General features: G+C 57.6%; 49 protein-coding genes, 1 tRNA gene and 2 pseudogenes. 17 read left to right on the top strand and 35 right to left on the bottom strand.

All coding sequences use genetic code 11. The annotated features are described in order from the left end of the window. From C2134_RS21745 to C2134_RS15880, 7 genes are all read right to left on the bottom strand, one after another. The coding region (locus tag C2134_RS21745) for a DUF535 family protein (protein ID WP_199179960.1) at positions 1 to 448 on the bottom strand (448 nt) is incomplete at its 3' end. A gap of 124 nt (positions 449 to 572) precedes the next feature. Further along, positions 573 to 2,216: an ArnT family glycosyltransferase gene (locus C2134_RS15905; protein WP_103321117.1), complete on the bottom strand. Its 1,644-nt coding sequence runs from the start codon at positions 2,214 to 2,216 to the stop codon at positions 573 to 575. After that, entirely contained in the window at positions 2,213 to 2,470 is a 258-nt protein-coding gene (locus C2134_RS15900) for a PhaM family polyhydroxyalkanoate granule multifunctional regulatory protein (RefSeq protein WP_043627808.1), read from the bottom strand. Before C2134_RS15900 ends, C2134_RS15905 begins: the two co-directional genes overlap by 4 nt. Before the next feature lie 79 nt (positions 2,471 to 2,549). Next, on the bottom strand, positions 2,550 to 4,835 hold the full coding sequence (locus C2134_RS15895) for an NADP-dependent malic enzyme (RefSeq protein ID WP_103321116.1): 2,286 nt from the start codon (positions 4,833 to 4,835) through the stop codon (positions 2,550 to 2,552). 151 nt (positions 4,836 to 4,986) lie between these two features. Beyond that, on the bottom strand, positions 4,987 to 6,315 hold the full coding sequence (locus tag C2134_RS15890) for a TRAP transporter large permease (RefSeq protein ID WP_103321115.1): 1,329 nt from the start codon (positions 6,313 to 6,315) through the stop codon (positions 4,987 to 4,989). After that, positions 6,312 to 6,902, bottom strand: a complete 591-nt coding sequence (locus C2134_RS15885) for a TRAP transporter small permease (protein ID WP_103321114.1) — start codon at positions 6,900 to 6,902, stop codon at positions 6,312 to 6,314. Before C2134_RS15885 ends, C2134_RS15890 begins: the two co-directional genes overlap by 4 nt. A gap of 57 nt (positions 6,903 to 6,959) precedes the next feature. Next, entirely contained in the window at positions 6,960 to 7,964 is a 1,005-nt protein-coding gene (locus C2134_RS15880; protein ID WP_103321113.1) for a TRAP transporter substrate-binding protein, read from the bottom strand. 186 nt (positions 7,965 to 8,150) lie between these two features. On the opposite strand from C2134_RS15880, the gene C2134_RS15875 reads away from it, so the two are divergent. Then, a complete protein-coding gene (locus tag C2134_RS15875) occupies positions 8,151 to 10,481 on the top strand; it encodes a PAS domain-containing sensor histidine kinase (RefSeq protein WP_103321112.1) in 2,331 nt (776 codons plus the stop codon). Between the two features lie 25 nt (positions 10,482 to 10,506). Continuing rightward, positions 10,507 to 10,582, top strand: a tRNA-Ala gene (locus C2134_RS15870). A gap of 1,572 nt (positions 10,583 to 12,154) precedes the next feature. Here the strand turns inward: C2134_RS15870 and C2134_RS15860 are convergent. The 9 genes and pseudogenes from C2134_RS15860 to C2134_RS15835 form a co-directional block, all read right to left on the bottom strand. Further along, entirely contained in the window at positions 12,155 to 12,691 is a 537-nt protein-coding gene (locus tag C2134_RS15860; protein ID WP_103321110.1) for an ISAs1 family transposase, read from the bottom strand. A 1-nt stretch (position 12,692) separates the two neighbouring features. Beyond that, positions 12,693 to 12,890 (bottom strand): hypothetical protein, encoded by a 198-nt coding sequence (locus C2134_RS15855; RefSeq protein ID WP_103321109.1) that lies wholly within the window; start codon positions 12,888 to 12,890, stop codon positions 12,693 to 12,695. A gap of 121 nt (positions 12,891 to 13,011) precedes the next feature. After that, a pseudogene (locus C2134_RS22175) lies at positions 13,012 to 13,269 on the bottom strand (transposase family protein); the annotation flags it as partial. Between the two features lie 265 nt (positions 13,270 to 13,534). Continuing rightward, entirely contained in the window at positions 13,535 to 14,452 is a 918-nt protein-coding gene (locus C2134_RS21310; protein WP_146042184.1) for a hypothetical protein, read from the bottom strand. 1 nt (position 14,453) lies between these two features. Continuing rightward, positions 14,454 to 15,158: a hypothetical protein gene (locus C2134_RS21305; protein ID WP_146042183.1), complete on the bottom strand. Its 705-nt coding sequence runs from the start codon at positions 15,156 to 15,158 to the stop codon at positions 14,454 to 14,456. A gap of 16 nt (positions 15,159 to 15,174) precedes the next feature. Then, positions 15,175 to 15,432: a hypothetical protein gene (locus tag C2134_RS21300; RefSeq protein WP_146042182.1), complete on the bottom strand. Its 258-nt coding sequence runs from the start codon at positions 15,430 to 15,432 to the stop codon at positions 15,175 to 15,177. Between the two features lie 484 nt (positions 15,433 to 15,916). Continuing rightward, positions 15,917 to 17,251, bottom strand: a complete 1,335-nt coding sequence (locus tag C2134_RS15845) for a TniQ family protein (RefSeq protein WP_103321108.1) — start codon at positions 17,249 to 17,251, stop codon at positions 15,917 to 15,919. Positions 17,252 to 17,253: 2 nt separating this feature from the next. Next, a complete protein-coding gene (locus C2134_RS15840) occupies positions 17,254 to 18,405 on the bottom strand; it encodes a TniB family NTP-binding protein (RefSeq protein ID WP_103321107.1) in 1,152 nt (383 codons plus the stop codon). Position 18,406: 1 nt separating this feature from the next. After that, a complete protein-coding gene (locus C2134_RS15835) occupies positions 18,407 to 20,995 on the bottom strand; it encodes a TnsB C-terminal domain-containing protein (protein WP_158248787.1) in 2,589 nt (862 codons plus the stop codon). Between the two features lie 572 nt (positions 20,996 to 21,567). Between C2134_RS15835 and C2134_RS15830 the strand changes: the two genes are divergently transcribed. After that, a complete protein-coding gene (locus C2134_RS15830; RefSeq protein WP_146042181.1) occupies positions 21,568 to 22,179 on the top strand; it encodes a hypothetical protein in 612 nt (203 codons plus the stop codon). 321 nt (positions 22,180 to 22,500) lie between these two features. After that, entirely contained in the window at positions 22,501 to 22,680 is a 180-nt protein-coding gene (locus C2134_RS15825; RefSeq protein WP_103321104.1) for an antitoxin PaaA2 family protein, read from the top strand. A gap of 83 nt (positions 22,681 to 22,763) precedes the next feature. Here C2134_RS15825 and C2134_RS21740 read toward each other — a convergent pair whose 3' ends face one another. Beyond that, entirely contained in the window at positions 22,764 to 23,102 is a 339-nt protein-coding gene (locus C2134_RS21740) for a hypothetical protein (RefSeq protein WP_199179959.1), read from the bottom strand. A gap of 294 nt (positions 23,103 to 23,396) precedes the next feature. On the opposite strand from C2134_RS21740, the gene C2134_RS15815 reads away from it, so the two are divergent. Genes C2134_RS15815 through C2134_RS15800 form a run of 4 tightly spaced genes read left to right on the top strand, consistent with a single transcriptional unit; the run spans position 23,397 to position 29,493 of the window. Next, positions 23,397 to 26,033, top strand: coding sequence for a type VI secretion system Vgr family protein (locus C2134_RS15815; RefSeq protein ID WP_103321103.1), 2,637 nt, complete (start codon positions 23,397 to 23,399; stop codon positions 26,031 to 26,033). After that, complete coding sequence (locus C2134_RS15810; RefSeq protein ID WP_103321102.1) at positions 26,034 to 26,846, top strand: DUF4123 domain-containing protein; 813 nt, start codon at positions 26,034 to 26,036, stop codon at positions 26,844 to 26,846. A 46-nt stretch (positions 26,847 to 26,892) separates the two neighbouring features. Continuing rightward, on the top strand, positions 26,893 to 27,504 hold the full coding sequence (locus C2134_RS21295; RefSeq protein WP_146042180.1) for a DUF3304 domain-containing protein: 612 nt from the start codon (positions 26,893 to 26,895) through the stop codon (positions 27,502 to 27,504). Between the two features lie 45 nt (positions 27,505 to 27,549). Next, a complete protein-coding gene (locus tag C2134_RS15800) occupies positions 27,550 to 29,493 on the top strand; it encodes a T6SS phospholipase effector Tle1-like catalytic domain-containing protein (RefSeq protein WP_158248786.1) in 1,944 nt (647 codons plus the stop codon). Between the two features lie 280 nt (positions 29,494 to 29,773). Here C2134_RS15800 and C2134_RS15795 read toward each other — a convergent pair whose 3' ends face one another. The 3 genes from C2134_RS15795 to C2134_RS15785 form a co-directional block, all read right to left on the bottom strand. Beyond that, a complete protein-coding gene (locus tag C2134_RS15795; protein WP_103321099.1) occupies positions 29,774 to 30,277 on the bottom strand; it encodes a DUF1269 domain-containing family protein in 504 nt (167 codons plus the stop codon). Between the two features lie 49 nt (positions 30,278 to 30,326). Continuing rightward, positions 30,327 to 30,980, bottom strand: coding sequence for a BON domain-containing protein (locus C2134_RS15790; RefSeq protein ID WP_103321098.1), 654 nt, complete (start codon positions 30,978 to 30,980; stop codon positions 30,327 to 30,329). Positions 30,981 to 31,303: 323 nt separating this feature from the next. Continuing rightward, complete coding sequence (locus C2134_RS15785) at positions 31,304 to 32,200, bottom strand: slipin family protein (RefSeq protein WP_103321097.1); 897 nt, start codon at positions 32,198 to 32,200, stop codon at positions 31,304 to 31,306. 235 nt (positions 32,201 to 32,435) lie between these two features. On the opposite strand from C2134_RS15785, the gene C2134_RS15780 reads away from it, so the two are divergent. Then, positions 32,436 to 33,149: a Crp/Fnr family transcriptional regulator gene (locus C2134_RS15780; protein WP_076098042.1), complete on the top strand. Its 714-nt coding sequence runs from the start codon at positions 32,436 to 32,438 to the stop codon at positions 33,147 to 33,149. 8 nt (positions 33,150 to 33,157) lie between these two features. Here the strand turns inward: C2134_RS15780 and C2134_RS15775 are convergent, their stop codons facing one another. The 4 genes from C2134_RS15775 to C2134_RS15760 all read right to left on the bottom strand — a co-directional run bounded on the left by C2134_RS15775 (position 33,158) and on the right by C2134_RS15760 (position 35,312). Further along, positions 33,158 to 33,556 (bottom strand): TraR/DksA family transcriptional regulator, encoded by a 399-nt coding sequence (locus tag C2134_RS15775; RefSeq protein ID WP_053006844.1) that lies wholly within the window; start codon positions 33,554 to 33,556, stop codon positions 33,158 to 33,160. Between the two features lie 13 nt (positions 33,557 to 33,569). Next, positions 33,570 to 33,785, bottom strand: coding sequence for a hypothetical protein (locus tag C2134_RS15770; RefSeq protein ID WP_103321096.1), 216 nt, complete (start codon positions 33,783 to 33,785; stop codon positions 33,570 to 33,572). Positions 33,786 to 34,017: 232 nt separating this feature from the next. Further along, positions 34,018 to 34,581 carry a lipid-binding SYLF domain-containing protein gene (locus C2134_RS15765; RefSeq protein WP_103321095.1) on the bottom strand — a complete coding sequence of 188 codons (564 nt, stop codon included), beginning with the start codon at positions 34,579 to 34,581 and terminating at the stop codon, positions 34,018 to 34,020. Between the two features lie 224 nt (positions 34,582 to 34,805). Next, the gene (locus tag C2134_RS15760; protein WP_103321094.1) at positions 34,806 to 35,312 is read right to left on the bottom strand and encodes a BON domain-containing protein; all 507 of its coding nucleotides are present in this window, start codon (positions 35,310 to 35,312) and stop codon (positions 34,806 to 34,808) included. Between the two features lie 801 nt (positions 35,313 to 36,113). On the opposite strand from C2134_RS15760, the gene C2134_RS15750 reads away from it, so the two are divergent. From C2134_RS15750 to C2134_RS15730, 5 genes are all read left to right on the top strand, one after another. Continuing rightward, entirely contained in the window at positions 36,114 to 36,521 is a 408-nt protein-coding gene (locus C2134_RS15750) for a PRC-barrel domain-containing protein (RefSeq protein ID WP_158248785.1), read from the top strand. A 218-nt stretch (positions 36,522 to 36,739) separates the two neighbouring features. Continuing rightward, positions 36,740 to 36,964 (top strand): hypothetical protein, encoded by a 225-nt coding sequence (locus C2134_RS15745; protein ID WP_146042178.1) that lies wholly within the window; start codon positions 36,740 to 36,742, stop codon positions 36,962 to 36,964. 87 nt (positions 36,965 to 37,051) lie between these two features. Continuing rightward, the gene (locus C2134_RS21945; RefSeq protein ID WP_233164248.1) at positions 37,052 to 37,306 is read left to right on the top strand and encodes a lmo0937 family membrane protein; all 255 of its coding nucleotides are present in this window, start codon (positions 37,052 to 37,054) and stop codon (positions 37,304 to 37,306) included. A gap of 92 nt (positions 37,307 to 37,398) precedes the next feature. Next, on the top strand, positions 37,399 to 38,337 hold the full coding sequence (locus C2134_RS15735; protein ID WP_103321090.1) for a DnaJ C-terminal domain-containing protein: 939 nt from the start codon (positions 37,399 to 37,401) through the stop codon (positions 38,335 to 38,337). 5 nt (positions 38,338 to 38,342) lie between these two features. Beyond that, positions 38,343 to 38,660 carry a chaperone modulator CbpM gene (locus C2134_RS15730; protein ID WP_103321089.1) on the top strand — a complete coding sequence of 106 codons (318 nt, stop codon included), beginning with the start codon at positions 38,343 to 38,345 and terminating at the stop codon, positions 38,658 to 38,660. Here the strand turns inward: C2134_RS15730 and C2134_RS15725 are convergent. From C2134_RS15725 to C2134_RS15700, 6 genes are all read right to left on the bottom strand, one after another. Beyond that, the gene (locus tag C2134_RS15725) at positions 38,657 to 39,946 is read right to left on the bottom strand and encodes an NRAMP family divalent metal transporter (protein ID WP_103321088.1); all 1,290 of its coding nucleotides are present in this window, start codon (positions 39,944 to 39,946) and stop codon (positions 38,657 to 38,659) included. The genes C2134_RS15730 and C2134_RS15725 overlap by 4 nt on opposite strands. A 148-nt stretch (positions 39,947 to 40,094) precedes the next feature. Next, positions 40,095 to 40,265, bottom strand: coding sequence for a CsbD family protein (locus tag C2134_RS15720; protein WP_103321087.1), 171 nt, complete (start codon positions 40,263 to 40,265; stop codon positions 40,095 to 40,097). 374 nt (positions 40,266 to 40,639) lie between these two features. Further along, entirely contained in the window at positions 40,640 to 41,710 is a 1,071-nt protein-coding gene (arsB, locus tag C2134_RS15715) for an ACR3 family arsenite efflux transporter (protein WP_103321086.1), read from the bottom strand. A gap of 47 nt (positions 41,711 to 41,757) precedes the next feature. Then, positions 41,758 to 42,252, bottom strand: coding sequence for an arsenate reductase ArsC (locus C2134_RS15710; RefSeq protein ID WP_103321085.1), 495 nt, complete (start codon positions 42,250 to 42,252; stop codon positions 41,758 to 41,760). A gap of 19 nt (positions 42,253 to 42,271) precedes the next feature. After that, positions 42,272 to 42,754 (bottom strand): ArsI/CadI family heavy metal resistance metalloenzyme, encoded by a 483-nt coding sequence (locus tag C2134_RS15705; protein ID WP_103321084.1) that lies wholly within the window; start codon positions 42,752 to 42,754, stop codon positions 42,272 to 42,274. A gap of 22 nt (positions 42,755 to 42,776) precedes the next feature. Beyond that, positions 42,777 to 43,112 carry an ArsR/SmtB family transcription factor gene (locus C2134_RS15700; RefSeq protein WP_047258549.1) on the bottom strand — a complete coding sequence of 112 codons (336 nt, stop codon included), beginning with the start codon at positions 43,110 to 43,112 and terminating at the stop codon, positions 42,777 to 42,779. A 656-nt stretch (positions 43,113 to 43,768) separates the two neighbouring features. Here C2134_RS15700 and C2134_RS15690 point away from each other — a divergent pair. Then, complete coding sequence (locus tag C2134_RS15690) at positions 43,769 to 45,196, top strand: sensor histidine kinase (RefSeq protein WP_158248784.1); 1,428 nt, start codon at positions 43,769 to 43,771, stop codon at positions 45,194 to 45,196. Further along, entirely contained in the window at positions 45,193 to 47,643 is a 2,451-nt protein-coding gene (locus C2134_RS15685) for a two-component system response regulator (RefSeq protein ID WP_103321081.1), read from the top strand. Before C2134_RS15690 ends, C2134_RS15685 begins: the two co-directional genes overlap by 4 nt. A 212-nt stretch (positions 47,644 to 47,855) precedes the next feature. Here C2134_RS15685 and C2134_RS15680 read toward each other — a convergent pair whose 3' ends face one another. Next, complete coding sequence (locus C2134_RS15680) at positions 47,856 to 48,515, bottom strand: hypothetical protein (RefSeq protein ID WP_103321080.1); 660 nt, start codon at positions 48,513 to 48,515, stop codon at positions 47,856 to 47,858. 166 nt (positions 48,516 to 48,681) lie between these two features. Between C2134_RS15680 and C2134_RS15675 the strand changes: the two are divergent. Then, a pseudogene (locus C2134_RS15675) lies at positions 48,682 to 48,966 on the top strand (transposase); the annotation flags it as partial. Positions 48,967 to 49,155: 189 nt separating this feature from the next. On the opposite strand, the gene C2134_RS15670 reads toward C2134_RS15675, so the two are convergent. The 4 genes from C2134_RS15670 to C2134_RS15655 all read right to left on the bottom strand — a co-directional run. Further along, positions 49,156 to 49,707, bottom strand: coding sequence for an ankyrin repeat domain-containing protein (locus C2134_RS15670; RefSeq protein ID WP_103321078.1), 552 nt, complete (start codon positions 49,705 to 49,707; stop codon positions 49,156 to 49,158). Further along, positions 49,708 to 51,462, bottom strand: coding sequence for a LasA N-terminal domain-containing protein (locus C2134_RS15665; RefSeq protein ID WP_103321077.1), 1,755 nt, complete (start codon positions 51,460 to 51,462; stop codon positions 49,708 to 49,710). Beyond that, positions 51,447 to 52,697, bottom strand: coding sequence for a hypothetical protein (locus C2134_RS15660; protein ID WP_103321076.1), 1,251 nt, complete (start codon positions 52,695 to 52,697; stop codon positions 51,447 to 51,449). The genes C2134_RS15665 and C2134_RS15660 overlap by 16 nt, the downstream gene beginning before the upstream one ends. Further along, positions 52,697 to 53,797: DUF2345 domain-containing protein (locus C2134_RS15655; RefSeq protein WP_146042177.1), on the bottom strand; the 1,101-nt coding region annotated here is incomplete at its 5' end. The genes C2134_RS15660 and C2134_RS15655, both read right to left, overlap by 1 nt.

Here is a 53,797-nt window from a genome sequence, read left to right as displayed (position 1 = left end):
CCTCGTTGCATACCTGCAGCGACATTTCCCCTTCTTTGTCGAAGCTATGCTGCTGGGTCAACACCACCAGCAGCTTGCCGTCGTTCTTGCCGGCCAGCTCCGCCAGTTGCAGATGCTGGCTGGACAATAGCTGGCGGCGGGCCGCGCCGGAAAAGCGCTTTTCCAGCAACTGGTAGTGGGCCTGCAGCGCGCGCAGCTTGCCGGCCGGTCCGAGCGATCGGTAAAGGTAGGGGCGATGCAGCTTGCTGGCCAGCCGCGGATTGTGCCGCAGGTAGGGCAGCAGCGTCTGCGAGCGGAAAGTATTCAGCCAGCGCAGCGTCCACGGCAGGGTCAACACGCCGCGGAATGCGAATTTGAAACGGTTCTTGCCCTCGTCGAAGCCGTCGCGGCGCGAAAACGAGCCGCTGGCCAGCGACCAGAACAGATCCACGGAATTGATTACAGTCATGCCTTCCCCCACCGATTAGCTTGTTAGGATAAGGTAAGTTCGGACATGAAGTTGTTAAAAGATATGTAGAACAGTGTGACTGTGTGTGACGCGAAATCGTTTCAGCATGCCGCTGTTTGCCGCTTTATGGCAGTAAATAGAGGCGGAAGCGTTCTTTGTGATCGCCAGGGCGCTGGAAAACGGATATTGGATGCAATTTGGCGAGCGCAGACGGCGCTTGGTCGTGCAGCGTCTGCAGCAGCAGCCAGCGGCACTGATGCGCCGCCGGCTGGGTTTCCAGGCGCAGCGTGCGATAGCCGGCGTAGTACTCTAGCAAGGCGCGCTGCGGTTCGCCCAGATTCAGGCTGGCGACGCAGCCGCCGTCGCGCTGTATCGCTTCCAGAGTGGGCTTCAGCGCGTGGAAGGTTTCGCGGTAGCGCATGCCGTGATCCAGCGCCGGCAGCCAGAGCGTGGCCACGCCGCACCATAGCAGCGTCATGGCGATGCTCCAGCGCCAGGCCAGCCCGGCCATGGCGGTCAAGGGTTGGCGCCAGCACCATAGCAAGCAGGCCAGCGCCAGGCCGAAGGCCAGCCAATGGCCGGGATAGAAGGCCGGCGTCCAGCCGCTGAACTGGCGCTCCAGCAGCGGCCGGCTCCAGGCGATGTCGGCTGGCGCGCTGAGCACCCGCGCCACCAATAGCAGATAGCCCAGCAGCAAGCCAAACAGCGCGGCCAGTGCGATGCTCGCCCAGCGCGGCGGACGCCAGGCAAACGGCAATCCGCTCAGCGCCAGCAGCGTCAAGGGCGGCAGCAGCGGCAAGGCGTACAGCTCCCTCGCTTCCGCCGCGGCCAGCAGCACCGCCAGCGAACCGCCAAACAGGGCCAGCGGCGGCAAGATGATCAGCGGCGAGACCTGGCGTCGCAACACCCGCCATCCATTCCACAGGGCCAGCGGCCACAGCGGCAGCGCATACCAGGGCAGGGTGCGGCCGTAGAACCATGGACGCTGGCGCGGGCCGAGATGGGCGCTGCCATTGAAGCGTCCGAAATTATTGGCATCCAGCCACAGATGGAACAGTTCCGGGCTGCGCCGGTACAGCGCGGCCATCCACCATAGCGGCAGGGGCAGGGCGGTCAGCAGCGCGACCGCCAGCGTCAGCAGATAGCGGCGTTGGCGGTAAGCCGGATGCAGCGGGAGGGCCAGCGCGGCGAGCCCCAGACAGCCGGGGCCGAGCAGCCCCTTGCTGAGGAAGGCGATGGCGGTGCCGCCGCCCAGCATCAGGCCGGCGAGGACGGGGCGCGCCAGGGCGTGGCACAAGCCGGCCAGCCCCCAGCAGAAGCCGGCCATCAGCGCGGTATCGGTGATCAATTGATGGGCGCGTATCGGCAAGCCGACGGCGCCCATCAGCAGCAGCGGCGCCCAGCGGCCGAAGCCCGGGCCGAGCAGGCCGCGCGCCGCGACGCCTAGCCCCAGCCAGCCGATGGCGTTCCACAGCCCTGCCGCCAGACGGGCAGCGTCCGGCGCGCCCAGCCAGCCCTGCAGCGCTTGCAGGGTCCAGCTGGCGCTGATGAAGAACAGCGGCGGTTTTTCCAGGAATGGCTCGCCGGCCAGCATCGGCACTACCCAATCGCCGCTGGCGGCGATATGGCGCACCAGTCCGAAGGTGTAGGCTTCGTCCGGCTTCCACGGCTCATGGCCGACCAGGCCGGGAATCAGCCACAGCAGCAGCACGGCGGCCAGCGCCGGCCACGGCAGGGCGGGGGGAGGGCTGGGCCGGACCGGGGTCACGGCTTGGCCGGGGGCGGGTCCTTCGGACGCATCGAGTGCAGGGCGGCTCTCTGCATTTCCAGCGTTTTGATCTGCATGGACAGCACGCCCAGATTCATCGTCAGCCAGCCTTCCACCACGCGCAGTTCGGCCAGTTTGCGGTCGATTTCCTCTTCCGACATCGGCGGCAGGAAGGCCTGCATGCCGGGCGGCGTGGCTTGCTGCCAGAACTGGCGGAACAGGGCGAAGGGGTCGTTGGAATGGTCTTGGCTCATCGGCGTCATCCTGCATTGGGCATGAAAAAACGGGCAAGCGATGCTTGCCCGTTCAGTATATGCCCTAAGCGCGAGCGGATCAGCCCTGTTGGCCTGGCGCCTGCGCGTCGACGGAGGCCAGCGCCACCATGTTGACGATGCGGCGCACCGAGGAGATCGGCGTCAGGATGTGCACCGGCTTGGCCATGCCCATCAGGATCGGGCCGATGGTCACGCCGTCGGCTGCCGACACGCGCAGCAGGTTGTAGCTGATGTTGGCGGCTTCCACGTTCGGCATGATCAGCAGATTGGCCGAGCCCTTCAGCGTGGAGTCCGGCATCGCCTGGGTGCGGATGGCTTCCACCAGCGCCGCGTCGCCCTGCATTTCGCCGTCGATTTCCAGTTCCGGCTGGGCTTCGCGGATCAGATCGAACGCCGCGCGCATCTTCTGCGCGGACGGGGTGTTCAAGGCGCCGAAGCTGGAGTTGGACAGCAGCGCGGCCTTGGGCTGGATGCCGAAGCGCTTGATCGACTCGGACGCCATCTTGGTGATGGAGGCCAGTTGTTCTGCGCTCGGCTCGGCGTTGACGTAGGTGTCGGTGATGAAGATGTTGCCGGTCGGCAGGATCAGCGCGTTCATCGCGCCGGCCACCTTGTCCTCGTTAGCGTAGCCCAGCACGTTCTCCAGAATGTCGAAGTGCTGGCGGTACGGTCCGTAAGTGCCGCAGATCAGCGCGTCGGCGTCGCCGCGGCGCACCATCATCGCGCCGATCAGCGTGGTGTTGCCGATCACGCGGCGGCGAGCCTGCTCCTGCGACACGCCCTTGCGCTTCATCAGCTGGTAGTAGTCCTGCCAGTAGTCGTTGAAGCGCGGGTCGGACTCGTTATTGACCAGTTCGAAGTCCACGCCCGGGCGCAGCTTCAGGCCCAGTTTCTCGATGCGCTTCTCGATCACGCTGGGACGGCCCACCAGGATAGGCTTGGCCAGGCCCTGGGTGACGATTTCCTGGGTGGCGTGCAGCACGCGCTCGTCTTCGCCTTCGGTCAGGACCACCCGTTTCGGGTCTTTCTTGGCCTGGGCGAACACCGGCTTCATGAACAGATTGGTCTTGTAGACGAACTGCGCCAGCTGGTCGGCGTAGGCGTCGAAGTCCTGGATCGGGCGGGTGGCGACGCCGGATTCCATGGCGGCCTTGGCCACGGCCGGGGCGATCTTGACGATCAGGCGCGGGTCGAACGGCTTCGGAATCACGTATTCCGGGCCGAAGGACAGTTCCTGGTCGCCGTAGGCGGTGGCCACCACGTCGTTTTGCTCGGCCATCGCCAAGTCGGCGATCGCGCGCACGGTGGCCAGCTTCATCTCTTCATTGATGGTGGTGGCGCCTACGTCCAGCGCGCCGCGGAAGATGAAGGGGAAGCACAGCACGTTGTTGACCTGGTTCGGGAAGTCCGAACGGCCGGTGCCGATGATGGCGTCCGGGCGTACTTCCTTGACCAGCGGCGGCAGGATTTCCGGTTCCGGGTTGGCCATGGCCAGGATCAGCGGATCGCGGGCCATGCTCTTCACCATGTCCTGGCTCACCAGGCGCGGGCCGGACAGGCCCATGAAGATGTCGGCGCCGGCCATGGCGTCGGCCAGCTTGCGCCAGCCGTTGTCCTTGATCGCGTAGCGCAGCTTGGATTCGTCCAGCTTCTCGTCGCGGCCGATGTAGACCACGCCCTTGGAGTCGCAGATGGTGATGTTTTCACGCTTCACGCCCAGCGCCACCAGCAGGTCCAGGCAGGCGATGGCGGCCGCGCCGGCGCCGGAGGCCACCACGCGCACTTCGCCGATTTCCTTCTTCACCAGGCGCAGGCCGTTCAGCACCGCGGCGGCGGCGACGATGGCGGTGCCGTGCTGGTCGTCGTGGAACACCGGGATGCCCATGCGCTCGCGGCACTTCTTCTCGATGTAGAAGCACTCAGGCGCCTTGATGTCTTCCAGGTTGATGCCGCCGAAGGTGGGCTCCAGCGAGCAGATGATGTCCACCAGCTTGTCCGGGTCCAACTCGTTGACTTCGATGTCGAACACGTCGATGCCTGCGAACTTCTTGAACAGCACGCCCTTGCCTTCCATCACCGGCTTGCTGGCCAGCGCGCCGATATTGCCCAGGCCCAGCACGGCGGTGCCGTTGGAGATCACCGCAACCAGGTTGCCGCGAGCAGTGTATTTGTAGGCGTTGAGCGGGTCTTCGACGATGGCGTCGCACGGGGCGGCCACGCCCGGGGAGTAGGCCAGCGCCAGATCGCGCTGAGTGGTCAGCGGCTTGGTCGGCGATACCTGGATCTTGCCCGGGGTTGGGAACTGGTGAAATTCCAGCGCGCTTTGGCGCAATTGCTCGTCCATTCGCAGGCTCCTGATTGAGAGAGATGTTCTTATGTTGGTAAGGGATAGCGGAACATTATAAGACTTTATGCCGGGCTCGGGCTATGCCGTGTCGGACAAAAGCCGCGATGGGCGGCCCCATCGCGGCTGCATATCGTTTGACTTGAAAATGTCAATGCAGCATGCCCAGCATCCGCGGCAACCACAACGAGATTTCCGGAATGAATGTCACCGCGACCAGAAAACCCAGCATGGTCAGCAACCATGGCCACACGGCCACGGTCAGCTCGGTAATGCCCATCTTTGTGATACCCGAGGCGACATAAAGGTTCAGTCCCACCGGTGGATGGCACATGCCGACTTCCATATTGACCGCGATCAGGATGCCGAAGTGGATGGGGTTGACCCCCAGTTTCACCGCCACCGGATACAGGATGGGCGCCATGATCAGCACGATGGCCGACGGGTCCATGAAGTTGCCGGCGGCCAGCAGCAGGATATTGGTCAGCAGCAGGAAGGCGACGATGCCGAAGCCCTGGCTGGCCATCCATGCCGCCATGGTCTGCGGAATCTGCTCCGATGCCATCAGGAAGGAAAACAGCACGGCGTTGGTGATGATGTACAGCAGCATCGCGCTCATCGACGCCGCGTTGATCAGCACCTTGGGCACATCCTGCAGTCCCATGTCCTTGTAGACGAATACCGCGATCACGAAGGCGTACACCGCCGCCATGGCCGCCGCCTCGGTGGGGGTGAAGATGCCTGTATAGATGCCGCCTATCACCAGCACCATGAGCAGCAGGCCCCACACGCATTCGCGGAAGGCCTGCCAGCGCTCGGACCAGCTGGCGCGCGGCAAGCGCGGGTAGTCGAACTTCTTGGCGCGATACCAAGTGGTCAGGCCCAGCAGGGCCGACAGACACAAGCCGGGCAGCACGCCGGCCATGAATAGCTGGCCGACCGAAGCGGTGGACACGCTCATGCCATTGGGGCCGGTGACGTCCATGCCTGCCGTGGCGATGCTGTACATCACCAGATTGATCGATGGCGGGAACAGGATGCCCAGCGCGCCGGAAGTGGTGATGACGCCGGCGCCGAAGCGCTGCGGATAACCCTGTTTCAGCATGGCCGGCAGGATGATGGAACCGACTGCCACCACAGTGGCGACAGAGGAGCCAGTGATGGCGGCGAACAGCGCGCAGGACACCACGCCAGCCAGGCCCAGGCCGCCGTACCAGTGGCCCACCAGGGTGGTGGCGAAGCGTATCATCCGCCGCGCCACCCCGCCGTGCATCAGAAAGTTGCCGGCCAGGATGAAGAACGGAATCGCCATGATCTCGAACTTCTCGATGCCGGTGAACAGCTTCAGCGCCACCGAGGTGACCGGCACCTCCGTCATGGTGAACAGGAAAGTCAGGACGGTCAGGCCCAGCGAAATGGAAATCGGCATGCCGGTGAGCATCAGCGCCAGCAGCAGGCCGAAAATGATCAGCGCGCTCATGGACGGCCTCCACGGTTGATGTCGTGCGGGTGCAGATTGTCCAGCGTCTCGTCGCCTTCCAGGCCGTCCACATGGCCGTGGTCGTGCTTTGGCAGCGCGCCGGTGCGGATGAAGTTCCAGGCTACTTGCAGGAAGCGGAAGCACATCAGCGAGGAACCGGCCGGGATGGCCAGATAAACCAGCCACATCGGCGCCTCCAGGTCAGGCGAGGTCTGGTCGGTATGGGCGATGTCCCATACGAAATTGCCGCCCATCACCGCGACGATGCCGGTGAACAGCGCGCCGGCCAAGAGGCCGAACACGATGAAGTAGCCGCGGGTTTTGTCCGGCAGGCGGTTGATCAGCACATCCACACCGACGTGGATGCCGGTGCGCACGCCATAGGCGGCGCCGAACTTGGCCATCCACACAAACAGGTAAACGGTCAGCTCCTGCGCCCACGATAGATTGATGTGGGCGAGGTAGGGTTGCAGGGTGGGAATGCCCGAGCCGTAGCGGTGCAGCACCGCGACGAAGGTGATCAGGGTGGCGGCCCCCATCAGACAGGCAATCATCCACTCCTCGAGATGGTCGAGGATTTTCAGCATGGCGGGTTTCCTCAGCGCATGGAAAAACCGCGCCCGGCAGGGCGCGGCGGATCGCCTTTACTTGGCGGGGTTGAAGCCGGTTTCCTTGTAGATGGCCTTCAGCAGCTCAGGCCCGATGCGGGCGGCCATCTTCTGGTGCACCGGCAGCAGCGCTTTCTTGAACGCTTCGCGCTCCTGCGGCGTGGGGGTATAGACCTGAGTCTTGCCGGAAGCCTTGATCGCGGCGACGGCCTTTTCGTTTTCCTGCTTGGCGATCTGGTTGGCGTAGACGGTGGCGTCCTGCACCGCGCTGTCCAGCTGAGTGCGCACATCCGCCGGCAGGCCGTCCCAGAACTTCTTGTTGACGATCAGCGCGTAGCCGAGGAAGCCGTGCTGGGTCAGCGTCAGGTTTTTCTGCACCTCATAGGACTTGCTGGTGTACAGATTGGAGGCTTCAAGCTCGGTGCCATCCACCACGCCGGTCTGCAGCGCCTGGTACACCTCGGAGAAGGCCATCACCTGCGGCAGGGCGCCCAGCGTGCGCATTTCCTCTTCCAGCACCTTGGACGACTGGATGCGGATCTTCATGCCCTTCAGGTCTGCTGGGCTCTTGATCGGCTTGTTGGCCGAGAAATTCTTGAAGCCGTTGTCCCAATAGGCCAGGCCCTTGATGCCCTTGCCCTCCAGTTTGCCCAGCAGCTGCTTGCCGATGGGGCCGTGCATCACCTTGTTGACTTGGTCGTAGTTGTCGAACACATAGGGCAGATCGAATACTTCGAATTCTTTCACGCCCAGCGGGCCGAATTTGGCCAGGCTGGGGGCCAGCATCTGCACCGCGCCCAGTTGCAGCGCTTCCAGTTCTTCCTTGTCCTTGTACAACTGGCTGTTGGGATAAACCTGTACCTTGACGCGGCCGTGAGTGCGTTGCTCGGCCAGTTTTTTGAAGTATTCCGCCGCCTTGCCCTTGGGCGTGTCCGGCGCCACCACGTGGCTGAACTTGATGACGATTTCGCCGGCCGCCTGGGCTGCGCCGGACAGGGTGAGGCTGGCGCAGAATGCCAGCGCGATATGCTTGAGCTTCATGTAAGGTTCTCCATCCATTTGTAGCGTTGTTTGATGTTATGGGCCGGATCGGGCCGACGGTTTTACTTCTTAAAGTATAAGCTCCATGCTGCGCTGACCATTAGGGAATTCCAGAACAGGGGCATGTTGCCCCGGCTTGGCGCGGGCGCGTTATCATCAAGGTCGTTTCCTGCCCGGCTGCCCGACATGCCTGTTATCGATTCCTCTCTTCGCCGTACCCCGCGCCTGCTGTGGCCGAGCGTCAGCCTTGCGCTGATCGCGCTGCTGCTGGCCCTGTGCAGCCTCAGCTATCTGGTGTACCGAGACTGGCGCGACGAGCAGCAGGACAACTTGATCCAGGAAGTGCTGTGGTTGGAGCAATCGCTGCGCATGCATCTGGAGGGGCATCAGGAGTGGGCGGACACCCTGGCGCGCGACATCGCCGCCGGCAAGACAGATAGCGGCCGTTTTGCCCATTTGGCGGCGTTTTACCTGCGCGAAAATCCCGAGCTGGTGACGCTGGAGCGGGTGGGGCTGAATCATCAGGTGGAGTGGGACCCGCACGGCATCCGCCGCGACGGCCGGCAGCTCAACTCTTCAGAATATGACGCGTTGTGGCGCGCCGGCCGCTTAATGCGGGCCAGCTACGGCGCCCCGTATCAGGGCGTCGATGGCAAATACCGTTTCGACCTGGCAGTGCCGGTGGTGCGCGACGGCCAGCTGCTGGGGGGCATCCGCGTGTCTTACCTGCTGGATGGCCTGCTGTACCACCAGGTGCCATGGTGGATCGCCTCCAAGAACTACATCAGCATCCTGGACGTGGGCGGCAAGACGCTGGCGCAAAAGTTCGACGCCGCCGAGCAGCCGGGCAATATCTCGCACCAGACCAGCTTTGATCCGCCTGGCTATGGCCTGTACCTGCGGGCGGTCAGCTATCGCAGCGGCCTGGGGCTGACGCTGCCGGTGCTGACCGGCATCATCATCGTGCTGCTGCTGACGCTGCTGTACGCGGTGTGGCGCATCCGCCGCCATATGCGCGAGCGGGCCGCGACGGAACAGAAGCTGGCGCAGGAGGTGTCGCTGCGCCAGGCGATTGAGGACTCGATGAAAAGCGGCTTGGTGGCGGTAGGGCTGGAAGGGGAGATCGTCCGCGTCAACCGCGCCTTCTGCGACATGCTGGGCTTCGCGCCGGAGGAACTGGTGGGCCGCCATCCGCCGCATCCGTTCTGGCCGCAGGACCAGCACGGCGTGCTGGCCGAGGCGATGGATGCCGTGCGCGACAATCGCCAGCAGGAGCAGGGTTTTGAACTGACGCTGATGCGCAAGCGCGGCGACACGCTGGTAGTGCGCTTGTTCGCCACCCCGCTGGTGCAGGAAGACGGCAGCCAGCATGGCTGGATCGCCTCGATGTTCGACATCACCGAGCGCCAGCGTCAGCGCAAGGAAATGGACGCGGCGCATCGCCGTTTCCTTACTGTGCTCAATGGCCTGGCCGCAGGCGTCTGCGTGGTGGACCAGGGCAGCGGCCAGCTGCTGTACGCCAATCCGGGTTTTGCCGAGATGTGGCAAGTGGGCGACGCCGACGCGCCGTGCTGCGTGCTGCTGCCGGGCCTGCGCGCCGGCCGCGATGGCGACGAGTACGGCCAGGAGTTCATCATCACCGGCGAACGTTGTTTGCTGCTGCGCCGCCGCCGCATCGAGTGGGTAACCGGCGAAACCGCCTGGCTGGCCATCCTCAGCGACGTCACCGCCGAGCGTCGGCGCGAAGAGCGCGAACAGGCGCAGCAGGAGCGGTTCCAGAACACCGCGCGGCTGATCGCCATGGGCGAAATGGCGTCCACGCTGGCGCATGAGCTGAACCAGCCGCTCACCGCCATCCACACCTACGCTGCCGGCGTCAGCCGCCGGCTGCCGGAGGAACTGGCCCTGCCGGCGGGCGTGCGCGACGCCATCCAAGCGATCGCCGAACAATCGCGCCGCGCCGCGCAAATCGTCAGCAGTATCCGCGCCTTCGTCAAAAAGCATGAGCCGCAGCTGGAGCGGGTGGAACCGGCGCGCGTGGTGCAGCGCGCGCTGATCCTGGCCGAGCCGCTGGCCGCCAAGAACGGCGTCAATCTGCAGCTGGAACCAGACCGCCGCCCCTGCCAGGTAGACATGGACCCAGTGCTGATCGAGCAAGTGCTGCTGAACCTGATGAAGAACGCCATCGAAGCGCTGGTGGACGCCGGCACTCTGCGGCCCAGCGTGGAGCTGCATACTTGCGTAGGCAACGGAAAATGGCGGGTGGAAGTGGTGGACAACGGCCCAGGCCTGGCCGCCGGCATGCAGGACAACTTGTTCACGCCGTTCTACTCCACCAAGCCGGAAGGCATGGGCATCGGCCTCAACATCTGCCGCTCCATCGTGGAATTCCACCGCGGCGAATTCGGCGCCGTCAGCAGCCCGGAGGGCGGCTGCGTGTTCTGGTTCAGCCTGCCGCTGGCCGGCGCGGAGCTGGGAGGGGCAGGGGGCTGGTCAAGCGAAATGCCGTCGTGCTAGTATTTCCGCATCGATATCCATCGACGGGCCGATAGCTCAGCTGGGAGAGCGCTGCGTTCGCAATGCAGAGGTCGGGAGTTCGATCCTCCTTCGGTCCACCAAGGAATATCAAGGGCTTAGCAGAGTTGTGACGGGAAGCATAAGCTGGCCGAAACGGCCAGCTTATGCTTCCCGTTTCGCATTTCTAGCCACTCCGCCGTCCCAAGTTCATTCCATTTTCACCATCCCTATTCCTTGAAAGTGTTGCGCAGCAAGGCTTTCCACGTTTGAAACACCGTTCCAGCTCTTGGCCAGCTTATGGGTACAAATCGTCGATTTTGGCCAGCTTATGGTTCCTTGTTGAATTGATTCAGGTCTCACGGGGCCGTTGCTGGTTGATCTGAGTACTGCCCTTCGTACTTGTGGCCTAGTTCACGTGTAAAGGGGTTATTAGTCCGTTGCCTGTCGTTACACCGTAGCAGCGGAACTGCCTCCTCGACTTGATCGGTTCGAGAGGGGGGGCTCCAATAGCCCAAGCTCAAAGACTCAACTTGCCGACAATAGAGGGGGGTATCGATCTTGCTGTGAGGTGGCCGCTGCCTCGGATTTGTAACGACGGACACACACTTTGTGTGGCTGTATGCGGTATATTTTGAGAGGTTAGTGCCTATATTGAAGCACGGAGTGTTAGATGCTTGCCGAAGTGACGTTGGTTGGCTTGCTTTTGCATGATGATGATGTATCATTGGATGACAATGTAATTTCAGAAGGCGGTGTTAAAGTGCCTCCAACGTCTTGACAATGTTGGTGGTTTTGGTGTATGTTTGAGAAAATTTGTCTGCAGGATTTTTCTGTAAGCGTTTTTCTTTAGCAATTGCGGCTTCGCCGCTATAACCCGGCTTCCATACGTATGTTTCCATTTTTTAAAGAATGGGATCATGCCATGCGAGATAGGCTACGCTGCCATTACCCAGCGTTAAGCCTTGGCTTGAGGAGCTAGACTCATAGTAGTGGTTTCTAGAATCCCCCTATGAGTGGCCAGCAAGTCATTAGGTATGTATGAGATTATTTCTCTGAAGCCGTAATGGTAATATTATATTTAATATTTAACTTAATTGTTAATTTTTTGATCTAAATAAAAGCCCTCCTTCTTGGAGGGCTTTTACATTTCATCCTCCGGGGGTTAGATCTTATGGCAATCCTCCTTCCATTTTTAGTTCGGTTAACGTAAAGTCATCTGGCTGTGCGCCAGTTTTTGTTCCGGGATAACGCCTGCAAACGCTATAAGCTGGGACTCATGATTGTAGGCCCACGTCCAGTCAGTTGCTTATTCCTATGTTTCGTGGATCGAATTGAGTAGGTAATGACTGAACGTGTTATGACGAGCCATCCGGTTGCGACACGTATACGCATTCTACTGAGGCATATCCTGACTGGATATGTTCTAGGGAAGTGCTTTTTTTTCTGTACAGCTCATGAGCTTCGCGCTGAGATATTCTCGGCCTTTTTCGCTGAGAATTACTTTGGGTTTGCTGTACTATTCAATTACCTGATGCCAAGAGTGCACCAGGCATTATACCAGTAACGCCAGATCGACATTCATGAACATCGCTTAACCTTTGAAATTATCCATCGGATTGAACAAGAGGCAGTTGTACTAACCCGGTAACTGGGCAGGGCCATTCAACGCTATCTCATGGCAGCTTGCATAGCGCCAGCAACTGGTCTGGCGACCAACCCAGTTGTTCGCGGGCCGCTTTGATATTGAGGTGGCCTGCCCAACTCAAGCTGTTTAGTGCCCAGCTGCGCAGCTGCGCAAACACGCCAGGATTGATGCTGATCTGGCTGGCATCTTCGTTCAGGGTCACGTCGCGCACGTAGTGGCAGCGGTTTTCAATGCCCCAATGGCCGCGTACCAGCTGACTGGCTTGCACCGCCCTCAATTGCCGGGTGCAGACATACCAGGCAGCATCCTTGCTGGGTCGCCATTGCTGATAGCGAACGTCGAAACGCTCCACGTTGCGTTCCACGCAAATCAGCATGCGCAACAAGGACCAGTCTTCCGGCAATTCGCCCTCTGGCAGGTGCCAGACACGCGCCTGCCGCTGTTCGATGCGGTTGCGGCGGCCCACATCCTGCGTGACGTGCAGCTCCGCTGCCGCATGCGAGGTAGCGAATTCCAACAGCTGCTCGTGGAGCTTGGGTTGGTTGCGCTTGACCTGAACCAGCACATCACTGCCGCATTTTTGAGCAATCTGCAGTGTTTTTTTGGCAATGCAAGGCATCCAAGGTGTACAGCTGGCCAGGCAATCCCAACTCTTCTATGAGTTGCTGCGCCGCTGCGATTTCGTTGTTCTTGTCGCCATCGCGCCAGCTGACCTGTCCCAGCACCAGGTGATCGAGATGGCGGAAGGCGGACAGCCATTGCAACGCTGGCGTTTGCGCCGCTTGGTCGAGGCTTGCCGCGCAAGGTCTTGCCATCCAGGGCAATGGCGTTGATGCCCTCGTTCTGGGAGGGCGCCGTCAGTTGTGCGGCTTGCTGGCGCAGTGCCTGTTCCAGGGCGCCGGCATCGATACCGCGCAGGATGGTGTAAAGCGCGGTGTAGCAAGGCTTGCGCCGCCAATTGAGGCCTGTGTGCTGGCGTAGCCAGTCCCAGCGAACATCAATGAAGCGATAGACCGAGCGGTAGCTATTTGCGCCGGCCAGCACGGCCAAGATGCTGCACAGGAGCACGTGCGGCAGGTCGAACAAGCGGCCTTGGCCGCGCCGATGGTCGGGGATGGACGAGAGAATGGCGAGAGTCAGCATGGCATATCACAAATAGATACTGACCGGTCATTCAACTACGAGTTCAGCGTTGAATGGCCCTGGGTAACTGGGTGTCCATGAAATCAATCGGCCAGCATTCCTTTGTATTAGCAGGTAAAGCCAACAGTCCTGGCTTGGCAGAAACGATTCACTTATTTTTACTCGTCCTGTTTTCTTATTAGACTTTTGATGTGGAAATCATCGCGTATCAACTAGTTGCTGATTATTATATTTCTTGAGCATGTTTTTAATTTGAAATGGCTATTTATATTCTAAAGTTATCATTGGGAGCTATGTTTACATGAGGGTCTCCCCTGACGGATATCTTATCATTGCCATGGCAGTAGTAGAGATGGCCATCTAAGGTGCTGCCTTGTTTTGTGCAATCATAATGGAATGCGGGATTATATGGTGCGCCAAGTCGTCGGTATCCATTCATGAAGCAGGTTGTATCATGTGTTTCATCTTGGGAGCGAAGTAATCCATGTGGTGTTGATCCAGGGGACTTAAATTCAATCCCCTTTTCATCTGCGTAGTATTTTTTCCTACCGCGCCCTATTGGGGCCTGCATTGGGTGGTGTGACTCAAAGGAATTTATTTCTTTTTTTAATATTTTGACAAGATTTTCATGTGAGCTATTTGAGGGGGCAGCAGATAATTCATTCTGTACTTCTTCTAAAAAAGCATGGAATTTTTTTGAATGAAAATTTCTATATGGCAATAGCAAAGGTGTTCTGTTCGCGCACTCTGTTACCTCTTTGTGTAAGGTAAGAAGAGCATGCCTAGCGCAATTGGATGTGTCTAGTAATAGCTTGGCAAGTGTATTTTTGGACTGATTTATTTCTGATTTGTTTCCATGGCATGGAGACCATGTGACTTTTGCTATTAAAGTTGATGGAAAGAAATAATCATATATTACCTCATTTTTTTCTCCATTTTTGTCTACATATATTATGGCAATGCCTGTGTTGGATTTTTGTGATGGTGGTTCTTTTTTGCAAATTGATTCAGAGATTTTTTCTAGTAATTTTACACAGTGGCTTCTTTCTATTTTACTTTCACCAGCTCTGAGTGGAACACCTTTTGTTTGAAATGAGTTATTGTTCTTGGATGATATGGATTTTATTGTGGCATCGTATATATCCTGAGGAATGCCTAAGTATCCAAAGATAAAATTTATCATTTTAAATTAGCTTCATTACTATATCTAAAGGAATTGATATTCTTCGCATATCATCATAAGATAATTTTTTTACAAGCTGATTTAATATGGAGTCAGTTGCAAGATTGTTTGTATATTTATTTTTATTTTCTATTTTTTTATTAAATGAGCTGCTATATGGGATGCCATTTTTTTGGCACCATGACTCAATACTATTTGCCACCTTTTCTTTGAATTGGTCGTTTTCAATTCCTTCATTCCTTCTTATTATAAATTCAGGGCTGATAGATATTAAACTGTCTTCTTGCGGTTCTGTTCTGTCTCTGTCAATATAAAATGGTTTTTGTGATATTTTTAGATATCTTCTCTTTGAGTTAGGTATTTCATTTGTGAAAGCTGACCATATGACCTTGTTGAACTCTGGGATAGATATTTTCTTCTGGTTATTTTTTTCTGTTTTTTCAATAGTTGTAATATTTTTATCGCTAATAGGAATTATCATTCTTGCAATAGATCCCGGCTTTGGGGCTTCTATTTTAAATTCTTCTGATAGCTCTGATCTTATGAAGGATGATATGGTTATGCCATTTAGTACATCTTGGAATTGATCTCCGTGGTTCTTGATTGATTGTCCAAGTTGAGATAGTAGTAAATATGCACCAGATTTGGCACGATCATTAGCACTTTCTCTTATGAAATTTTTAAGAGACTCTTTTGTTCCTTCCATGTGTATACCTTTCTTTCTATTCTTCAACACCAAATTTATTTTGATCTTCAATGCCAGTTGTCTTCGACATCAAAGTTTGAAGAATACTTGGGGCTGATAGTCCTGTAGTAAATGCCAATATGCCATTAATATGGTATCCGGAAGAGATGTAGATGTAGGCAATTACTGCGCCTGCAAATGGCCAAAATAAAAAGAAAATCCAAAAGATAATGTCTTTCCTTACCTTTTTATCAGGAGGGCGGTGCATATCTTGATATAGGTTCATCATGTTCATGAAGAACCCTCCAAGAGCAGCCTGAAATACTGCTGGAATAAGAGGGTCCATTTACTCAGGCCTATTTAGAATGACAGATTTTATCCGATCAATGATCGTTCCTTTGTACATGTACAAGCGTTGCCCTGTTGAGTTCGTTTTTTTTGATCTTTCAAAATTACTAGATTTTTCGAGGAAAACAGTAACATCGTTGATGGGAATTTTTGTTTCTTTTGATACGCCTCTTGCGGTTCTCCATTTGTAATTGGAGCTGGTAAAAGATTCTAGTATCAGTTTTTCTATTTCCTTTTTCTTCAATTTTTACTCCTATTTGAAGGAAGCATCCGTCAGTAATTTTGTGTAACTTTCTATATAGCATGATTTTATCATTAGCACAATGGCATTTTATTGTTTTGCTTGGAATTTCCTCGCATGAAACATTCCCGGAGCCAAGGCATCTGGCAATCTTTCAAGTGGGAATTGTGCTTCTATCACTTTTTGCCGATTATCTGATTCTGCCCCTGTTATCCATGTCGCAGAATCTTTCCCGTAGCTTTTTATATGCATTCCAGAGTGGCTCGCGCTGCAGCGATAGCCGATAAGGCCGCAGGGCCTGGGACATCCGACGGATGCTCGGATAGTCCCCGGTGGCGGCGATGTTCCTGAAGACTCTGCCTACCCGTTCCACATCTTCTATCTGGCGTTCGGCAGTGGCCTGCTGTTGTGACTGCTGGTGCTTGTGCGCAAGCTGTGCCAGCAGTTCCGGAAACCAATATTTGGCGTAGCTGCGCGTCACGCCTATGCGCTTCAGGATGCGGGAGACCGGTTCCGCGGTGTTGGGGGCATCGAGCTGCTGGCGAAGCCGTGATTCGAGAGAGGCTTTACTCAGTTGGGCAGCAGGGCGTGGTTTGCCCTTTGCAGGGACGGGTGATGCGCTGCTTGGCGCCTGATCCGGCAGAGGCTGGGTGAATAGTTGGTGTAGCGTCAGGTCTAGTTTGTCTGCGATCTGAAGCAGCTGTGAAAATGCCGGCTTCTGCTGTTTGTTGGCCCAGCCGCCGATGGCTCGGTCGCTCAGGCCCAGCATGAGCGACAGTTTCTTCTTTTCCCCTTCAGTCCAGCGTTCCGCCGCGGTTTGCAGGATGGCCATCAGCTGCGGATGCGTGGGCATGATTTTGCCTTCAGGCGTGGCGATCATGCTTTCCAGTGAGTGGGCGCGGCGCAGGTCGGCTTCCTGGATGTTTTCTTGCGTTTGCAGGGTGGATGCCGGCGCGAGGTAACCGCAACAGTGGGTGCAGCGTGCCTGGTCCGGATAGTGCGGGATCAGTTGCTGACGCTTGCCGCACCAGGGACACAGGTGCTGTAGCGGCCGGTGGTGCCGGGTGCACACCCGGTAGGCATCCAAGGACCAGACCAGCGGGAAGTGGCTGTCAACGCGCTGTTGCCGTTGTTCGGCCAGGCAGGCGGGGCACCAGCGTACCTCCTTGGCCAGAAAACCGGCGCCGATTTCCGGGATCACGCCTTTCCAGGCCTGGAAGGTAAGACCTTCCAGGCCCTGCACCGAGGTGAGCCGCTCCAAGGCCTGGGTAAAAGCGTAGGCATAGCGGCCGATGCCGTTTACCGTTCTGGCGTCCTCCCGGTAAAACGAGATAGCTAGGCCCGCGCCATCTAGCGGCAGTGCAGGCCATACCGTGTAGCGAACCAGCCGCCGTGCGTCGATCTGGTGCGCTCGCGCCAGCCTCACCAGATACGACAGCAGGCTCTCCGTCGCGCGTCCGCCGCCCTGCATGGGCGGCAAGGCGAACAGCGCGCTTGGATTGGAGGGGGTGAGATTCCTGTCCATGGTCAAGGCTGCCAGCCGGTTTGATCTCGAGTGGGCTTGCGTTCTCCCGGTCTGCGTTTCTGTTTTGGTTTGCCATAGCGGTGGTTGTCGTCATCGCGGTAGTGATGCGACTCCTTGTAGTCCTTCTCTCCAAGCAGGCAGTGCTGGCGTAGCTCATCCATCGGGATATCCTGCAGGCGGATTTCTCCCGCCTGGGCCTCTTTTAGAATGGTCAGAATGGAGCGGTTTTCTGGAGCCAACTGCTCGACCACATTCATGTCGAGTTGATCGAGCCCATGTACGCGGCAGTACTCGTATGCGCTATCCAACCAAGGCTTCAGGATGCCGATGCAACCTGCCGATTTGAGATAGAAATACTCAGCTTTGTGGAGCAGGTCTGGTTGGCGGGGCAGATTCATCCACGAGATCAGCGTGCTAAGCGATGAGCAGAAGGACTCCCAGTCATCCTTGTCTGTCCTGTGATAGTGCGGCAGTTTGATGATGCGGGTACGCCGCACCAACTGGGCACTCTGCTCTTGAATGGACAGCAGATCGTAAGTGCCGACCAGGATGATGACGGCGTTGGTGCTGGCCGCCAGCGATTTGAGGATTTCATACTGCCGACTTTGCTCCTGCGCCTTATGGCCCAGCAGGAGCTGATTGGCCTCGTCGAGGATGATGGCGCGCACGCCGCGTTTTTTGACGGCCTTGCCAAGCGCGCTTTGCAGGCTGTTCGCCGTCGGCGCCGAGCGCCCCAGCTTGATCGGCTCATCGATCAGCATCATTTCGTCCGTGTCGAACGGCAGCGTGAGCTGGGGGCTGACGCTGCTCAGTTGCTGCAGCATCCGGCTGTAAAGCTCTTTCCAGTTGAATGTGCTGCTGCCGGCGGAAAGAATCGACAGGTGGAGCACGGGGACCATGTCGATCTGGCGCCGCATGTCTGTGGCAAATCGCTCTTGGATCCGTTGCTCAAGTTTCTCGGCGAGGGTGGATTTGCCGACGCCGGTTGGCCCGGTCAGCACGATGATGTCAGGATGAGACTTCTGCCATAGCGTGTCTTCCAGTTGTTTCAGCGCGTCGTTCAGCTTGGGGTGGTTGATCCGCCGGCTCAAAAAGTCCGCTACGTGGGCTTCGCGCATGTTCTGTTCCTGGTTTTGGTTGGGCAGTGTGTTCATGTCAGAAATCTCCGAAAACCGTCAGTGTATGGAGCGATGGGAGGGGCGGCGGGGGCGGGGTGGTGGGGGCTTCCACGTGTTCCTGAGTCGCCAGCTTTTTGTGCTCTTCAGCTTGGGCGGCTTCGACTTGGTGAACCTCGCGATAAAAATCGGACTTACGCTTGGCGTCTTCGACCCGCTTTTCAGCCGTCTGTGCTGTAAGCAAATGATCTGCAAGCGCCTCGTGGCGAATGGCGTGCTCGCTCATATCCTGGTAACGAATGCGGTCCTGGCTGCGGCAGCTCAGCCATTCGCCATTGATCTGCGCGTAGACGGTGGATAGGTCGAAGGGGTCATAGCGCACGGGAATCTTTTTGGTGGCTTGCACTTCCGGCTGGCGGAACGCATTGTTCCAGTAGTAGCGATTGTTATGCTTGATGCCGCGGCCTCCGTGGATAGCGTGGCCCTTGGTTTTGGTTTGAGGCAGGCAATGAATCAAGAAGGCCAGATCGCAGGCGATGTGCGTGTGCGCACGGGTCCCGGATGTGAAGCAGCCAGTCTCGAAGACGCGTCGGGGCGATGCTTGTAGAGAGGTGTGCTGGTTCACTTCGTAGACGTCGTTCAGCCACTTTTCGAAGTACTCTTCGACTTTCTCCTGGCTCCAGACCGCCAGTTTTCGTGGATCATGGCTGGGAGAGCAGGATCTTGGATCCCGTAGCAACTGGGTATTGCCTCTCAGGTTGTGCCAGATCTCCTGATTCAGGACGCCGAACAGGCGTTCCATTGTGGCGCCGAAACGCGGAGCATGAGGAGGACGTGTTTTCTTGGTGATGTAGAGCGAGGCCAGGAGCGTTTCTACATGCGTGGAGGCGAAGTCCTTGCCGCCGTCCGTCACGATGGTGCTTGGCAGTCGGTGGTGCCTTTGCACGCATTGACGGATCAACATCATGGTGTTGATGGACGTGGGCGTGCCGTAGCTGAAGTAGTAGGCCAGCACCATGCGAGAGTAGCCATCGATCATTGCCGAGAGCCAGAGACGTTGAGGTTTACTGTCTGTGCTCAGTTCACGGCTCATCAGGTCGATCTGGGTGTGATCGATGTGAGCGATATCGAAGGGGCACTCGCCATGAGGCGGGAAGACTGCAGCTTCGGTCCAAACCAGTTCTTTCTGGTTGTAAGCGGCTTTGCTGCCTTCCCGGATGAGCTTGACCTCATAATTGGTGCGCATCCGTTTCAACGCTTTGCGAAAAGCTTTGATACTGGGCGCGGCATCCGGCTCATCTATGTACTGTCCTAGCAGCATTGCGTAGGCCATGGACAATTTGGCGTTGCTTTGGTTGAGGTAGTGCTCCCGTAGCGCGGTATTCATCCGCTCCACGGTCTCTTCCGATAAGCGAGGTGTTCGATTGCCCTTGCGCGCAGTTTGGTCGATCAGGCCGACAAAGCCGTTCCCCATCAGGTCTTTGGCCTGCTGATAGTTATGGCGGTAGCGGCGTAAGCTCCGCACCGAAGTGGCGCTCCGGCCTTCAAGCTTGTCCAGGCGCAGCTTGGCGCTCAGCAAGTCTGCGCGGCTATGATGCGACATCTTGGAGAAAGCTTGATTTTTCAGCGAAAGCTGTTCTGCTTCAGCGTCGGTATGTAGTTCGCAGCGATTGAGCAGTCCTTGGACTGACTCCCAGGCTAGCTGGAGTATCTGCCCGGAGGAGGAGGCCAACGTGAGCTGGTCTTGCTCTTGGTGTATGACCTCCCAGGATTGCCCCTTCCAGAGCAGTTTGCTGCCGGCTTCGAAGCTGATCGGATGGACTTGGCATGCGCTGCGTGCCTGCTGCTGGATCAACAGGGCGGTGCTGTAGTCGCGATAAACCAGCGCATGACTGTGATCGCTGAGCAGGCTTACGCTCAGATCCATGTAGAGTTCATCCTCCACGATCATTTTGTAGATCGTGTCTGGAAGGGGGCGTGGCTCCGCCAGCAGGAGTTCATGCAGGCTGTAGCAGCTGCGCAGTTGGAAGAGCTGGTCGACCAGGGCGTATTCGGATGGCGATGGCTCCATGGCTTCGGCATCGAAGTAGTCGTCCAGAAACTTGAGATTGCGGATCAGCACGCCATTGTTTTCTTGGGAGGAGCGCAGGGCGTAACCCAGGCCGACCTGCGCGGCATAAGCTTGGCCCGGAGGGCTCACCCATTCCCCGTTGATCTTCTGAAAACGTTGCGGGTATTTCTTGGCCAGGCTTTGCAGCTTCGATTCCGGTTTGCACTCCACCCAGCCGGTGAAGTTTTCGGAAATCAGGAAGAAGTCCGGGGTGTGCATGTAGCTGATCTTGCGGGACGCGGCTGTGTAGCTGAGTTTGATCGGATCCGGCTGATCGTAGAATTCGTAGACATCAGGGTCGCGCTCCCACAGGTAGATGGCGCCGAGTTCATTGTGGTGACTCTCCGCCTGGATCACGCAGTTCATTTTTTTGCTGGGGAAGCGGCAGGCGACATTGCCGGCGCTGCTGCGCACGCGGCGGCTGGGGGGATGGCTTCGGACGCGTTCGATGGCCTTGCGCGCGCGGATGCCGAATTGTTGTCGAAGGTAGAACGTTTCGAGTTCTTGCAGGTTGAACATGACGATGCACTCCATGTGAAGTCGTTCACGCGGAGCCGTGGCTGGGACAGTATCGATGCGGCAAAATGCAGGCACCCTCAGGCTGCTTGAATTCAACGAGGCCTGTTGTATGCTGCGCTTATCTAGTCGGCAAACTGGATGAGCGGCATCAAACGGCTCAGGACACCATCCTGGGCCGTTTTGTTTGTATCGATAATGTCGTGGTCCGGCTACGGTTCCTTCCATTTCCCTGTGGTGCGAAACGCCCCTCAGGGGAAATTACAATGCAAGAAATCAAATCCCATGCAAGAGGTAAAACCGCTTTTTTTGGGTTTTTTGTTAGTTAATCCCGCCTTTCTTCTCGATCTTAATGACGGGTGAATTCAAGCTGCTTTCCTTGCTGTACAAGGGTTTCAGCCATTCCTTACCTAAATTTAGCCTGGTCTTGACGTTGAAGATTTTTTTGTTAATTCGGAAAGTTTTGCGTAATATTTTTCCACAACCATTTGGCATGGGGTGGAGCTTTGGGCACGCTGAAAAAGCGGGGGCGTCCCCGGCGGAGCATTTACGAGCAATTGCGAGTAGCAACCTGGGTGAAGCTGGTTCTGCAGCTGTCTTGCGCCCCGCTGGCAGAACTCGATCGCTTCTATGCGCCGCCCAACTCACAGGGGAGGGGGCAGCGGCAGTGTCTCTGGCACAAGTATCAGAAAGGGCTGGTTAGTCCCAAGGACGATGGCGTTATGGGGCAGGCATCGGTGATCGGCCTGGTCGAGCAGGACTATCGCGGTACCGCCACCTGGTATCGTCACCTGTTCTGGTCAGTACTCGAACGGAAAGCACTAACTTGGCCTGAAATCCAGCAGGTGTACTTGCAATTGAAAGGCCAGTGGCGCTACAGACTGATCGATGAGCGCCACGCGCGCGAGCAATTCTGGCGGAGTCGGGAGGGGATTCGAGAGCTCGGCGCCGAGCTGATTGCTTCGCCCACCTTGGAAGCCGGCACCGTCATCTTGTGTCTGATTGCGGAGGCCCGGCTACGGCTCAATCGCAGCGACTACTTGAGTGGTCGCGAGGCCTTTGCGTGTTGGTTGGAGCAGTCGCCATTCCGGCAGAAATTTGCCTATTCTCAGGGGGAGTTGCTGCATCTCTTTGCTGATGTATTGGGCAGAGACGTGCTCAGGCGCCTGGGCGACTATCGGATGTGATGTCGGAGCGCATGTATGTCAGATGGGCTTTCTATGCCGGACGACGATGTTCCATGAACTGAAATCGGCAGGCCCTCAGGAGGGCTGCATGTCTGGTCCGAGTCGCTAGTTGAGCGTTGTTGTGGCCCCATCCAGTGGGCTGTATAGGGCTGCCTGGAGTTGGCCAAGCAACTTTTCCAAGACCACTCGGCTGATAAGCTCGGTTATGTGATGTGCTTATGACCCGTGCCACCTGCCATGCGACGTGCTGTGCTTTTAATCGTGGTTGCCATGTAACGCCCCTTCTGCAATACACTAGTAGCGAAAGTCAGGAGAAGACCCATGCCATTGCCAGAGCCCATCCCCCTCGCTCCCGAATCTGCGATTTCTTATAACGAGTACGTTCGCCAAGCCGTCCAGGCCGCGCTGGATGATCCGCGCCCCTGCGTTTCACATGAGGAGGCGAAGCACTACTTTGCCCTCAAGCGCGCCGCGCTGCTGCAGCGCTCAAAGCCCGACTAAGTGGCTATTAGGCCCCATCTGTTATGGCAGACTCAAGGGTTTGGTGGCCTGACGGCCATCTGCCAGCGGTAGTCTTCTAGCAGTTACGCATCCTCCTTATTACCTGCCTTTTTCAGCAACAGCGTCCCATCACCTTGATCTTCAAAAGATAGGGTATCGCCCTCTACCCAGCCTGCAGAAGCCAGTAGCTCGTCGGGAATCGCCAGTAGCGCATCGCCACTGCCATCCCCTGCATCCAGTAGCGGAACCGTCCAGCTGGTTTGGGGCAGGTTTTCCCAATCTGAAATCGCAGCATCCAGCAGGCTTGCTGCTAGCTCATCCACCGACCGTTGTTGGGCTGCAGCCATTTTGGCGAGCCGCTGCTGGAGTTGACGACTCACGAGCAGCGTTAGCCAAGTTTCAGAATTCGGATCATCGATCATAATGGACTCCAATCGTATGCGGTAAACCACTCGGCTGTAGGCCATGGCCACCGGACGAGGCGCCCTGGTTATGATATAAATGGGCGTATTTGCCAAGCCGAGGATCGCTGGCAAGGTGCTCTACCGGTCGCAATGGCGGGCCACGTTCATCGTTAGACCTGTACTTTAGTCTAGGTCTGTCAACCTTTTTGGCGCTCATCGGTTGTTGACGCCCGCGTAACATCATAAAATTCTTATCCTCTTTTAGTTCAATGACATACCCTCGCCATGAGGGTATTTTTATTTGGGACTCGGATGGATTTGAACGCACTGCTGGCCAGTTTCGCCTCCGCTTTTGGCCAAGATCGACGGGTATTGACTTTGCAATTGGGCACCGGGCAGATCGCCGCCGAGCAGCTGCTGCCGCTGAGCCTGCAGGCCGAAGAGGGTCTGTCCCAACCTTACCGCTACACGCTGACCTGCCTGTCGCCGGAGACCCATCTCGAACTGAAGTCGCTGCTGGGCCAGCCGGCGCGCATCGGCATCGAGGATGCGGCGGGCGGCGAGTCTATCCGCTGCGGCGTGGTGAGCCAGGCCCGGCTGGCCGGCGCCGATGGCGGCTTCGCCAAGTACGAACTGACCATCGAGCCGCCGTTCGCGCTGCTGCGTCACCGTCGCACTTCGCGCGTGTTCCAGGACCTGACGGTGCCGGACATCATCCAGCAGATCCTGACTGAACATCAGCAGAGCAACCCGGCCTTCGCTCGCGTGCAGACGCTGTCCATCCAGGTACAGCCGGCCCAGCCGCGCAGCTACTGCCTGCAATATCGCGAAAGCGATTACGAGTTCATCGTCCGCCTGATGCACGAGGAGGGCTACGCCTGGCGTTTCCTGCATCAAGACGACGATGGCCCGCAAGTTCAACTGGCGGTGTTTGACGACCCGCACAGCCTGCCGGCCGCTCCCTTGAGCCGGGTGCGTTTCCACCGCGCCGACGCCACCGAAGACGAAGACGGCCTGACCGAATGGCAGGCCACCCGCCAGATCGTGCCCAGCAGCGTGGCGCTGGCCAGCTACGACTACAAACCGGTCGCCACCCAGCACAGCGAAGACGGCAGCCGCATCGAACAAGGCCAAGCCGGCCAGGCGCTGCAAAGCAGCCTCACGCAATACGACGCGCCGGGCCTGTATTACGCCGGCGACGATGAACAGCTGGGCCGCTACGCCCAGCTGCGCCAGCAGGCGCATGACCTGCAGGCCAAGTCCTTCCGCGCCAGCGGCACCGTGCGCGGCTTGCAGCCGGGCGAATGGTTCCGGCTGGACGACCATCCGGCGCACGAAACCGACAGCCCGCAACACCGCGAATTCGTGGTCACCGGCCAACGCTTCCAGGTGCGCAACAACCTGCCCAAGGATCTGGCCCAGCACGTCGGTGCCCCCAGCGACGCCGCGCCGTTCTCCACCACGCTGCAGACCCAGCGCCGCGGCATTCCGCTGACGCCGGCCTATGCCGACACGCCGCTGGCCAAACCGAAATCGCGCGGCGTGCAGACCGCCACCGTGGTCGGCCCGGCCGAACCGAGCGACCAAGTGGCCGACGAGATCTACACCGACGCCCAAGGCCGCATCAAGGTGCAGTTCCACTGGCAACGGCCAGAGGAACACGCCCAATTCGGCGCCAATCTCGACGATAAATCTTCATGCTGGCTGCGCGTGGCCATGCCCAGCGCCGGTGCCGGTTTCGGCCACCAGTTCATCCCGCGCATCGGCCAGGAAGTGCTGGTCGACTTCATCGAAGGCGACATCGACCGACCGCTGGTCACCGGCGTGTTCTACAACGGCAGCCACCCGACACCCGACTTCAGCGGCGCCGGCGCGCTGCCCGCCAACAAAACGCTGTCCGGGATCAAATCCAAGGAACACCAGGGCGGCGGCTACAACGAACTGCTGTTCGATGACACGCCGGGCGAAGTCCGCGCCAAACTCAGCTCCGAATCCGGCAAGACTCAGCTCAACCAAGGCTTCCTCACCCACCCGCGCAGCAACGGCAAAGCCCAGCCGCGTGGCGAAGGCTTCGAACTGCGCACCGACCAGCACGGCGCCATCCGCGCCGCGCACGGCCTGCTGTTCTCCACCGAAGCGCAAAACGGCGCCGGCGGCAAACAGCTGGCGCGCGAGCATGCGCAAAGCCAGCTGCAGTCCGCCGTCGCGCTAAGCCAGGCGTTGGCGGAAACCGCCACCGGCCAACTGGCCGACACCATGGAAACGGGTCCTGAAGAGATCTGCCCGGACAACGCCAAGGGCAGCAAGCAGCCTGATGGCCATCTGATGCATCATCTGGATGCCCTCAAGGCTTGGGAAGCCGGCAGCAATACCGACAAGGACGGCAAGACGGCCAAGGATCAACCAGGCCAGCAACCATTGATCGTCCTTTCGGGGCCCGCCGGCATCGCCAGCGTTACCGAGCAAAGCCAAACCATCTCAGCCGGCACCAATCTCAACTTGGTCGCTCAGCGCGATGCCAACCACAGCACGGGACGACGCTGGCTGCACAATGTCGGTCAACACATCAGCCTGTTCGTAGCCGGGGTGAAAGACAAGGTGGCGGTGAAGCTGATTGCCGCCAAAGGCAAGGTACAGGTCCAGGCGCAGAGCGATGCGATGGAGATCACGGCCGATAAGGACGTCACTATCACCTCCTGCAAACAGCGGATCGAGATCAACGCCAAAAAGGAAATCCTGTTCACTGCCGGCGGCGCTTACTTCCGCATTGCGGGAGGCAATATCGAAGTGCATGCGCCCGGCACCGTCAGCGTGAAAGGTGCCAGCCATGATCTGAGTGGGCCAGATAGCTTAGGTAAGCCGTTGCCGGTGCTGCCTGGTGATTTCTGCCTGCCCTGTCTGTTGGAAGCCGCCAAGAAGGCCAGTTTTATCGTACCGCCGGGAGCGTAAATGATGGAATATCCATGGCGTAATGCCGCTTTGCCCACTTACGTTTTGCTTGATCCCACGGCTGACGATAAGCTCGCCCGCTGGTTGACGGCTTTCGCTGGCGAGCAACAGTGGTTGTTTGATGGCTTGGGTTTGCCGCGGGAAGCGTCGCCCGTCTTGCTGACTCTGGACGACAACATGCCGGTCGCTCGTTTACAGCAATTGCTGACCATGAGCCATCACGTGCCCGCAGTGGTGTGGCTGTGGAGCGCATTATCCGCCGAGCAGCTGGCGGCGCACTTGGCCAGCATGATCCAGCCTGAAACCAGCTTGGGCAAGATCGTGTTTCGCTATTACGATCCGCGCTTGCTGTCCCGATTGCCGGATATTTTGACGACCGAGCAATGGCAGCTGCTATGCGCGCCTGTGAGCAGCCTGGCTTGTATGGACGCGGAGCAACAGTGGTTTGAATGGAGCGTTCCCACCGGGCAGATCGCCGCCGATGCCGCCTGGGAGCTGGAGGATGCCCAATTGGATGCTTGCGCCAACTGGGGCTTGGCATGGCAAGTTTGGATGGGCATGCCCTCTCCGCAAGCCCGCAACGTCGATGTGATTTACCAGGCCTTGGGCCGCGCTCATGCCTTGGGGTTGACCACCCAGGGGGATTTGCAGTGTTTTGCCGAGCTGGCGTGCGCCTTCCATCCCGAGTTTGACCAGGATGCGGAAGTGGCGCCACATCTTGCCGGTATCGCGCACGGCGTGGCGTTAGAAGAAGCTTTGCAGCAGGTGCCGGCGACCGTGTGGAGCAGACTGGAGCAGGCGTCTGCTGCCTGAACCACAATTTCTACAACCGATCTAGGTCCCCATACCAGGCATTCGAATGAAAAATGACTCAATGACCCGATTCCGCGACATCCGCCCTTATCCAAAGCGTCCCAGCTGGCTGGCGAGGCTGAGTACACGAACGCAATGGATCATTGTCGGCTTGCTGATGATGTTACTCGCTGGCGCATACTGGGCTTGGTACGAATATGGCCCGGATGAGCGAGTGTTTTCGACGCGGGCCTATAACTACAATTCGCGTGCGATAGCGCAGTTTCGTGTCAATGGACAGTCAGGACTTAATGTTTCCGGGAAAGAAGGAAGTGAAATCGCCGGTGGCGGTGGCGGCATTGTGATCGGTAGCGTAATTGATGTAAACCGTCCTCTGCTTGTGGAGTGGCAGATGGAGTATTCCTCTGTTGCCGCTATGGATGCAGGTGAAGTGCCAAAGGCTTACAGAGCCGTTCTGCCTCCTCTGCGTCAGTATCCTGGGGTGCCTGATAATGCGATTCGGCTGGTGCTTCACTTTTATCCTGATCATGTTGAAGCCGAATTTGATCAGATGGGGGAAGTCAAGAACAGGCAGTATGTCGGACCGCCTATTGTGCCGGCCCGAGCACCGCGTGGTGATGGCGGTAAAGCCCAACCGATAAAACCCTTCATGAGGTGATGCATGTCGCGCTTGCCCAATATAAAAGTGCCAGGAGCGGAGCGCATGCAGCAGATCCTATCAGCTGCTTGCGATAAAAAAAGCTCAGATAGGGCGTGTAGTCTTCCCCTATCTATTGGAGTGTTTTTCGATGTGGTAGGAAAAAATTGGAAAACTGATCCTGTTTCAGAGTGGACAAATATTGGATTGCTTACACAGGCTTTTCCTGAAGATCCATCCAAAAAGTTATTTCGTGTTTATGTACCAGGTCTTGCTGCAAAGTTCGAGAGCGACAATGGCAGCTATTTCAAAGCGGTAGGCAAGTCTGTGGCGGCAGAGAAGGCTGGTGCGCTTCAGGATGATTGGAAAAAGAAAATGCTGCAGGGCAAAGTGAAGGATATCTTTGCCGAGTTGAAGCAAATTCCCAAAAAATTTAATAAAGGATTGAGCAATTTCGAGCGCGGCTTGGCAAAAGCCAAAGGCAATCCCTTGCTGGGTGTGGCGCATGGCGGTTTGACCATGACTCGCGTGTTCAAGTCCGTGGTATGGCAATTGCCGCTTTCCGCAGCGACGGCCGTGCCCTATCTGCGCGACAGCAAGGCGCTGATGACTTACAACCTGGGTGTCGATGTCCGAGTCAAATACGCTGTAAGTGGTGTGCTGAATTTGGTAACTCAATTCGCGGCAGACATCAATGAAGTGAATGTTTATGTTTACGGCGCGGAGCGCGGTGGTCCATTGGCGCGCATGTTCTTGAATGCCTTGCAAGAGGAGTGCAAGCAGACCTCGGTTGGGCTGATCCTGGATGGCATCGAGGGCGCAGGCAAGAAACCAATCAAGGTGAAGCTGCCTTTCCTTGGTCTGTTTGATTGCATTTCCAGCCTGGCAGGCTCTGAGCAGACGCTTGGCAAGATCAAGGAGATGGCTGGCTACTTAGTCCCCGTGCCCTTGCCCGAGACGAGCATAGAGGGAGACAAGACCCTCAGTGCGACGGTGGCCAGCACCTATCACCTGGTAGCAGGGCATGAGTTGCGCAGCTATCAGCGTGTGGACTCGGTAGCGAAAGGTGGGGGCAAGGTACGCGAACGGGTCTTGCCGGGCAGCAGCGAGGATGTCACCGGTGACATCCTCGCTGGCGATGCCAAATCTCCTGACTTGGCGCGGGTGGCGTTATGGCTGATGTATCAAGAGTCGATCGCACACAAAGTACCATTCTTGTCTATGTCGAAGCTGGAGCGGAACTATCCAGCTGTTTTTGGCCGTTATCGCTTGAGTAAAACGGTGCAGGTTAGCGGGAAAGTCATGTATGCCGACGAACTCGTGCTGGCTTACGAAAAGCAGTTGGGCGCAAAAGGTGATTTGCGGGGGACATTGCAGGCTAATGTTTGCGCCTGGCTGGCTTGGTTGAAGGGACAGAAGGAAAAACAACGCGATCCGAACGCCGGCAGAGATCCCAGAAAGCCAACAATCTTGAAGCCTGGCCAAGTGCCGCCGGATATCAACGACATTTTGTCGCGTAGAGCTACGCCGCTGGCTAAGGATTTGATTGCGGTTCGTGCTGGTCAGAAGCCAGATGCCAAACTATGGAAAGCTTGGGAGCATGGGCCGGCGCCAACGCCGGAGCAAGAGGCCCTGTTTGCCCAGTTCATGCACGATCCTTACGACATTGACGTCAATCGGCAGTTCTTTATGTTTATGCCCGGAAACAGCGGCTTCTACTATTTCAAGCCTCGTGAGGTGGATACCGATAATGCGGAACCGCTGGTGGACGAGGATGCCTTGGCGCGGGAGGCATTGAACAAACAGGCTACGCAAAGCCAGCAAAGGGCTCGGGAGGCTGTCGAGGCGCGGCAAAAGGCAGAGCTGACCACACTGAACAAGCATTTTGCTGAACAACGCGCATCATTGCTGAAACAAGGTCAGTCCACCGCCGGATTGGATACAGCCTATCAGGCGGCACTGAAGGCTAAGACTAGTGTCTTTAACCAAGAGCTGGCCAATCTGCCTTAGCATGTCATCCGAGTGCGTAGACTCTGCCATGGCCTCGAAGATCGGAGGCCATTTTTCATTTTAGGCAGGCATTCTGTTAGCCATTCAGAGAAGCAATTCTGGGGATTGTGGCAAAAAATGCAAGGCCCCGAGGGGGCATCACTATGCACTAGCCGTGCTGAGGGAGGCAACTACCGAGTTTTTCTCGGTAGTTAGGCCAACCAGAACCCTATTGTAATGTGCAAAAAATGCACGGGCGTTCAGATTCCGATAGCGCGGCAGCTGTATGGTGCTACTCGAATTAGGCTTCTTTCCATCCTGTCGAAATATCCAGAATGGCATGCGCTTTGGCAACGTCGGCTTCTCCTCCATGTATCACCAGCACATATTTATCGGCTTTCAGCGCGGTTTCGTATTTCACTGCCTGTTCGGCGTTAATGCCAACTCGGGTCAGCGCAGCGCCTAATGCAGATACCCCGCCCACAATTGCCGCGCCTTCCAGTGCGCCGACCAGTGCCGCAACCACCGGGCCGGCCATGGCAACCATTCCCACGCCAGGCAAAAAGAAAACCGCGGGAGCAAGCAGTAATCCCCATAAACCACCCCAAAATGCGCCTATGCCTCCCCATGCTTTCATTTTGTCGCCTACGGTATAAAAGCCGACCGGGTTTTCCTCGCTGTGGTAGCCTTTCCCAATGACCGATAGTTTTTTTACGTCGAAACCACCTTTGCTTAGCAGGCGGATGGCATCCTCCGCTTCCAGATGGGTGTTGTAAACATAAACTGCTGATTGTGCTGAGCTCATGATATTTCCTTTAAGGATGCATGATTTAGAATGCAGGCGGCAGATTGATCTAGATTGCTACCTTGATTCTATTGATCACCTGATGTACGCCCGGCATACCCCAGGCGGCATGATCGGCTAATTCGCGTTCAGACCAGCTATGCACTGAACCATTTAGAATCACATCTGATCCCTGAATGGTTACGGAAATGCTGTCCATATCGGCTATGGCCCGGCGGCGAAGCGCATTTTCCACTCCACCCTTCACCTCGTTCATGGATAGTTTGGGGCGGATGGCGATATTGTCGCTCACGCCGGTGACGCCCAGTAAATGTCGTACTATCCGTGTGGCGATTTGGCGCTGATAATCCCATTCCACCGTTCCGGATAGTGTGACCCAACCCTTTTCCACCATGACTTGCAAACCTTCTTTAGGTATTTCAGTCAATTGTTGCAGTAGATTGGCGACTGATCGGGATATGTCGGCATCGTCACGCTGATCTGCATTCGGTAATTGGACATCCATTTCAATTGCTAGTGCTTTGACGCCGGCTACACGCAGCGCCGCGCGCTCTGCTGCCCATTTTTCGGCATAACTGCTGACATGTCCGGTTAGCGTTACCGCGCCATCATTGGCAGATACGCCTACATGAGTGGCATTGATAGATGGATCCCAATTGAGTTCCGCTATTACGTCCTGTTGTAATTGCATATCGCTTTTCATCGCATGATCTCCAGGCGGCCATTAAGAATCTGTAGATTGGCATTCGGTTTTTGGATGGTCTGTTCGATAACGTACATAGGGGAAAATCAGGTTGGTGACGTCGATTGGGGGATGGCTAAGCAGATATTGATCTGAAGAGGTTGGATACTAGCAGTATGCTGAATGCGAAGAATGGGCCGGCCGGGTAGCGTTTTTGTGCAGCGCCTCGCGTGGGATGTCCTATTTCCGGCGATTATATTGCGCGAGGCGGCACCGAATTCCGATCAGGAATAATTAGTGGGTGGTCGATGTGGTCTATCAAACAGCGTTTCAAATACCGGACTTTATTTCAATGCGGTGGATTCGACCGGGTTGGCGTGGTTGGCGGAGGCGTGGGGCGTGGCCTGTCGCCTGGAGGCGCGGCTTGTGCCAGCGGCGACCATTGGATTCAGGCTGTCCACCATGGTGCTCGGGATCAGAATGGTGGTGCCGCGCTCCTTGGTGGTTTCGTAGATGATGTTCATTGCCCGCAATTGCAGCGCGGCCGGGTGGTCGGCATAGACATTGGCCGCCTCGACGAACTTGTTGGCGATTTCGGCTTCGGCGGACCCCAAGATGATGCGGGCCTGCTTTTCTCGTTCGGCCTGCGCCTGACGCGACATCGAGTCCTGCAACGCCACTGGTATGGCAACGTCGCGGATTTCCACTGAGCGCACCGTAATGCCCCATTCCGCGGTCTTTTCGCCTATCTTGCGGCACAGTTCCTGGTCGGTGCTGCGGCGGTCGCTCAGCAGCACGCCCAGCATCGATGAGCCTATCATTTCACGCAGCGAGGTCTGCGCCACGCGGTCTATCGCCTGGCGATAATCAGTGATGGCCAGCGCCGCCTTTTGCGCGTCATGGACATGCCAGAAGATGATGGCATCCACGTTCACTGGCACCGTGTCGCGGGTCAAGGCCTGTTCGGCATTAAAGGCGGTGGTCTGGATTCTTTCGTCTATGGTTGCCACCACGTTGTCTACCACCGGGATGATCAGGAACAGGCCCGGTCCGCTGACTCCGCGCAATTTGCCGGCGCGCAACACCACACATTTTTGCCAGGTATTGGCCATGCGTAAGGATTGCGACACGATGGCGGCGGCCACCCATAGCACAATGGCAGGCGCTAGATAGCCCTGGAAATTGGCCAGCGCGCCTAGTAGGAACAAGGTGGTGATAATGAATAAGGTGATGGGGTTCATGGCGATGCTCCTGGCGGCGCGTTCCATCCGGCAGACACCGGCCGCAGACGGACACGGATCGTAAACAGCTTGTGACAGTGCTTAAGGATTGGCGCTTTTCCCGCGATTGATCTGTACGCTGTCACACATAGCGCGCGATGATTGGCAGCCATAGTAAAGATTAACGGCATTGCATATGCTGGATAATTGCCGATTCATGCGAGCCGGCCCAGCGCGCGCTCACTCGGGAGGGATGATGACCATCGACGATAATCCTAGGCGGAATGGTTTGCTGGCCGGACTGCCGGAGGCTGAGTGGTTGCGGCTGCGCCCGCATCTGGAGCCGGTAGAAATGCCCTTGGGCAAGGTGCTGTATGAGCCGGACTGCGCGCTGAGCCATGTTTACTTTCCAACGACAGCGATCGTGTCGCTGCTGTATGTGATGGAGGATGGGGCTTCGGCGGAAATCGCGGTGGTGGGCTGGGAGGGAATTGTCGGCATCGCCCTGTTCATGGGCGGGGAGACCACGCCCAGCCGCGCCGTGGTGCAAAGCGCCGGCTATGGCTATCGCTTGAAAGCGCAGGCCTTGAAAGACGAGTTCAATCGCGCGGGGCCGATGATGCATCTGCTGCTGCGCTATACCCAGGCCTTGATCACCCAGATGGGACAAACCGCGGTCTGCAATCGCCACCATTCGCTGGATCAGCAATTGTGCCGCTGGCTGCTGTTGAGCCTGGATCGCTTGGCCGGGGACGAGTTGGTCATGACCCAGGAGTTGATCGCCAATATGCTGGGCGTCCGCCGCGAGGGTGTGACCGAAGCCGCCCTGAAGTTGCAGAAGGCGGGTTTGATCCGCTATGTGCGGGGGCATATCACCATTCTCGATCGTTTTGGGCTGGAGCAGCGCACCTGCGAATGCTACGAAGTGGTGAAGAAGGAGTATCAACGCCTGTCCGGGCCGCTGCCATAGCAGAATAGCTAGCTCCGTTTTTGCCAGGCTTCCAGTTTTTCCTGGGCAGCGCGCGATAGCGTAGCGGTGGGTTGAGCCTTAAGGCGGTCTATTCCGATGGGCTCGCCGCTGACTGCGCAGTATCCGTAACTGCCGTCGCGTATGCGTTGCAAGGCTTGATCTATCCGCTGCAATTGCAGTTTTTCCCTCTCTTGAACCGTCAAGTCCATCCTATGCTCCTCTGCCTGTTGGCCGCGTTCGTCTGCGTCGGAGATCGCAAGGAAGCTTTGCAGATGGCGCTCCGTTTCCCGGCTGGCGCGCAGCAAGGCATCGCGCGCCTGCAATAGTTCGGCTTCCAACGCCATCAGTTGTTGCGGCGAAAGGCTGTGGTCGACAGCGCTTGGCGCGGAGGACGAGGTGTCTGTCATGGCATCACTCCCATCAGCGGCGATGCAGGAGGGGAGCGATGGTGGATTGCGACGGCGTGGCGGCAGCCTCTTGCCCATTGCTCTCCGTCTCCAGCCGCATGGCTTCAGACTCCGCCATCTCGTACAAGGGATAGATACGGGAAAGCGGAGGATGCTGTGCATTGTGGACAGACCAGCCAACAAAATGTCCCGCGGTGTTGCGTTCGGTTTCGATGTGGTATCTGGACATGAGAGGCTCCTTCACGCGTGATTCGCACTCGGCCTCAAGGTTGAGCGCCTGCGATGGAACAGAGTTCAGTACTGCCGAGCGTGCGGCAAGGATGGGTAGCGGTCTGTGCGTTGGAGCGCACATGCCAAATCATTTGGCCTGGCGCCGCATGGTTTCTGGAGCCGGCGCGCCGCCCTTGGCCGTGCCGATGGTACGACGAGGCGGCGCAAGGCGGCATCAGATTAGGATGGGCTTAACGCTTGATGCGCGAAATCTTGGTGCCTTCTATGCTCAGGCTGGCCATCAGGCCTTGCTGGTCGAAGATGAAGGCATAGGCGTCGTTGCGCAATGTCGTCGAGCTTAAGTTTTTCGCCGCGCCGGCATCAACCACGACCACGCTGGGGCCGGTGCCGATTTCCCAACCCATGGACTTTTTCAGATAGCGGACGGCTTTCTGATTCATCAGAAATACCACATAGCCATAGGATTCCGCGCCTGCTTGCCAGCCCCAGGATGCGGTGACTGAGTTGTAGTAGCTGTTGGGGTGGCCTCCTTCCAGCAGCACGCCTTCGCCGTATGCGCCGCCAAAGATCAGCCCGGCTTTGACAATCTTGGGAAACACCAGAATGGCGGAGGCCTTGTGGGAGAGACTTTCCGCTGCAGGGCTCGTTTGATACAGCATGTGCAGTGATTGCAGGGAGACCTCATCCAGATCGCGTGTCGACTCGGCCAGGGTATACGCGCTGGCCAGACACAGCATCAGCGCGGTGGCGGCCAGCAACAGGACTTTCTGTAGATTTCGGAGGGGATGGATCATGGTGGAACTCCTTGAAAGGGGTCTGAGACTCTCCTCGAATGCTATGGCGTAAAGTTAGGGCGCTTTGTTTCGCAAGCCATGGGCATGGTGAGTTTCAGCGCCCATCATATTCGCCAGCGGTAACAGCCACTGTTCGCCAGCGAACATAGCCGACGCGAGACTGTACCGGAGGGGAGATTTTCGGCCTGGTGCTATGTCTTCCGTCACGGTATGCCGAGCTTCTATCAGGCGCTAGGTGATAAGGCGAGGCGCCCGTTGATGCATGCACATTCAGGAACCGATGTGGCGGTGATGTCCTCCCCGAGCGCGTGAGGACGGTCGGGGAGTGCGTGGCTATTGGGAGCCGCGGACACGCATATAGTTGATGACGACCCGGACCTCCTTGATGCCCAGCGCCAAATATCCGGCCGGTCAACTTCGGCCTGTGTATCCACCTGCCCGCTCAGCATGACTCGACCGTTATCGGTTTCCACGCGAATTTCGTACGAGGTCAGATCAGGAGCGCGGAACAGCTCGGCTTTGACTTTGCCGGTAATCATGGCGTCCGTGACATAGCTGCTCATCTCGGAGCCTTCGGCATAGGTATCGCCCATGGTTTGTGCCGGGGCTGGCGGGTTGTCCGGCATGGTGCTGACGCTATCGCCGCGGGCGCCTGCAGAAATGGTGATCAGCGCGGTGTAGGCAAGAAACAGAGTAAAGCGGCTTGCGCGTTGCATGGATGGGGTAAGCATGATCGATTCCTTTTGCTAAACCGTAGATCGCTCCGCGCAGGGCGGAGCGATCGCTGTGCCGGATTCACTGCCAGGCAGCCAACCTTTGCTGGAACAGGTGGCGCGCTACCCTGGTCCGGGATCAACGCTCAAGCGGGCTGTCGGCGTGCTGAATTGTGCTTAGGCGCGGAAGATATCGAATAGCTCAATCTTGAGCACTCGGCGTATGGCGAAATAACTGGAGATGGCGGCGATGATCACCACCATGCCAAAGGCTAGCGCCAGGTTCCAGAAGGTGATGATGGACGCTTAGTTGGGCCGCTTCGAGCGAGGGTGATCAGCCCTATGCCTAAGCCAAAGCCGGTGACCGCGGTGAAAGTAGCCATGAGCAGAATCATCACCACCAGTTCGCGTCCTTCGGCGCCGATGGCCTTGAGGGCGCCGCATTTCTCCAGATTCTCCAGGATGAAGCTGTAAAACGTCTGGCTGGAGATCGGACAGCCAGACGATGAGGCTGATCACCCATCAGGTATTGCTTGCGCTGATTATCGATGGCGTAGTTCCAGGCGCTGGCGCGGACAGCCGGAGCGGACAGTGGTAAGTGACAACCCTGCGTGGGTTAGCGAACAGACTGCCCAGCCGCCCTCGCGCAGGATATAGCGAGGCGAGCCTGGTCTGCTGTCCGGCCGGGCAAGGAATCCAGTGCCTCCGGTTTTTTTACGGCGAAGCAGCAAGTTGCCTTCGATGTTCCTGAAGGGTTGCTAGCCTGCTCGTTCAGATGGGCTGAGCTGGGCATGGTGGGGCCTTGCGATGGAGACGATCATGGACTACGCAGAGCGCGATATTTACGGGGTGTACCGAGTGAAAGACCATACGCAGTTGGCGGAGCAGGTGGAGCTGATGGCGGTGAATGCGCTGATCGGCAGCGACGTTTACAACCAGCGCAATGTGTTTCTGGGCGATATCAAGGAAATCATGCTGAACGTGAAAACGGGCTGCATCGCCTATGTGCAATTGTCGATTCGCGGCTTGCTGGACCTTGACGGCAAAAGGGTGGCCGTGCCGTGGAGCGCCTTCATGTTTGATGCCACGAATAATCGCTTGGTGGTGAGTATGGATCGTTTGCATTTGTGGCAGGTCCCTGACATTGAAGTGCACAAGTGGCTGCATGTGAGCCAGGCAACGCCTTTGCCCGACAAGGCGGCCGACTATGGCCGCGGACTCGACTAAATAATCCGGATGTGGCCCTGGCCCCTTGCCACAGGTTTTACAGCTTGTGGCAGCGCTGTCACGATATTGCCATGCCGAACGCATTGGCCCGCCCCGGATAAGCCATACGCATCCCCACTTAGTTGGATGGCGCACAGACAGTCTGCTACCTCACATTCATGGTAACGATGCCGACCTCATGCAATGTCGCAGGAGGTTTGCTTCATAGGAGCATGATCATGGACCCGCTTGTTCAACACGATAGCGATGGCGACATGTTCTGGTTGCCTGAAGACGATATCAAGTCGCTACCCGAAACCTGGTTACCGACTCGGCAGATACTGCCGGGCTCCACCGGGTACTTCAGTTTCACCACCGAGATCTACGACCCGTTTGACGAGACGAGTCAGCACGATCTGGAGGAGTACGAAACGGTTGACGGCGATTGGCCGATAGATGACTGAATCAGCCGCCCGTGGGTTTGGCGCGCAATTCATCGCGGCATCCCATGGCGGCAGGTCGCCGCCACCCAGCCGGCGGCGCGACAGGCGATGCCGGATCGCTTTGGCGGTTTGACCGTACGCCACAATTCCTTTGATGGCGAGCGTCATGTGGACTGCGTTTATCCTCCAGTTCCGACGGTTGTCCGGGAGAATGCCATGTTTGAAATTGTCATTGTCACCTTGCTGATCTTGTGGGCCTTGGGTTTGCTGACGGCTTTCACAATGGGAGGCTTCATCCATATTCTTTTGTTGTTGGCGGTGGTCGCGATACTGGTGCGTTTTATCCAGGGGCGGCCGCTATAAGCTGCCGCAGCGATGGAGCCGATCATGCAGCGAGGCGCGTCGCCTAGGCCGGCCATCATGAAACGACGGGTCCGCAGCCTGAGCGCGCGGCCATGAAGTTCCGCGACTATTACGAAACGCTCGGGATTGCGCGCACTGCCACGCAGGATGAGGTCAAGCAGGCATATCGCAAGCTGGCGCGAAAATTCCACCCGGACGTCAGCAAGGAGGCGGATGCGGAGACGCGCTTCAAGGAACTCGGCGAGGCCTACGCGGTATTGAAGAACCCTGAGAGGCGCGCCGCCTATGATTTGATGGGCAGCGATCTGAAAAGCGGGCAGGACTTCCAGCCTCCGCCGGATTGGGACAGCGGCTTCGAGTTTGATGGCCGTGATTTCGGCAGAGGATTTGCGGCTGATCAGGACGATTTCTTCGAATCCTTGTTTGGCCGGCGCGCGCGAGGCGGCGGGAACCCTCATGCCCATGGCGTCGGGCAGGATCATCACGCCAAAGTGCAGATTGATCTGGAAGATGCCTACCACGGCTGCCAACGCGGCGTGGAGTTGCGGATGCCGACCCAGACTGCGGACGGCCATGTGGTGCTGCAGACGCGCACCTTGTCGGTGGCCATCCCCAAAGGCATACGGGCGGGGCAACATCTGCGCCTGGCCGGACAGGGAGGCGCGGCGCCCGGAGGCGGGCCGGCCGGCGACTTGTATCTGGAAATTGAATTCAAGCGCCATCGGCTGTTTCGTGTTGAAGGGCGCGATGTGTTCCTGGATCTGCCGGTGTCGCCGTGGGAGGCGGCGCTTGGCGCATCCGTAGAAGCGCCCACGCCTGATGGTCCGGTTCAGCTCAAGATACCGCCTGGATCCCAGGCCGGGAAACAATTGCGCCTGAAGGGGCGCGGCATTCCCGGTGCCGTGCCGGGCGATTTATACGTGGCGCTGACGATAGTCTTACCGCCGGTGGCGGGCGAGCGGGAGCGCGCTGCCTACCAGGCCATGGCTCATGCCTTTGACTTCAATCCGCGCAGCGCGTTGAAAGGATAGCCATCATGGATCAGAACCAGCCGGCAGTGACTCAGGGCGTGGTGGTGGAGGAGCAACTGGAGCTGACGCTGCTTGAACTGTGTCAGGCCAGCCATGCCGAAGAGGCCTTTGTTATTCGCTGGGTACGGGAGGGCGCGCTGGAGCCGCAGGGCGAGTCGCCGCAGAATTGGCGTTTCCGTGGCGATGCCTTGCGGCGCGCGCGGGTGGCCTGGCGCTTGTCGTGCGATCTAGAGATCAATCCCTCCGGCGTGGCGCTGGTGCTGGATCTGCTGGACGAGCTGCAGGCCTTGCGCGCGTGTCTGGATCGGACTGGCAAGCACTAGCCCGGCATCAGCATGCGTACCACCGCGGCCCCCATTACCAGTGTTGCGATCCAGACCAGAATGGTCATAGGCCGGCTGGCGGTGTATGCCCCCATCACCGATTTTTTGGAAACCAATATGATGATCACCACCATCAAAGGCACGGCGACTACACCGTTGATGACTGCGCTCCAAAACAGCGCCTTCATCGGGCTGATCGGCGAGTACTGGATGCCGAGCCCCAGCAGCATGCTGACGGCGATGATGCTGTAAAAACCGCGAGCGTCGCGCACCTTGCGCTCCAGCCCTTCTTTCCAGCCCATCACCTCCGATGCCGCATACGCTCCCGCGCCGGCCAGCACCGGCACGCCTATCAGGCCGACCCCAATAATGCCCAAGGCAAACAACAGGTAGGCGGCATTGCCCGCCAGCGGCCGCAATGCGCTGGCGGCTTGCGCGGCGGTGGTGATGTCGGTGATGCCCGCGGTATGCAGCGTGACCGCGGTGGCCAGGATGATGAAGAAAGCGGTGATGTCGGAATAGAACATGCCGCTCCAGGTGTCCCAGCGTATGCGGCGCAACTCCGACGCCGCGACGCGTTTATCCAAGATCAGCGCGCGGCTACCCTTGATGGCCAGCATGTCCTCGACTTCTTCCGATGCCTGCCAGAAAAACAGATAGGGGCTGATGGTGGTGCCAAATACGCCTACTACCACGGCGGCGGCATTGGCATTGGGCGTGAAGCGAGGCCAGACCGTACGCAGAGCGACTTCTGGCCATGGCACATGCACGGTGAAAAGAACCGCGGTGTAGGCCAGCAGGGTGAGGGTCAGCCATTTGAGAAAGAACACATAGCGATGATAAGGGACGAACATTTGCTGCAGCAGGATGGCAAAGACGAAAATAGTGGTCATCAGGTGGCGGTTCAGGCCGGAGATCAATTCCGTCACCTCTCCCATGGCGGCAACGTCTGCCGCGATGTTTAGAATATTGGCGATCAGCAGCAGCACGATCAATATCCGCAACACCAATGGAGAGAAGGCATCTTTGATGTTGGCGGCCAGTCCTTTGCCAGTGACGCGGCCCATATTGCCGCACATCGATTGCACGGCAGCCATCAGCGGAAAGGCCAGCGGCATGGTCCATAGCATATTCAGGCCGAATTGCGCGCCGGCCTGCGCATAAGTGGCGATGCCGCTTGGGTCGTCGTCCGCTACGCCGGTAATCAGTCCCGGGCCGATCCGCGCCAGTGGATGGGCCTTGATACGCTGCCACAGCTGTTGCCGTTTGCGAGTCTGAGCTGCCATGGGCGCATCCTTCACTGATTGCGGGCTCGGAGATGAGGCGGCCCCGCCGCAAATCATCACCTTGCCAAGCCAGAATCCACCGCAGCCCGTCGATGCCGGATTTGCTGTCGTCATCATGGCGAGCCGCGGGATGGCTTATGCAAATAATCTATTTTTTAAGCTCATCTTTCAGTTTGCCCATGTCGGACTGGGCTTCGCCCAGGTTTTTCTCCTGAGTGCCTTTTTCTTCCAGGTTCTTGTTGTGAATGACTTTGCCGGTGGCTTCCTTGATGCTGCCGGTGATCTCCTTGAATTTTCCCTTGATCTGATCCTTGTTCATGGCGTTCTCCCGTTGGTTTGGACGCGATTGCAAGACAGTACGCAGTGCGTGTGGCCCAGCAATACCCTATGAGCGTAAGCGCGAATGCTGGCGGGGTATGTACGGGAGCGCACATAACTCTCGGGAAAAAATGCAGAGGTGGCCTTGGTCGATATTCAGCCTAAGGGAAAGCCAGGAAAAAAGGATTTTCATGCTTTTGGCTAGATGGGTGATGTAGCGGCGCGGCAGTCTTGCGGCTGCGAGGCGCTAGTCGTCCCGATTAGGGTGTTCATCAGTAGAATCATGTGGTTAGCCAAGTTTTGGGCGGGAGTGTATGTTCGCAACCGTCGTGTCTGAACGAAGTTAAAGTTGCTCACCAGCGGCCGCAGCGACGCTCAGGCTGTGCGCTCGTACCAAGGCTTTGTCGAGTTGACGATGCGTACCACCAATAGCATCACCGGCACCTCGATCAGCACGCCCACCACCGTGGCCAAGGCGGCGCCAGATTGGAAGCCGAACAGGCTGATCGCGGCCGCGACGGCTAGCTCGAAGAAGTTGGAGGCGCCGATCAGCGCCGACGGGCAGGCGATGGCGTGTTTTTCCCCGACCTGGCGGTTGAGCCAATAGGCCAGCGCCGAATTGAAGAACACCTGGATCAGGATGGGCACGGCCAGCAGCGCGATCACCAGCGGCTGCTGCAAAATGGCCTTGCCCTGGAAGGCGAACAGCAACACCAGGGTCAGCAGCAGCGCCGCAATCGACCACGGTTGAATGCGATGCATGGCGGCATCGAATACCGCTTGTCCTTTGTTCAGCAGTGTCTTGCGGATCGCCTGCGCGATCAGCACCGGCACCACGATATACAGTCCCACCGATGTCAGCAGCGTGGCCCACGGCACGGCGATGCTGGAAACGCCCAGCAGCAGCCCGACTAGCGGCGCGAAGGCGAACACCATGATCAGGTCGTTCAGTGCGACCTGGGACAATGTGAAATACGGATCCCCGCCGGTCAGCCGGCTCCAGACGAACACCATGGCGGTGCACGGCGCAGCCGCCAGTAGGATCAGGCCCGCGATGTAGCTATCTAACTGCTCTGCAGGCAGAAGCGGCGCAAACCATACCCGAATAAACAGCCAAGCCAGAAAGGCCATCGAGAACGGCTTGACCAGCCAATTGATGAACAGGGTGACGCCGATGCCCTTGATGTGCGCCTTAACCTGGTGCAGCGCGCTGAAATCGATTTTCAGCAGCATCGGAATGATCATCACCCAGATCAGCAGGCCTACAGGCAGGTTGACCTGGGCGATTTCCCAACCGCCGATCGCGTGGAACAGGCCGGGGAAGGCCTGCCCCAAGCCGATGCCGGCCACAATGCAGAGGGCAACCCAGGCGGTCAGGTAGCGCTCGAACAGGCTCAGCGTGGCGCCAGCGGCGCAGGGATGGGCGACTTCAGATGGGGAGGACATGGCATTCTCCGAGGGGGGCGATTCTGCGTGCTGCGGTGAGGGCAGTGTCAGGGGTGCAGCGTACCGATGCGATCCAACTCTACTTTGAGCAGGGGCCGGTCCTGGCGCAGCAGGTCCAGCGGTAGGGCCAGGAACGCCTCGATCCGCGCCCGCAAGATGCGATAGGCTGTCAGGAAGGCTGCGTCGATCTCCTGATCACTGCCCGCCGCATGGGCAGGATCCTCCACGCCCCAGTGGCAGCGCAGGACCGGGCCCAGATACGCCGGGCAGGTTTCGCCGGCGGCGCTGGCACATACCGTGATCACGATATCAGGCGTAGCCGGCAGGTGATCCCAGGATTTGCTGTGGCAGCCGTCGGTGGCGATCCCTTCTCGCGCCAGCAGCGCCAGCGAGCGCGGGTGCACCTGTCCGGTCGGCTGGCTGCCGGCGCTCATTGCATGCCAGCCCGCCGGCGCCAGGTGATTGAACACCGCCTCAGCCAGGATGGAACGACAGGAATTGCCGGTGCACAGGAACAGCACATTGACCATGGCTTGGTTCATGGCAGGTTTCCTTTGGCGCTCAGCAGCAGCCGCTGTCGGGCGCGCAGGTGTTCTTGGGTGTGATTTTGACCGTGGCGGTCTTCGGCGCACAGCAAGCGCTGGCCGGTTCGCCGGCGGCAGATTCCCCGCCGTTGAAGGTCGGGATCGACGCCAGCGTCTGATAGCTCTCCCAGGCAAGGCCGGAAGGGTCGGTCACCCAGTGCTTGTTCGACTCGGCGTAGCAGCAGGCGGTGCCAGTCTGCGTCACCATGCTGATGTCGGCCGCCTGCAATTGGTGCTGGAACTGCGCCAGCTCTTCCTCGCTGTCCACCTGAAAGCCCAGGTGGTCGATGCCAGCGGCGCCGCCGCGGCTAGAGATCGCGAAGTTGAGGCGCGGATCCTCCAGCATCCACTTGGCGTAATCGGTCTTCTGCACCGTGGGCTGCGCATGGAACAGCGCCGAGTAGAAGCGGATGCTGTCTTCCAGATTGGCTACCGCGACGTGGACGTGAAAGCGTTTCATGATCGAATTCCCGTGTGAATCGTTACTGGCACGCGCCATCGCAAGGCGAGATGCTGCTCGCCGGCGTGCAAGCCTCGCCGCGGCAGCAGTTCTCGGTCAGAAAGCCCAACAGGCCGTTCATCTGCTCGTAGTTGGCCGAGTAGTAGATGAAGCGCCCTTCCTGGCGAGCGAGGATCAGACCGGCATGGGACAGCTCCTTCAGGTGGAAGGACAGCGTGGCATTGGCCACGGCGAGCCGCTCGCCGATCTGACCGACCGCCAGGCCTTCGGGGCCTTGCTGGACCAACAGTCGGTAGATCGCCAGGCGCGTGTCCTGCGCCAGAGCGGCCAAGAGGGTGACAGCGGTTTTTGTTTCCATATTTCTATATTTATAGAAATAACGAGTATTGTCAAGCAGATGGAATGATCAAGAAAGAGCATGTGCAGATTTTTGTGTGCGGCCAGCTTATGGTTCCCAAGGGCGGCCAAGATATGGTTCCGGTCACAAGAGTGTGTGACGGGAAGCATAAGTTGGCCAAAACGGCCAGCTTATACTTCCCGTTTCGCATTTCTAGCCACTCCGCCGTCCCAAATACATTCCGTTTTTCTCCACCCCGGCCCCTTGAAAGCGTTTCTCAGCAAGGCTTTCCGCGTTTGAAACATCGTTCCAGTTCTTGGCCAGTTTATGGGTGCAAATCGTCGATTTTGGCCAGCTTATGGTTCCCAACTTTAAAGAGGCGCTACTTGTCAGGGCGGACTGTGTGATATGGGGGCTGCTGCTGTTCGGCCAAAGCGGAAGTCCACACGGTAGCCCCCGGATGGCTGCTTTCGAAGAGAAACCCGCTGAAGTATCTAGGAAAACGGTGGAGATTCAGGAGTATTGAATGAGGAACGAGGGCAATGCCTAGCTCACATAAAATTCTCAAAATGTGTTGAACGGGCACAAATAGTCCAGCTAGCAGCTAAGATAGGTAGGCAAGGTATCGGTGGGCATCAAACGATAATGTGTTAATGCGCCCACAAAGGGGGTCTGTAATGCAGACAACCGAGAGTATGGTGTTGCCCGGAATCAGCGAAAGTGATGCCTGCTTTCGTCTGCTTGTGAACTGTGTCAAAGACTACGCGATCTACATGATCGATACCGATGGCCGGGTGTGCAGTTGGAATGCCGGAGCGGAACGAATGAAAGGCTATTGTGCCGATGAGATCATCGGTCGGCACTTCAGCTGCTTTTACCTCCCTTCTGCGGATACCGAGCAAAAGGCGATGCAGGAGCTGGCCATCGCCCGACAGCAGGGACGTTATACTGGCGAGGACTGGCGCATGCGCAAGGATGGCAGTCGTTTCCTTGCAGACATCGTATTGACGCCGCTGTACGACCCCTCCGGAGAACTGCGCGGCTACGCCAAGATCACGCGGGATATCAGTCCGCGCAAGCGTTTGGAAGAACGGTTCCACCAAGTGGTACAAGAGGCACCAAACGCCATGATCATGGTGAACACCGCAGGTGCCATCACGTTGTTCAACCGCCTGGCCGAATCAATGTTTGGCTATGGCTCCAATGAACTGCTTGGCATGCCGATGGAACGATTGGTGCCCGAGCGGTTCCGCCGTCAGCATGGCCATCTTCGGCAGAGCTTCCAGCAGCGACCAGAGGCGCGCCCAATGGGTGTGGGCCGCGATCTGTTCGGCCTGCGCAAGGACGGCAGTGAGTTTCCCATCGAGATTGGGCTCAATCCGATTGAAACGGAGGATGGTCCAATGGTGCTTGCTGGCATTGTCGATATCACTTCGCGCAAGCAGGTGCAGCACCAATTAGAAATGGCGCTACAAGAGAAAACTACCCTGCTCAATGAAGTACACCACCGCGTCAAGAACAACCTGCAGGTCATCATCAGTCTCCTCAATATGCAGACACATTATGTTGAGGAGGAAAGCACTCGCCATGTCTTGCAGGACAGCCAGGCGCGGGTGCGTTCTATGGCGTTGATCCACCAGTTGTTGTACGAGCGGCATGATTTCTCCAAGGTTGATCTGGGAGAGTATTTACAGCGCATCAACCAATTACTGTTGAGCAGCTACGGTCTGCTAGCCGGTCGGCTGCAGGTGGAACTGAACTCGCCGGTGGGTTTGGTTTGCATTGAACTGCAGCGTGCCACGCCCTGCGGCTTGTTGATCAATGAGCTGCTGACCAACGCGCTTAAACATGCGTATCCCAATGGCCAGGGAACGATTTGGATCACTTTGTCCTTGCTGGATGCACAGCATGCACTGCTAGTGGTTGCTGATCATGGGGTAGGTATGCCCTCTCCGATCGCTGCCGGCCAATCGAAATCATTAGGATTGCAGCTGGTGCCGATGCTGGCCGAGCAGATGGGTGCGGAGTTGAGCATGCATGACAATCAGCCGGGTGTCCGTTTCGAGGCTCGCTTTCCGGTGTTTGGTGCGGGAGACTCACCGTGAAAAACATTCGCATTTTGATCGTGGAGGATGAGCGAATCATTGCCATGGATTTGCAATTGCAGTTGCAGGCCTTGGGTTATTCCGTTTGCGGCGTAGTCGCCAATGGCAAGCTGGCGATAGACAAGGCACGGGAGCAACTCCCCGATTTGGTATTGATGGACATTCACTTGGAAGGCCCAATGGATGGTGTTGATGCCGCGCGGGAAATCCACCAGCAATTGAGGATTCCCATAGTGTTCCTCAGCGCTTACGCCGAAGATGCGACGCTGCAGCGTGCTGAAAGTGCCTTGCCTTACGGATATCTGGTCAAGCCGGTCTCGCCTAGAGAGTTACATGCCACTCTGCAGATGACCATGGTGCGCTTTGGCATCCAGCGAAATACCGACATACAAGTCGAGCGGTTTTGTAGAGCAATGGAGGTAGGGCAGCTGGAGGTATGGGAGTGGAATGTCGAAATCGACCAGATGAACGTGTTCAGTCTGAATGAAGAGGAACTGCTTTCGCCTAACTCTGTAGTCTGCGAGTCCATTCGTCACTTTCTACAACAGATCGATTCGCGCGACGAGTCTGCGGTAGCGGAGGCAATTGAGCGGACCCGCCAGGATGGTGGCAGCTTCAATGTGAGCTTTCGTACTCATGCAGAGGATCCTGCGAATGTGCGTTGGATGGAAACGCATGGTAAGCGCTTCGATGAAGGTGCGAATGGAGGCCGTATTATAGGGGTGATGCAGGATGTGACAGGGCGGCGCCAGACTGAGGAGCGACTCCGGCAAGCGGTTATCGTATTCGACTCCACCGCCGAGGGTATTGCGATTTTGGATGCTGAACGCAAAGTGATTTCAGTCAATCCTGCCTTTACCCAGTTAACTGGCTATGGCATCGATGAGGTGGAAAAGTGGTCGAATATAGATGTGATCTATCAAGTTCCACACAGTGCGACTTTTCTGAGGCAGTTACGTCAGGGAGAACGAAAGCTTTGGCAGGGCAATGCTAGTTACCAGCATAAGAATGGCTCCATGATCAATGTTTGGGAGAGCATCAGCGTTGTGCCTGGAGTGGATAGCACAATTGGTAATTACGTGCTGGTTTTCTCTGATATCAGTTCGGTCTTGGCGGCGCAGGAACAACTAGACTTTCTTGCAAAGCATGATCCGCTTACCAATCTATGCAACCGTCGGATGTTATATGACCGGATGGAGTATGAGCTGAGCCAAGTGGTACGCCAAAACAAGATGATCGCAGTGTTGCTGATCGATCTGGATCACTTTAAAACCATCAACGACTCCCTAGGTCACGGCCTTGGAGACCAGGTTCTGGCAGTAGTGGCGCAGCGTTTGCAAGACTGTATGCGTGCCAGCGATACGGTGGCTAGATTGGGCGGTGATGAGTTCTGCATCGTATTCGGTGATATCGACACACCGGGCAGTGTTGATCAGGTGGCCCAGAAACTGCTCGCCAGGCTGGCTGAGCCTGTAGAGCTGGAAAAGACCACTTGCTATGTTACGGGTAGTATTGGCATTGCGTTGTCCCCCGCAGATGGCATCACCGTAGAGGAGCTGCTGCGTAATGCCGACCAAGCTATGTATGGTGCCAAACATGCGGGACGCAACCGACACTGTTTTTTTGAGCCGGTCATGCAGAGGGCCTCGGAGGTTCGGTTGCACATTTCCAGCGGGTTGCATCAAGCGTTGGAACAAAACCAGTTTTATCTGGTTTACCAGCCGATCATTGAGATGGCGACGAGAAAGGTAGCGAAGGCAGAGGCCTTGCTGCGTTGGAGGCATCCGGAGCATGGTGATATCGAGCCTTCTGTCTTTATCCCGATTGCAGAGGACTGTGGCTTGATAGATGAGATTTCTGAATGGGTCTTCGACGAGGCTCTGAGGAATGTGGGCATCTGGCGCCAAAAGCATGGCAAACAGCTAAGCGTTTCCATCAATGTGTCTGCTTTGCATTTTCGGGAGGCAGATAATCACCATCGTTGGCTGGATAAGCTGGCAAGTAGCGGCGTACCTGGTGATGCGTTGGTATTGGAAATCACCGAAGGTTTATTGCTGGGGACTCCTGTAGGGGTGCAGGAGGTACTGGAGCGTTATCACGCTGCTGGTATTCGCATCGCGCTGGATGATTTTGGTACTGGCTATTCCGCATTGTCCTATCTGAAGCAATATCGACTGGACTACCTGAAAATCGATCAGTCGTTTATCAGACAGCTGGCAGAAGATCAGCGAGACCTTGCATTATGCGAGGCTATCATCGTCATGGCGCATAAGCTAGGATTGGAGGTCATCGCAGAAGGGGTAGAAACGGTGGAGCAGGCTGCTATTCTAAGAGCCAGTTACTGTGATTACGTGCAAGGTTATTTATACTCGGTTCCCTTGCAGATGGAGCAGTTTACTGCTCTGTTACAGAAGAACCATGGGATGATATTAGGTGCTGGGTGCTAAGCCTCGCGGTCTTGATCATGTCAAACTGCAAACCAAGGAGTTTCATGTTGCTTACTGAAGGGAGCAGGTTGTCTGACCTGAAAGGTCTGCCTCAGAATCCGATGCTGAATGTCGTAGATTAAACCAAGCCGTGCTACACCCAATCGATTTTCAGATGGGGCATAGCACGGCTTATTACCACTTCGATTTTCACTGATTTTCAGCAATATCAACTATAAATCGCGCGGGATACGGTGTTCAACAAACTCGGCAGGGTCACTGGCATCTTCCGTGACGAAGATGGCCGGGATGAAGCATGGTTTGCCTGTCGCCGTATTGATGCCTTGGATGGTTACGGTCATGCCGACTTGCAACGGATTCACATATTCGCCACCAGTAACGGTAACTGACCAGAAGCCGCCGGGAAACTGCCCTACAAAGGAGGCAATGCCGTTGCCATTGGCGATCAGTGGCAGCGATAGAGGCTCATCTGGTTGGATGAAGGCGTTGACAGTGATATCCGACAGGTGAACCTGTTTAGAGCGAGTGTAGTCGTTGCTGACTAGCGGGCCATTTGCGACAGAGGGGCGGCCAAGGGTGATGGTACGGCCGAACTGAGGGGTAGAGCCGCCCTTGAGGCATGTCAGCCAGGTAGTGGTGAACTCCTTGCCATCCGCGCCCTTGCAAATAGCGTAGTATTTGTTACCGGCATGTGGCCCGCCGTTTTGTGATTCGCCCGCGGTCAGGTCAAGGTTGTAAAAAATGCTCTTACCCAACGTGCCTACTGAGTAAGTGCCGGTGCCGCTGATAAATACCGGGGGCACAATGATGTGCGAGTCTGGGATATACGGAAAAATACGGACTTGAGTGACTGGGCTTGGAATCGGGATCATCAGCTTCTCCAGAGAGAATGGGGTGCCTGGAATAGACCCTGCGTTGAAAACGCGTTGTCCAGCGTTGAATGCTGCTAAACGCTAGCTAAACTTAGGACAAAAAAAGTTATATTCCCCTGTGCGAAAGAACGGGCTAGTTCTGAATTGATAGGTAGGTATCTAGTCCGGCTCTCTGTCCATCTGGCTCGACGCAAGGATGATATGGCTGGCAAAACCGCGAGGGCAGGAGGGCCGATCACAGGCCTACCTCAATGCGGCCATTCGGCTCTGCTTTATCATCAAGAACCTGTTCCTGCTGGCGTTGCGGCAGTCCATCGGTTTCATTCAAAGCCTATTCAAACTGGTGTGCCTGGACTGGAGTGTCTTGGACAACAGCACGCTATCTAGGCGGCAGCAGACGCTACTGGTCCAAACTCCCTACCAGAAAAGCTCAGGCGGGTTGCATCTGCTTGGACTGCCCCGGCTCCTGTAGGCAATCCTGCCCTACGATTCATCTTCGCTAGATACTGATGTTTGCATTTGGCATAAATTGGTTTTGTTAGCAGGTCTAAGTATCTATAAAAGCGGGGGAGATTAAATGCAACAGCGTCAACGGGAAGTAACGCACGCCGCTCCCCGTTTTTGTGTGACTATCCCGCATTCAGTTTTTCTTCAATGCGGCGCGTATAGCAGCTTGCTGCTTCATCGGGAGCTTGGCTACATAGTCGTCTGGCTTATGGCCGTACTTGTCGGTATCGCTTAGTGACGCACCGTGTGCGACCAGATAGCGGACGATCGTGGGCGTGGAATCCAGGACGGCGGCCATCAACACCGTGATTTCGCTGGTTCGGGTAGCGGCATTGACGTCGGCCCCCTTGGTGATCAAATCCTGAACGATATTCAGATCTTTAGCAGCCACAGCGTAAAACAGCGGTGTATTGCCATCGTAGCCGTCGACGTTGGGATTTGCGCCGGCTTGAAGCAGGGCCTGCACCGCGGCGCGGTTACGGATGTCGATCGCGTAGACCAGTGGCGTCTTGGAAACCTCATCTAGTGATTGGTCGACGTCGCAATGCTGGTTCTTGACGTAGGAAATGACGGAGGTTGCGTCGGCATGACGCAGCAGCTGCCGCCAGCCGTCCTTGTCGCAGGCCGCCAGCGCGTGCTGTGTCAACAGTAGGGCGCCCAGGCCCAGCAGAAATTGGATTTTCATTCAGAAGCTCCGGAAGGTTTTCACCCAGGTATCGTAGGGACGGCTGCGCTGCGGAGGGAAGTAGGTCCACGGCGTGTAGTGCAGCTTGGCGTATTCGGAGGCGGTACGCGGCGTGTACAGATAGCCTTCCTTCATCGCCTTGGCCTCGTCCTCGCTGACTGCCGCGCCGCTGCTGCCGACCGCCGCGACCTCGTGGGCGCCGGGGTCATAATTGATCTTGAACGAGGTGAGTTTTTTCTTTCCGTCGTCAAACTGCTTGCGATAAATCTGCGCCGACTTGTTGATTGACGTTTCAACGCCCATCGCAGTTGGCTGGCCGCCGGGGCCGACTCCCATCAGCTTGTTGTAGCGGCCGTTCTTGGCCCAGCCTTGTTCCTGCTTCATCGTCGCCAGCAGAATCTTGGGGTTCAGCTTGTAGTTCTGCGCCGCCTTGTAGATCAGCTCGTCAGCTTTGTAGGTATCGACCAGCGTTGCATTATTGGCCTTGATGATGCTGGTGATCTGTTCCTGGCTCAGCGCGTTGCAGTCCTCGAACTCGTCGTCTGGTATCGGTTTCTCCAGCGGATTGCGGTCCTTGGGTACTTCCACTTTGGAAACTGGTTTGCGTTCCTTGTTGTGGTGCTTATGGGTCTTGGACTGAGTCTTGTCGATCTCGGGTTCCTTGTGGTCGGCGTCTGGGCGTGATAGGCCGTCGCACAACACTTTGGGACTGATCACGCATAAGTATTTGTGGAATACGCTCTCTTTTGCTTGCATGGGTGGTAGCTTCTTGGCATCTCCTACCGGCCCCTTCACCTTTACGCTGATCTTGTCCTTGGGATCGTGGCCGTATAGCGCGCCGGTGTCGCCGTCTTGGTCGGTTTTGCCTGTGATGGTCTGGTCGCCGTGGCGGATTTCGTACCATACATCGATCATAGGTTGAAGAATACGATCAAGAAACTTGACCTGGACCTTGGTCTCGTCGGCAATCTGGTGACCATCCAGCAGCGCGTAGACCACGGCGCGTTTGCCATCAGTTGCCGGTTTAGCGACTAGTTCGTTATTGATGGTGCCGGCCAAGCTGTAATCTTGCTCCAAGATTTTCAACAGTCGAATGTAGTTGTCCAGGCCCTTCACCGTTTGGCAGCCTTCGCTCCAATTGCTGGTGCGGTTTCTAGGACCTTCGCCGCCGTAGTGGATGTTGTGTTCGTAGGTCGTCGACGGCGCGCCCGGCTGGTCCGGACTGAACTCGTATTCCGGGGCCTTGGCCGTGCCGGTGTTCTGGGCGCGGAAGGCCAGGCCCTTGACTATCCTCAGCGCGCGGTAGTTGTGGCGCTGGGCGAAATGGTGCGTCCTTTGCATTTCTGCCAGGCTGGCATGGTCGTGGTACGACGATATCTTGTGATTGCCCAGCTTGTACTGGTATAGGCCGTTGATCAGCACCCGCCCGGCTAGCTGGCCGCTCTGCTTGCTGTAGGGCTCGGTGTTGAATTCGAATTCGGCGACTTTTTTCTGGCCGGACACATCCTTGTAGACGACGAACAAGGTGTCGTCGAACACCTTGTTGCTGTCCTTGACGACCTTGCCGTGGTCGAAGCCGCGCGCGCCTATCAGGTTGACCCGGCCGTTGGCGGTCTCGAATGCGAAACCGTCGACATTATTCTTGCCGTTGGCGGCGGCGTGATGTTCGAACAGCCGCTGCAGGATGTCGTATTTCTGTTCTTCGCTGTATTTGCCGAAGTCGAAATCCTTGTACTTCTCTACCTGGTTGCCCATTGCGCCTCCTGGCGTCCGGCGGGGCCATAAATGCTCAACTGGTAGCCGTCCTTATCCGGTGTGAACTGCGGGCGGGAATAAGCGAAGAAGAAGTAGGGGCTGCCCTGAGGTTGCAGGTACGCCTTGCCGAATCCATCGGCGCGGTTGGCCAGGAAGGCCTGGGTCAGCGCCAGGCCGGACAGGGCTTGCAACTGGCCGTTGGCGTTCTTGCCGAGTATCAATTCACTTCCCGCAATGTCGGCAGCGGACAGCCGCAGCTGTCTGTTGCGGCCGGTTCCGGTGGTTTGCGCGTCGCGCAGCGCGACTGCGAACGGAACCTGGTATTGCCGGCTGGCCGCGTCTTTGCGTGTCAGGATGACATCGTCGATGCCTTGATCGGCCTGGCCTTGCTGCAGTTGCGCGGCCGGGCCGGTGCAGGCGCGGTCTGTCAACTGCGGCCAGGCGTTTTGTTCGGTGTACACCAAGCAGCGCGGCGTGGCGGCCAGTTGCTTGGCGGCGTTGTCCAGGTCGTGAGCGATGAAGTGCGCCAGCCTCAGTTCCGCGCTATTCTGGTTGGCTTGCCGGTCCAGCAGGCGGAGTTTGCTGACGGCGACATCGGTGAATTTCGCTCCCGGCTCGATGGCGGAGATTTTCAGCTCCAGCTTGGCGATTTGGGCGCCGCCGGCATTGATCAGCAGCAGCCTTTCGGCCGAGTTCAGCGCGTTGTCAGATTTGCCGGTGATCTTGTCATCCGACTGGTTGGTGAAGGCAACCGTTTTCAGCTCCCGCTGCAATTGCGGCAGCGAATATTCACGCGCATGGTAGCTGAAGGCGAAGCGGCGCGTTTCGAATGGCTTGTCCTCATGCGGCCGGTACAGACTGATGGTGACGCTCTTCGGCGAGGCGTTCTGGAACTGGGTAGTTGCCGATTTGGCGTAGCCCGGCGTCAGCGCGACGGCGAACAGCGAGCTCGGCTTCATCAGCGTCAGTGTCAGCGTTGCCGGATTGGCGATCTGTTCAGAGTCGCGGGGTATCGGCTCTCCGTGGAAAATCCAGGCCTTGGCCGGACTGGGGTCGAACAGGTTCTTCGCCGAATATTGCGCCGGTGTCGAGCCTGCCAGCGTCTGGCTGGCATGAAGCTGCAGCGTGTTCCAGCCCAAGTCTACCGAGACGTCCTCCGCCTGGTTGGCGGCGTCGGCGCGGGGGGCAGACAGCGCCATCGCTCCGATGGCGATAAAAGCATAGCGATGGTTCATTACAGGATTTCCCATTCTCCGGACCCGATCAGGGCCTTGATGTTGTTGACGCCAGGCAGATGGATGCGGTCGGTCATGCCGCTGCCGTCCAGCGCGCCGGACGCGATTTTCTTGCCGGTATCGGCGGAGTAGTAGACATATTTTTTGCCGCTGAACTCGGGGTGCGCCTCGGTCAGCAACTGGGCATCGATCTGCTCGGTGCAGACGATCTTCTTGTATTGCGGCTGTGACCAATCCATGCTTGCTGGGCCGTCGAGCGTATGGCTGGCGCCCTTGACCGTTACTTTCCCGGGGGCGTGGACCTCGATATTGCCGCCTTTGATGCGAATGTAGGCGCCGCCGGCGGTCAGCAGGATTTCGTCGCCGGCGTGGACGATAATTTTGTCCTTGCAGGAAGTGATGGTGACATCCTTATCCGCCGTCAGCTCCATCGCGTCGCTCTGCGCCTGCACCTGCACCTTGCCCTTCGCCGCGATCAACTTCAGCGCCACCTTGTCTTTCACCCCGGCCACGAACAGGCTGATGTGCTGGCCCACGTTGTGCAGCCAGCGTCGTCCTGTCGTGTGGTTGGCGTCGCGCTGGGCGACCAGGTTCAGGTTGGCGCCGGCGGAGACGGTTTGGCTTTGTTCGGTCAGGGAGGCGATGCCGGCCGGGCCGGACAGCACCAGCAGCGGCTGTTGGCCGGCTTGTTCTTTCGCGGTTTTGCCGTCTTTGTCGGTGTTGCTGCCGGCTTCCCAGGCCTTCAGCGCGTCGACGTGGTGCTGCAGGTGGCCGTCCGGCTTTTTGCCGGCTTTGGCGTTGTCCGGGCTGATTTCGTCGGGGCCGGTTTCCATGGCGTCGGCCAGTTGGCCGCTGGCGGTTTCGGCCAGCGCTTGGCTGAGCGAGAGCGCGGCGTCGAGCTGGGACTGGGCGTGTTCTCTGGCTAGTTGTTTGCCGCCGGCGCCGTTTTGCGCTTCGGTGGACAGCAGCAGGCCGTGGGCGGCGCGGATGGCGCCGTGCTGGTCGGTGCGCAGCTCGAAGCCTTCGCCGCGCGGCTGGGCTTTGCCGTTGCTGCGCGGGTGGGTGAGGAAGCCCTGATTCAGCTGGGTCTTGCCGGATTC

This window comes from Chromobacterium sinusclupearum, from assembly GCF_002902845.1.
Classification (GTDB): domain Bacteria; phylum Pseudomonadota; class Gammaproteobacteria; order Burkholderiales; family Chromobacteriaceae; genus Chromobacterium; species Chromobacterium sinusclupearum.
This window is presented reverse-complemented; position numbering and strand designations above follow the sequence as displayed.

What these genes read in the sequence shown, in the direction of transcription:
- C2134_RS15900 (WP_043627808.1), bottom strand. Translation starts at nt 2,470, where the DNA reads ATGAGCCAAGACCATTCCAACGACCCCTTCGCCCTGTTCCGCCAGTTC.
- C2134_RS15895 (WP_103321116.1), bottom strand. Translation starts at nt 4,835, where the DNA reads ATGGACGAGCAATTGCGCCAAAGCGCGCTGGAATTTCACCAGTTCCCA.
- C2134_RS15890 (WP_103321115.1), bottom strand. Translation starts at nt 6,315, where the DNA reads ATGAGCGCGCTGATCATTTTCGGCCTGCTGCTGGCGCTGATGCTCACC.
- C2134_RS15885 (WP_103321114.1), bottom strand. Translation starts at nt 6,902, where the DNA reads ATGCTGAAAATCCTCGACCATCTCGAGGAGTGGATGATTGCCTGTCTG.
- C2134_RS15880 (WP_103321113.1), bottom strand. Translation starts at nt 7,964, where the DNA reads ATGAAGCTCAAGCATATCGCGCTGGCATTCTGCGCCAGCCTCACCCTG.
- C2134_RS15875 (WP_103321112.1), top strand. Translation starts at nt 8,151, where the DNA reads ATGCCTGTTATCGATTCCTCTCTTCGCCGTACCCCGCGCCTGCTGTGG.
- C2134_RS21310 (WP_146042184.1), bottom strand. Translation starts at nt 14,452, where the DNA reads ATGATAAATTTTATCTTTGGATACTTAGGCATTCCTCAGGATATATAC.
- C2134_RS21305 (WP_146042183.1), bottom strand. Translation starts at nt 15,158, where the DNA reads ATGGAAGGAACAAAAGAGTCTCTTAAAAATTTCATAAGAGAAAGTGCT.
- C2134_RS21300 (WP_146042182.1), bottom strand. Translation starts at nt 15,432, where the DNA reads ATGAACATGATGAACCTATATCAAGATATGCACCGCCCTCCTGATAAA.
- C2134_RS15845 (WP_103321108.1), bottom strand. Translation starts at nt 17,251, where the DNA reads ATGGACAGGAATCTCACCCCCTCCAATCCAAGCGCGCTGTTCGCCTTG.
- C2134_RS15840 (WP_103321107.1), bottom strand. Translation starts at nt 18,405, where the DNA reads ATGAACACACTGCCCAACCAAAACCAGGAACAGAACATGCGCGAAGCC.
- C2134_RS15835 (WP_158248787.1), bottom strand. Translation starts at nt 20,995, where the DNA reads ATGTTCAACCTGCAAGAACTCGAAACGTTCTACCTTCGACAACAATTC.
- C2134_RS15825 (WP_103321104.1), top strand. Translation starts at nt 22,501, where the DNA reads ATGCCATTGCCAGAGCCCATCCCCCTCGCTCCCGAATCTGCGATTTCT.
- C2134_RS21740 (WP_199179959.1), bottom strand. Translation starts at nt 23,102, where the DNA reads ATGATCGATGATCCGAATTCTGAAACTTGGCTAACGCTGCTCGTGAGT.
- C2134_RS15815 (WP_103321103.1), top strand. Translation starts at nt 23,397, where the DNA reads ATGGATTTGAACGCACTGCTGGCCAGTTTCGCCTCCGCTTTTGGCCAA.
- C2134_RS15810 (WP_103321102.1), top strand. Translation starts at nt 26,034, where the DNA reads ATGATGGAATATCCATGGCGTAATGCCGCTTTGCCCACTTACGTTTTG.
- C2134_RS21295 (WP_146042180.1), top strand. Translation starts at nt 26,893, where the DNA reads ATGAAAAATGACTCAATGACCCGATTCCGCGACATCCGCCCTTATCCA.
- C2134_RS15800 (WP_158248786.1), top strand. Translation starts at nt 27,550, where the DNA reads ATGCAGCAGATCCTATCAGCTGCTTGCGATAAAAAAAGCTCAGATAGG.
- C2134_RS15795 (WP_103321099.1), bottom strand. Translation starts at nt 30,277, where the DNA reads ATGAGCTCAGCACAATCAGCAGTTTATGTTTACAACACCCATCTGGAA.
- C2134_RS15790 (WP_103321098.1), bottom strand. Translation starts at nt 30,980, where the DNA reads ATGAAAAGCGATATGCAATTACAACAGGACGTAATAGCGGAACTCAAT.
- C2134_RS15785 (WP_103321097.1), bottom strand. Translation starts at nt 32,200, where the DNA reads ATGAACCCCATCACCTTATTCATTATCACCACCTTGTTCCTACTAGGC.
- C2134_RS15780 (WP_076098042.1), top strand. Translation starts at nt 32,436, where the DNA reads ATGACCATCGACGATAATCCTAGGCGGAATGGTTTGCTGGCCGGACTG.
- C2134_RS15775 (WP_053006844.1), bottom strand. Translation starts at nt 33,556, where the DNA reads ATGACAGACACCTCGTCCTCCGCGCCAAGCGCTGTCGACCACAGCCTT.
- C2134_RS15770 (WP_103321096.1), bottom strand. Translation starts at nt 33,785, where the DNA reads ATGTCCAGATACCACATCGAAACCGAACGCAACACCGCGGGACATTTT.
- C2134_RS15765 (WP_103321095.1), bottom strand. Translation starts at nt 34,581, where the DNA reads ATGATCCATCCCCTCCGAAATCTACAGAAAGTCCTGTTGCTGGCCGCC.
- C2134_RS15760 (WP_103321094.1), bottom strand. Translation starts at nt 35,312, where the DNA reads ATGCTTACCCCATCCATGCAACGCGCAAGCCGCTTTACTCTGTTTCTT.
- C2134_RS15750 (WP_158248785.1), top strand. Translation starts at nt 36,114, where the DNA reads ATGGACTACGCAGAGCGCGATATTTACGGGGTGTACCGAGTGAAAGAC.
- C2134_RS15745 (WP_146042178.1), top strand. Translation starts at nt 36,740, where the DNA reads ATGGACCCGCTTGTTCAACACGATAGCGATGGCGACATGTTCTGGTTG.
- C2134_RS21945 (WP_233164248.1), top strand. Translation starts at nt 37,052, where the DNA reads ATGCCGGATCGCTTTGGCGGTTTGACCGTACGCCACAATTCCTTTGAT.
- C2134_RS15735 (WP_103321090.1), top strand. Translation starts at nt 37,399, where the DNA reads ATGAAGTTCCGCGACTATTACGAAACGCTCGGGATTGCGCGCACTGCC.
- C2134_RS15730 (WP_103321089.1), top strand. Translation starts at nt 38,343, where the DNA reads ATGGATCAGAACCAGCCGGCAGTGACTCAGGGCGTGGTGGTGGAGGAG.
- C2134_RS15725 (WP_103321088.1), bottom strand. Translation starts at nt 39,946, where the DNA reads ATGGCAGCTCAGACTCGCAAACGGCAACAGCTGTGGCAGCGTATCAAG.
- C2134_RS15720 (WP_103321087.1), bottom strand. Translation starts at nt 40,265, where the DNA reads ATGAACAAGGATCAGATCAAGGGAAAATTCAAGGAGATCACCGGCAGC.
- arsB (WP_103321086.1), bottom strand. Translation starts at nt 41,710, where the DNA reads ATGTCCTCCCCATCTGAAGTCGCCCATCCCTGCGCCGCTGGCGCCACG.
- C2134_RS15710 (WP_103321085.1), bottom strand. Translation starts at nt 42,252, where the DNA reads ATGAACCAAGCCATGGTCAATGTGCTGTTCCTGTGCACCGGCAATTCC.
- C2134_RS15705 (WP_103321084.1), bottom strand. Translation starts at nt 42,754, where the DNA reads ATGAAACGCTTTCACGTCCACGTCGCGGTAGCCAATCTGGAAGACAGC.
- C2134_RS15700 (WP_047258549.1), bottom strand. Translation starts at nt 43,112, where the DNA reads ATGGAAACAAAAACCGCTGTCACCCTCTTGGCCGCTCTGGCGCAGGAC.
- C2134_RS15690 (WP_158248784.1), top strand. Translation starts at nt 43,769, where the DNA reads ATGCAGACAACCGAGAGTATGGTGTTGCCCGGAATCAGCGAAAGTGAT.
- C2134_RS15680 (WP_103321080.1), bottom strand. Translation starts at nt 48,515, where the DNA reads ATGATCCCGATTCCAAGCCCAGTCACTCAAGTCCGTATTTTTCCGTAT.
- C2134_RS15670 (WP_103321078.1), bottom strand. Translation starts at nt 49,707, where the DNA reads ATGAAAATCCAATTTCTGCTGGGCCTGGGCGCCCTACTGTTGACACAG.
- C2134_RS15665 (WP_103321077.1), bottom strand. Translation starts at nt 51,462, where the DNA reads ATGGGCAACCAGGTAGAGAAGTACAAGGATTTCGACTTCGGCAAATAC.
- C2134_RS15660 (WP_103321076.1), bottom strand. Translation starts at nt 52,697, where the DNA reads ATGAACCATCGCTATGCTTTTATCGCCATCGGAGCGATGGCGCTGTCT.